Origin of the sequence: Arthrobacter sp. AFG7.2, assembly GCF_002892835.1 — a bacterium.
Classification (GTDB): Bacteria; Actinomycetota; Actinomycetes; order Actinomycetales; family Micrococcaceae; genus Arthrobacter.
Genome location: NZ_PJMB01000014.1, coordinates 1 through 56,301 on the forward strand (window position 1 = coordinate 1; position 56,301 = coordinate 56,301).

Annotated in this window: 52 protein-coding genes, 1 tRNA gene and 3 riboswitches (1 of these 56 only partly in view); of the genes, 21 read left to right on the top strand and 32 right to left on the bottom strand. The window is 64.8% G+C overall.

Features of this window, described 5'->3' with window-relative positions; genetic code table 11:
• Positions 1–509: HNH endonuclease (locus tag CXX84_RS17910; RefSeq protein ID WP_146031894.1), on the top strand; the 509-nt coding region annotated here is incomplete at its 5' end.
• Between the two features lie 49 nt (positions 510–558).
• On the opposite strand, the gene CXX84_RS17915 is transcribed toward CXX84_RS17910, so the two are convergent.
• Complete coding sequence (locus CXX84_RS17915) at positions 559–1,389, bottom strand: inositol monophosphatase family protein (protein WP_102978086.1); 831 nt, start codon at positions 1,387–1,389, stop codon at positions 559–561.
• Between the two features lie 32 nt (positions 1,390–1,421).
• Between CXX84_RS17915 and CXX84_RS17920 the strand changes: the two genes are divergently transcribed.
• Entirely contained in the window at positions 1,422–2,051 is a 630-nt protein-coding gene (locus tag CXX84_RS17920; protein WP_102978087.1) for a hypothetical protein, read from the top strand.
• Here the strand turns inward: CXX84_RS17920 and CXX84_RS17925 are convergent.
• Positions 2,044–2,799 (bottom strand): DUF998 domain-containing protein, encoded by a 756-nt coding sequence (locus tag CXX84_RS17925; RefSeq protein WP_102978088.1) that lies wholly within the window; start codon positions 2,797–2,799, stop codon positions 2,044–2,046. The genes CXX84_RS17920 and CXX84_RS17925 overlap by 8 nt on opposite strands.
• Before the next feature lie 82 nt (positions 2,800–2,881).
• Between CXX84_RS17925 and CXX84_RS17930 the strand changes: the two genes are divergently transcribed.
• The 3 genes from CXX84_RS17930 to CXX84_RS17940 all read left to right on the top strand — a co-directional run bounded on the left by CXX84_RS17930 (position 2,882) and on the right by CXX84_RS17940 (position 3,869).
• Positions 2,882–2,954: transfer RNA gene (locus CXX84_RS17930), tRNA-Arg, on the top strand.
• 1 nt (position 2,955) lies between these two features.
• The gene (locus CXX84_RS17935) at positions 2,956–3,453 is read left to right on the top strand and encodes a DUF6314 family protein (protein ID WP_189337649.1); all 498 of its coding nucleotides are present in this window, start codon (positions 2,956–2,958) and stop codon (positions 3,451–3,453) included.
• On the top strand, positions 3,450–3,869 hold the full coding sequence (locus tag CXX84_RS17940; protein WP_102978089.1) for an NUDIX hydrolase: 420 nt from the start codon (positions 3,450–3,452) through the stop codon (positions 3,867–3,869). The genes CXX84_RS17935 and CXX84_RS17940 overlap by 4 nt, the downstream gene beginning before the upstream one ends.
• Here the strand turns inward: CXX84_RS17940 and CXX84_RS17945 are convergent.
• Positions 3,866–5,779, bottom strand: coding sequence for an ABC transporter ATP-binding protein (locus CXX84_RS17945; protein ID WP_102978090.1), 1,914 nt, complete (start codon positions 5,777–5,779; stop codon positions 3,866–3,868). The two genes, CXX84_RS17940 and CXX84_RS17945, sit on opposite strands and share 4 nt — an antisense overlap.
• Positions 5,776–7,446, bottom strand: coding sequence for an ABC-F family ATP-binding cassette domain-containing protein (locus CXX84_RS17950; RefSeq protein WP_102978091.1), 1,671 nt, complete (start codon positions 7,444–7,446; stop codon positions 5,776–5,778). The genes CXX84_RS17945 and CXX84_RS17950 overlap by 4 nt, the downstream gene beginning before the upstream one ends.
• 249 nt (positions 7,447–7,695) lie before the next feature.
• Between CXX84_RS17950 and CXX84_RS17955 the strand changes: the two genes are divergently transcribed.
• A complete protein-coding gene (locus CXX84_RS17955; RefSeq protein ID WP_102978092.1) occupies positions 7,696–8,433 on the top strand; it encodes a hypothetical protein in 738 nt (245 codons plus the stop codon).
• Positions 8,430–9,167, top strand: coding sequence for a hypothetical protein (locus CXX84_RS17960; protein ID WP_102978093.1), 738 nt, complete (start codon positions 8,430–8,432; stop codon positions 9,165–9,167). The genes CXX84_RS17955 and CXX84_RS17960 overlap by 4 nt, the downstream gene beginning before the upstream one ends.
• A 174-nt stretch (positions 9,168–9,341) precedes the next feature.
• On the opposite strand, the gene CXX84_RS17965 is transcribed toward CXX84_RS17960, so the two are convergent.
• The 10 genes from CXX84_RS17965 to CXX84_RS18005 form a co-directional block, all read right to left on the bottom strand.
• Entirely contained in the window at positions 9,342–12,392 is a 3,051-nt protein-coding gene (locus tag CXX84_RS17965; protein WP_102978094.1) for an alpha-mannosidase, read from the bottom strand.
• Between the two features lie 156 nt (positions 12,393–12,548).
• Entirely contained in the window at positions 12,549–13,427 is an 879-nt protein-coding gene (gene fdhD, locus CXX84_RS17970) for a formate dehydrogenase accessory sulfurtransferase FdhD (protein WP_102978095.1), read from the bottom strand.
• Between the two features lie 80 nt (positions 13,428–13,507).
• A complete protein-coding gene (locus CXX84_RS17975) occupies positions 13,508–14,884 on the bottom strand; it encodes a molybdopterin molybdotransferase MoeA (protein WP_102978096.1) in 1,377 nt (458 codons plus the stop codon).
• A complete protein-coding gene (locus CXX84_RS19200) occupies positions 14,881–15,174 on the bottom strand; it encodes a DUF6457 domain-containing protein (RefSeq protein ID WP_189337650.1) in 294 nt (97 codons plus the stop codon). The genes CXX84_RS17975 and CXX84_RS19200 overlap by 4 nt, the downstream gene beginning before the upstream one ends.
• 15 nt (positions 15,175–15,189) lie before the next feature.
• Positions 15,190–15,834 carry a molybdenum cofactor guanylyltransferase gene (locus CXX84_RS19205; protein WP_223253155.1) on the bottom strand — a complete coding sequence of 215 codons (645 nt, stop codon included), beginning with the start codon at positions 15,832–15,834 and terminating at the stop codon, positions 15,190–15,192.
• 49 nt (positions 15,835–15,883) lie between these two features.
• Positions 15,884–16,384: an HNH endonuclease gene (locus CXX84_RS17985; protein WP_102978097.1), complete on the bottom strand. Its 501-nt coding sequence runs from the start codon at positions 16,382–16,384 to the stop codon at positions 15,884–15,886.
• A 248-nt stretch (positions 16,385–16,632) separates the two neighbouring features.
• Complete coding sequence (locus CXX84_RS17990) at positions 16,633–17,439, bottom strand: NlpC/P60 family protein (protein ID WP_102978098.1); 807 nt, start codon at positions 17,437–17,439, stop codon at positions 16,633–16,635.
• Positions 17,440–17,598: 159 nt separating this feature from the next.
• Entirely contained in the window at positions 17,599–18,315 is a 717-nt protein-coding gene (locus CXX84_RS17995) for a C40 family peptidase (RefSeq protein ID WP_102978099.1), read from the bottom strand.
• 70 nt (positions 18,316–18,385) lie between these two features.
• A riboswitch (cyclic di-AMP (ydaO/yuaA leader) is annotated at positions 18,386–18,583 on the bottom strand.
• A gap of 112 nt (positions 18,584–18,695) precedes the next feature.
• Positions 18,696–19,517 (bottom strand): M23 family metallopeptidase, encoded by an 822-nt coding sequence (locus CXX84_RS18000; protein WP_102978100.1) that lies wholly within the window; start codon positions 19,515–19,517, stop codon positions 18,696–18,698.
• Positions 19,518–19,527: 10 nt separating this feature from the next.
• A riboswitch (cyclic di-AMP (ydaO/yuaA leader) is annotated at positions 19,528–19,771 on the bottom strand.
• Positions 19,772–19,886: 115 nt separating this feature from the next.
• On the bottom strand, positions 19,887–20,582 hold the full coding sequence (locus tag CXX84_RS18005) for a metal-dependent transcriptional regulator (protein WP_102978101.1): 696 nt from the start codon (positions 20,580–20,582) through the stop codon (positions 19,887–19,889).
• Between the two features lie 279 nt (positions 20,583–20,861).
• On the opposite strand from CXX84_RS18005, the gene serC reads away from it, so the two are divergent.
• Positions 20,862–21,992, top strand: a complete 1,131-nt coding sequence (gene serC, locus CXX84_RS18010; RefSeq protein WP_102978102.1) for a phosphoserine transaminase — start codon at positions 20,862–20,864, stop codon at positions 21,990–21,992.
• 106 nt (positions 21,993–22,098) lie between these two features.
• Here the strand turns inward: serC and CXX84_RS18015 are convergent, their stop codons facing one another.
• Positions 22,099–22,743 carry a DUF3027 domain-containing protein gene (locus tag CXX84_RS18015; protein ID WP_223253157.1) on the bottom strand — a complete coding sequence of 215 codons (645 nt, stop codon included), beginning with the start codon at positions 22,741–22,743 and terminating at the stop codon, positions 22,099–22,101.
• A gap of 6 nt (positions 22,744–22,749) precedes the next feature.
• The gene (locus CXX84_RS18020) at positions 22,750–23,133 is read right to left on the bottom strand and encodes a cold-shock protein (protein WP_066273868.1); all 384 of its coding nucleotides are present in this window, start codon (positions 23,131–23,133) and stop codon (positions 22,750–22,752) included.
• 225 nt (positions 23,134–23,358) lie between these two features.
• Between CXX84_RS18020 and CXX84_RS18025 the strand changes: the two genes are divergently transcribed.
• From CXX84_RS18025 to CXX84_RS18035, 3 genes are read left to right on the top strand one after another with little or no spacing between them, the layout of a single operon-like run.
• Positions 23,359–23,592 carry a hypothetical protein gene (locus tag CXX84_RS18025; RefSeq protein WP_102978103.1) on the top strand — a complete coding sequence of 78 codons (234 nt, stop codon included), beginning with the start codon at positions 23,359–23,361 and terminating at the stop codon, positions 23,590–23,592.
• 10 nt (positions 23,593–23,602) lie between these two features.
• Positions 23,603–26,107, top strand: coding sequence for a helicase-associated domain-containing protein (locus CXX84_RS18030; RefSeq protein WP_102978104.1), 2,505 nt, complete (start codon positions 23,603–23,605; stop codon positions 26,105–26,107).
• Positions 26,108–26,120: 13 nt separating this feature from the next.
• The gene (locus tag CXX84_RS18035) at positions 26,121–27,767 is read left to right on the top strand and encodes a DNA repair helicase XPB (protein WP_102978105.1); all 1,647 of its coding nucleotides are present in this window, start codon (positions 26,121–26,123) and stop codon (positions 27,765–27,767) included.
• 15 nt (positions 27,768–27,782) lie between these two features.
• Here CXX84_RS18035 and CXX84_RS18040 read toward each other — a convergent pair whose 3' ends face one another.
• Positions 27,783–28,652, bottom strand: a complete 870-nt coding sequence (locus tag CXX84_RS18040; RefSeq protein WP_102978106.1) for an FHA domain-containing protein — start codon at positions 28,650–28,652, stop codon at positions 27,783–27,785.
• Between the two features lie 5 nt (positions 28,653–28,657).
• The gene (locus tag CXX84_RS18045; protein WP_102978107.1) at positions 28,658–28,915 is read right to left on the bottom strand and encodes a hypothetical protein; all 258 of its coding nucleotides are present in this window, start codon (positions 28,913–28,915) and stop codon (positions 28,658–28,660) included.
• A gap of 221 nt (positions 28,916–29,136) precedes the next feature.
• On the opposite strand from CXX84_RS18045, the gene CXX84_RS18050 reads away from it, so the two are divergent.
• From CXX84_RS18050 to CXX84_RS18065, 4 genes are all read left to right on the top strand, one after another.
• Positions 29,137–29,637, top strand: coding sequence for a DUF427 domain-containing protein (locus CXX84_RS18050; RefSeq protein ID WP_102978108.1), 501 nt, complete (start codon positions 29,137–29,139; stop codon positions 29,635–29,637).
• A 75-nt stretch (positions 29,638–29,712) separates the two neighbouring features.
• On the top strand, positions 29,713–30,423 hold the full coding sequence (locus CXX84_RS18055) for a response regulator transcription factor (protein WP_102978109.1): 711 nt from the start codon (positions 29,713–29,715) through the stop codon (positions 30,421–30,423).
• A 3-nt stretch (positions 30,424–30,426) separates the two neighbouring features.
• Positions 30,427–31,920, top strand: coding sequence for a sensor histidine kinase (locus CXX84_RS18060; RefSeq protein ID WP_189337651.1), 1,494 nt, complete (start codon positions 30,427–30,429; stop codon positions 31,918–31,920).
• Between the two features lie 107 nt (positions 31,921–32,027).
• Positions 32,028–32,315: a WXG100 family type VII secretion target gene (locus CXX84_RS18065; RefSeq protein ID WP_102978111.1), complete on the top strand. Its 288-nt coding sequence runs from the start codon at positions 32,028–32,030 to the stop codon at positions 32,313–32,315.
• 7 nt (positions 32,316–32,322) lie between these two features.
• Here the strand turns inward: CXX84_RS18065 and CXX84_RS18070 are convergent, their stop codons facing one another.
• Positions 32,323–33,300: a ribonuclease HI family protein gene (locus CXX84_RS18070; RefSeq protein ID WP_102978141.1), complete on the bottom strand. Its 978-nt coding sequence runs from the start codon at positions 33,298–33,300 to the stop codon at positions 32,323–32,325.
• Between the two features lie 236 nt (positions 33,301–33,536).
• Here CXX84_RS18070 and CXX84_RS18075 point away from each other — a divergent pair, with 236 nt between their 5' ends.
• Positions 33,537–34,847: an ABC transporter substrate-binding protein gene (locus CXX84_RS18075; protein WP_102978112.1), complete on the top strand. Its 1,311-nt coding sequence runs from the start codon at positions 33,537–33,539 to the stop codon at positions 34,845–34,847.
• Positions 34,848–34,934: 87 nt separating this feature from the next.
• Here CXX84_RS18075 and groL read toward each other — a convergent pair whose 3' ends face one another.
• The 5 genes from groL to CXX84_RS18100 form a co-directional block, all read right to left on the bottom strand.
• Positions 34,935–36,569, bottom strand: a complete 1,635-nt coding sequence (gene groL, locus CXX84_RS18080) for a chaperonin GroEL (protein ID WP_102978113.1) — start codon at positions 36,567–36,569, stop codon at positions 34,935–34,937.
• A 286-nt stretch (positions 36,570–36,855) separates the two neighbouring features.
• The gene (locus CXX84_RS18085) at positions 36,856–38,133 is read right to left on the bottom strand and encodes an ABC transporter substrate-binding protein (protein WP_411266228.1); all 1,278 of its coding nucleotides are present in this window, start codon (positions 38,131–38,133) and stop codon (positions 36,856–36,858) included.
• Positions 38,130–38,336, bottom strand: coding sequence for a cold-shock protein (locus CXX84_RS18090; RefSeq protein ID WP_146031895.1), 207 nt, complete (start codon positions 38,334–38,336; stop codon positions 38,130–38,132). Before CXX84_RS18090 ends, CXX84_RS18085 begins: the two co-directional genes overlap by 4 nt.
• Positions 38,337–38,526: 190 nt before the next feature.
• Positions 38,527–39,168 carry a LytR C-terminal domain-containing protein gene (locus CXX84_RS18095; RefSeq protein ID WP_102978115.1) on the bottom strand — a complete coding sequence of 214 codons (642 nt, stop codon included), beginning with the start codon at positions 39,166–39,168 and terminating at the stop codon, positions 38,527–38,529.
• Between the two features lie 50 nt (positions 39,169–39,218).
• The gene (locus tag CXX84_RS18100) at positions 39,219–39,548 is read right to left on the bottom strand and encodes a DUF3263 domain-containing protein (RefSeq protein ID WP_102978116.1); all 330 of its coding nucleotides are present in this window, start codon (positions 39,546–39,548) and stop codon (positions 39,219–39,221) included.
• Positions 39,549–39,677: 129 nt separating this feature from the next.
• Here CXX84_RS18100 and CXX84_RS18105 point away from each other — a divergent pair, with 129 nt between their 5' ends.
• Complete coding sequence (locus CXX84_RS18105) at positions 39,678–40,448, top strand: uracil-DNA glycosylase (RefSeq protein ID WP_102978117.1); 771 nt, start codon at positions 39,678–39,680, stop codon at positions 40,446–40,448.
• 14 nt (positions 40,449–40,462) lie between these two features.
• Positions 40,463–41,302: a siderophore-interacting protein gene (locus CXX84_RS18110; protein WP_102978118.1), complete on the top strand. Its 840-nt coding sequence runs from the start codon at positions 40,463–40,465 to the stop codon at positions 41,300–41,302.
• A gap of 30 nt (positions 41,303–41,332) precedes the next feature.
• On the opposite strand, the gene CXX84_RS18115 is transcribed toward CXX84_RS18110, so the two are convergent.
• The 3 genes from CXX84_RS18115 to CXX84_RS18125 all read right to left on the bottom strand — a co-directional run bounded on the left by CXX84_RS18115 (position 41,333) and on the right by CXX84_RS18125 (position 45,360).
• Entirely contained in the window at positions 41,333–42,835 is a 1,503-nt protein-coding gene (locus CXX84_RS18115) for a threonine/serine exporter ThrE family protein (RefSeq protein WP_102978119.1), read from the bottom strand.
• Between the two features lie 37 nt (positions 42,836–42,872).
• Positions 42,873–44,162 (bottom strand): peptidoglycan bridge formation glycyltransferase FemA/FemB family protein, encoded by a 1,290-nt coding sequence (locus CXX84_RS18120; RefSeq protein ID WP_102978143.1) that lies wholly within the window; start codon positions 44,160–44,162, stop codon positions 42,873–42,875.
• A 124-nt stretch (positions 44,163–44,286) separates the two neighbouring features.
• On the bottom strand, positions 44,287–45,360 hold the full coding sequence (locus CXX84_RS18125; protein ID WP_102978120.1) for a lipid II:glycine glycyltransferase FemX: 1,074 nt from the start codon (positions 45,358–45,360) through the stop codon (positions 44,287–44,289).
• Between the two features lie 158 nt (positions 45,361–45,518).
• Here CXX84_RS18125 and CXX84_RS18130 point away from each other — a divergent pair, with 158 nt between their 5' ends.
• Positions 45,519–46,064 carry a TspO/MBR family protein gene (locus tag CXX84_RS18130; RefSeq protein ID WP_102978121.1) on the top strand — a complete coding sequence of 182 codons (546 nt, stop codon included), beginning with the start codon at positions 45,519–45,521 and terminating at the stop codon, positions 46,062–46,064.
• Positions 46,065–46,082: 18 nt separating this feature from the next.
• Here the strand turns inward: CXX84_RS18130 and CXX84_RS18135 are convergent, their stop codons facing one another.
• From CXX84_RS18135 to CXX84_RS18150, 4 genes are all read right to left on the bottom strand, one after another.
• Positions 46,083–47,525 (bottom strand): L-serine ammonia-lyase, encoded by a 1,443-nt coding sequence (locus CXX84_RS18135; RefSeq protein WP_102978122.1) that lies wholly within the window; start codon positions 47,523–47,525, stop codon positions 46,083–46,085.
• Positions 47,526–47,890: 365 nt separating this feature from the next.
• Positions 47,891–49,051 carry a glycine cleavage system aminomethyltransferase GcvT gene (gcvT, locus tag CXX84_RS18140; RefSeq protein ID WP_102978123.1) on the bottom strand — a complete coding sequence of 387 codons (1,161 nt, stop codon included), beginning with the start codon at positions 49,049–49,051 and terminating at the stop codon, positions 47,891–47,893.
• Positions 49,052–49,062: 11 nt separating this feature from the next.
• Positions 49,063–51,957 (bottom strand): aminomethyl-transferring glycine dehydrogenase, encoded by a 2,895-nt coding sequence (gene gcvP / locus CXX84_RS18145; protein WP_102978124.1) that lies wholly within the window; start codon positions 51,955–51,957, stop codon positions 49,063–49,065.
• Between the two features lie 176 nt (positions 51,958–52,133).
• Positions 52,134–52,232, bottom strand: a riboswitch (glycine riboswitch).
• 92 nt (positions 52,233–52,324) lie between these two features.
• On the bottom strand, positions 52,325–52,864 hold the full coding sequence (locus CXX84_RS18150; protein WP_102978144.1) for a TetR/AcrR family transcriptional regulator: 540 nt from the start codon (positions 52,862–52,864) through the stop codon (positions 52,325–52,327).
• Positions 52,865–52,930: 66 nt separating this feature from the next.
• Here CXX84_RS18150 and CXX84_RS18155 point away from each other — a divergent pair, with 66 nt between their 5' ends.
• Positions 52,931–54,496 (top strand): MFS transporter, encoded by a 1,566-nt coding sequence (locus CXX84_RS18155; protein WP_102978125.1) that lies wholly within the window; start codon positions 52,931–52,933, stop codon positions 54,494–54,496.
• Positions 54,497–54,596: 100 nt separating this feature from the next.
• Here the strand turns inward: CXX84_RS18155 and CXX84_RS18160 are convergent, their stop codons facing one another.
• Positions 54,597–55,076 carry a Dps family protein gene (locus tag CXX84_RS18160; RefSeq protein WP_102978126.1) on the bottom strand — a complete coding sequence of 160 codons (480 nt, stop codon included), beginning with the start codon at positions 55,074–55,076 and terminating at the stop codon, positions 54,597–54,599.
• A gap of 221 nt (positions 55,077–55,297) precedes the next feature.
• Between CXX84_RS18160 and CXX84_RS18165 the strand changes: the two genes are divergently transcribed.
• Positions 55,298–56,301 carry the 5' portion of an APC family permease gene (locus CXX84_RS18165; protein WP_102978127.1) on the top strand. It continues 553 nt past the right edge of the window, so the window shows 1,004 of its 1,557 coding nt (coding positions 1–1,004); the start codon lies at positions 55,298–55,300; its stop codon lies off the right edge, out of view.

Sequence of the window (56,301 nt, forward strand, 5' to 3'; positions counted from 1 at the left end):
AGTGGGCCAGAAAAGCAGTCCTGGACCAGGAACCCGAAACCGGAGAGCTCACCACGTGGCTCCGCCGGCTCTACACCGCCCCCGGCACCGGCGACCTGCTGGCCATGGACTCCAAAGCCCGGCTCTTCCCCACCGCGCTCCGCCGCTACCTCCAAGTACGGGATGACACCTGCCGCACCCCCTACTGCGACGCCCCCATCCGCCACCACGACCACATCATCCCCTGGCACCAGCACGGACCCACCACCAGCACCAACGGCCAGGGCCTCTGCGAAGCCTGCAACCACACCAAAGAAACACCCGGCTGGACAACCCACACCGTCCCCCGACCACGGCACACCGTGCAGCTCCGGAGCCCCACCGGCCACACCTACCACTCCACCGCACCACCACCACCCGGCACAGTGCCCGATCACAGCGGGCGAACTCGTGTTGCAGCTGCCTCTGCAACGGGGCCGGCACGTGCTGCGGCGGTGGAGGTGGTTGGCCGTGCCGTAATGGCTGGCTAAGGACGTTCACAACCGGTGCAGCCGGGCACCCCCGGGCTGCGAGTATCGGCTACGCCACCGAACCGGATTCAAGGGCCGCACGCAGCTCACGTACGGCCGTCGTGCCTCCCGCGATGAACCATTCGAGGCCATTGACGCGCACGGTCTCCACCGCACCGCCGGCCGCCCGGACTATCGCTTTGCCGGGCAGCCAGTCCCATTCAGGGCAGCTGTGCTGGAACCAGCAGCCGAGCTGGCCGTCCGCAACCCGGCCAAGATCGCAGGAACCGGAGCCAAGCATCCGCAGCGCCGCAGCTGACGTGGCCGCCGCATGCCAGGGCATGGCACACATGGGGTCCATCAGCCAGCTGGGGTGGATGTACGTTGCCGCTCCCAGCTGGGCAGCGGGGGTTGCGTTACGCTCGCCCCTGTTGTCGTGAAAAACCGTAAGCGGTTCGCCGTTCAGGCTTGCCGGGTGTGCCACGCCGCCGAGCCACAGCTTGTCCTCCTCGGGCTGGAAGATTGCGCCTAGCAACACGTCGGACTGGTCCTTCAGGGCGATGGCGGAGCACCAGTAGGTGGAGCCGTGCAGGAAGTTGTAGGTGCCATCCACGGGATCAATGACCCAGGTCCGGCCGCTTGTGCCCTGCACCGAAGCCCCTTCCTCGCCCAGAATGCCGTCTTCAGGACGGCATCGCTGCAGCTGTTCGAGCACATAGGCTTCGGCCGCATGGTCAGCCGCCGTCACGACGTCCGAAATGGAGGTCTTCTGTTGCGACTGCAGGCCTGCCATCCGCATGAGCAGCGCCAGCTGCCCGCCCTCCCGCACCAGGGCTGTTGCCAGCTGGTAATCGTCCAAAGAGGGGTCAAGTTCAACAGTGCTGTGCCGGCCAGTGGTCATGGTTTCAGTTTATGGGGCGCGATAATGAAGCCATGGCCAAAACACCTGCCCAGCGGATCAAGAAGCACGGCTCCAAGGCGGCGATACCGCAGCACCACCTTCCTCCGGTGGTGAACCCGACAACGGCCCGCACCCCGGAGAAAGCCCAAAGCAACAGCAACCTCATCCTGATCGCGGGCGTGGTGGCCAGCCTTTTCCTCTTCTGGTACCTGCACCTCCTGACCCTGGACCAGCTCCGGCAGCTCTCCGGCGGCCTGGCCATGCCGGATTCGCTCATCGGTGGCTTCGATGCGGCTTACATCGGCCAACTCCAGGCAGCCATGGACGACGATGCCCGTGGCCAGCTCAATTACGTGCACAAAACGGCGGGAACCCTGTTTCCCTTGATCTTCGGCTTTACCTGGCTGTTGCTGATCGGGACGAACGTAGCCCGGAAGTCGCTCCGTTGGGTGCTCTGGGCCCTGCCTCTGCTCTTTGTGGTGGTCCGGCTCTGGGGCAACGCCGCCATTGACGGGGTGCTGGCCTCCGACGCTGCCGACGCCGCCCAGGTGGCCCTTGCGTCCGGGCTCACGGTTGCCGGCTGGGTACTTTTGGTCCTGAGCCTGCTGGCCGGTGCCGCTGCTGTTGTTCTCGGCACCCGCAAGCCCAAAGCCTCTAACTGATCGCAGCCCGGGCCCGGGCCTCTTTGCGGTGCCGGTGGACACGCTGGGCAATGACCAGTCCCGCGGCGGCCATCCCCACGGTGACGGGGTAGCCCATAAGCCGTTCGAGCGTGCCGGGCTCGGGAACATCCATACCGGTCAGACCTCCGGCGGCCAGGGCGGCGAGGGATACCGCACCACAGGCCAGGATGAACCAGGCGATGGGTGTTTTGCGCAGCCACAGGATGCCGAGGACCAGCAGGGCAACAGCACCGGCAAGGAAGTACATCACCGCGCCCGCGAAGTGCCAGCCAGAACCTGCGTCCTCCGGCACCAGTCCCACAATCACAGTCCCGGCCCCGGCGGTCCCCGTCAGGATCCGGACCCAGACGGCTGCCAGCCACGGCTTCCGCCGCGGTTGGACCCGCACATCCGCAAGGGCAGCCACGCACAACAGCCCGGAACTCAGGAGAAGGGCTCCCAGCAGCATGCCAAGTCCCTGGACCACGAACGAGGCGTTCATCAGCCAGTTCAGCGGGGAACACACCTCGCGGCCGTCAAAGATGCCGCAGTTCAGCGCGCCGAGATCGCTGATATAGCCCGTCCGCACATCGTAGGGTTTCGGACCTGCCCAGGCACCGATCACGGCCGCTTCAGCCGCAAAATACTGCAGCACGCTCAGGACCGACCACGCGCCGATGTACTGGCGGGTGGAGTCGGTGTCCGGAATAAAAGCAACAGACCGGGCTGTGGACGGCGCTGAACTCATGCCTTGAGCGTAGTACGGCTCCGCACCTTGTATGCTTGTATCCGTGTCCGGCCGGACTGGCCCGCCAATCTGACGGATGCATGCCCTCGTAGCTCAGTGGATAGAGCACGGCTCTCCTAAAGCCGGTGTCGTTGGTTCGATTCCAATCGAGGGCACTTGAATCTTCCTCCCCCCGGGTTTGCGCTCCGCGCCTACCTCCTGGGCGCCCGCCAACCCAGCACCCCTGCGCCCATCACTGAGGCGGGGCAATGGACGGTCCAGCGGGACCTGCTGGACCGTGCGGAAGGCACCCGCGGAACCTTTTCCGGCGTCGTGCGTTTTGTCCCTACCGACGACGGCGGCCTGGCCTTCGTAGAGGAAGGCACCATGCGTTGGCCGTCCTTCACCGGCCCCGCTTCCCGCCAGTACCTGCTGCGGACCGCCGGGCGTCCCGACGCCCTGGACTTCTTCTTCCCGGACGGCCGACCGTTCCACCGGATGAGCTTCGCCCCGGACTCCAACCTTGACAGCCACTGGTGCGACCCCGACACCTACCGGGTCGCCTATACGTTCGAGGGCGAGGACAGGTTCAGCTACACCTGGGACGTCCAGGGCCCGCGCAAGGACCTGCTGCTGGCGTCCCGCTTGTTCCGCATCCAAGTTTCTGCCGCATGAAACACCGCATTGTGGTCTCGGCCGTCTGCGTCTTCGACGACGCCGGCCGCCTCCTGACCGTGCGGAAGCGCGGTACCGGCATGTTCATGCACCCGGGCGGCAAGCCGGAGGCGGGGGAAACAGCTGTCCAGGCGGCAGCACGGGAACTGGCGGAAGAGGTGGGCATCGTCCTTGATCCGCGTGCCCTGCAGCTGATGGGAGTCTGGATTGCCGACGCCGCCAACGAGGCCGCCACGGACATCGAGGCTACGGTCTTTATGGCGCCCGGTACCTGGCAGGCCCACCCGTCCGCGGAGATCGACGAAATCCGCTGGCTGGAGCTGGATGCCGAACCCACCCCGGACCTTGCCCCGCTGCTGACGGACCACATCCTCCCGGAGCTCGCCAGGCCCCGCAGCGGGGACAACTTCAGCTAGAGCTCGGGAACGGCTTCCTGGGCAACGGCGGTGGCTTCGTTGAACTGGGTGCGGTACAGCTCGGCGTACCGTCCTTCGGCAGCCAGGAGCTCGGTGTGAGTCCCCTGTTCCACGATCCGGCCGTCCTCCACCACCAGGATGGCATCCGCGGCGCGGATGGTGGACAGGCGGTGTGCAATCACGACGGCGGTGCGCCCCTCGAGCGCGGCGCCCAGGGCAGCCTGTACGGCGGCTTCATTGGTGGAATCAAGCGCAGCCGTTGCCTCATCGAGGATGACCACCCGCGGCTGGGCGATCAGCAGCCGCGCGATGGTGAGCCGCTGGCGTTCACCGCCGGAAAGCCGGTACCCGCGCTCCCCCACCACGGTGTCCAGCCCGTCCGGAAGGGACCGGATCATGCCTTCCAGCCTCGCCTGCCGGATGGCCTCCCACATCTGCCCCTCGGTAGCGTCCGGACGGGCCAGGCGCAGGTTCGAGGCGATGCTCTCGTGGAAAAGGTGGCCGTCCTGGGTGACCATGCCCAGGGTTTCCCGCATCGAGTCGAAGGTCAGGTCGCGGACATCCACCCCCGTGCCGGGAAGCGAACCGCCGAAACGGACGGCGCCGGAATCGACGTCGTAGAGCCGGGCCAACAGCTGGGCGATGGTTGACTTGCCCGCGCCTGAGGAGCCCACCAGCGCCACCGTCTGCCCGGGCTCCACCCGGAAGCTGATGCCGTGCAGGACTTCCTCGCCGCCGCGGGTGTCCAGGGTGGAGACGTCTTCCAGGGACGCCAGCGAAACCTTGTCCGCAGAGGGGTAGGAGAACCGGACGTCGTCGAACTCGACGGAGAGCGGGCCGCGCGGCGATTGCACCGCATCGGGCTTCTGGCGGATGAGCGGCTTGAGGTCAAGGATTTCGAAGACGCGCTCGAAGCTGACCAGGGCGCTCATGATTTCCACCCGAGCGTTGGAGAGTGCTGTGAGCGGGGCATAGAGCCGGGTGAGCAGCAAGGCCAGCACAACGACGTCGCCCGCAGCCAGTTGCCCTTCCAGGGCCAGCCAGCCGCCCAGGCCGTACACCAAGGCCAGGGCCAGGGCGGAGACCAGGGTCAGGGCCGTGACGAAAGTGAACTGGAGCATCGCCGTCCGGACGCCGATGTCCCGCACCCGTCCTGCCCGGAGTGCGAACTCACGGGATTCCTCGTCCGGGCGCCCGAAGAGCTTCACCAGGGTGGCGCCGGGGGCGGAAAAGCGCTCAGTCATCTGCGTGCCCATGGTGGCGTTGTGCTCGGCGGCCTCGCGTCGCAATTCGGCCAGCCTGGAACCCATTTGGCGGGCGGGGATGAGGAAGATCGGCAGCAGGATCATGGCCAGCACGGTGACCAGCCAGGACTTGTTCAGCATCACCACCAGCGTGAGGGCCAGCGCCACTACGTTGCTGACCACCCCGGACAGCGTGCCGGCGAAGGCAGACTGCGCCCCGATCACATCGTTGTTGAGCCGGCTGACCAGGGCACCGGTACGGGTTCGGGTGAAGAAGGCGATCGGCATCTTCTGCACGTGGTCGAACACCTTGGTGCGAAGGTCCAGGATCACGCCCTCGCCGATCGAGGAGGAGAGCCAGCGCGTCACAAGCCCCAGCCCCGCCTCGGCCACGGCCACGGCCGCGATCAGTATTGCAAGCCAGATCACCGTTCCGGCGTCCGTCCTGGCGATGATCGCGTCAACCACCTGGCCGGCGAGCACCGGTGTCGCAACCGCCAGGACGGCCATCACGATGGACAGCAGCACGAAGGCGATCAGCCGGCGGCGGTGCGGCCGCGCGAAGCCGAACACGCGCTTGAGGAGCTCTTTGGAAAACGGCTTGGACCCGTTGGAGGCGCGGGTGATGTTGTAGAGGGAGCTCCAGGCAACCCTGTCCATACTCATTTTTTGGTGCCTTTCGGGGCGCTGGCGGTCAGCACTTCAGTGACGACGCCGTCAACCACATTCCAACGTACATCCAGCCGCACGTTCTCCAGCAGCCTGCGGTCATGGGTGACCAGCAGCAGTGCGCCGTCGTAGCTTTCCAGTGCCTCTTCAAGCTGTTCGATGGCCGGAAGGTCCAGGTGGTTGGTGGGCTCATCCAGGACCAGGAGGTTAACGCCGCGGGCCTGGAGAAGTGCCAGCGCGGCCCGGGTCCGCTCGCCGGGGGACAAGGATTCGACCGTGCGGGACGTGTGGTCTGCCTTGAGTCCGAACTTTGCCAGGAGCGTCCGGACCTCGGCCGGGTTCAAGTCAACCAGGACCGCCTCCACGGCGTCCGCCAGGGTCAGGTGCCCCGCGAGCAAGCCCCGGGCCTGGTCGATCTCGCCCACGGCCACCGAAGCGCCCATCGAGGCGCTGCCGGAGTCCGGTTCGGTGACCCCCAGAAGCAGGCGCAGCAGCGTGGACTTTCCGGCGCCGTTGGGGCCGGTGATGCCGATCCGCTCACCGGCGTTGAGCTGAGCGTTGACGGGGCCGAGGATGAAGTCGCCCTGCCGGACCACGGCGTCACGGAGCGTAGCCACCACCGAGCTGGAGCGCGGCGCCTTGCCAATGGAGAACTGCAGCTGCCATTCCTTCCGCGGCTCCTCCACCACATCCAGCCGGGAAATCCGCGACTCCATCTGCCGCACCTTCTGGGCCTGCTTCTCGGAAGATTCCGCACTGGCGGCGCGGCGGATCTTGTCATTATCCGGGCTCTTTTTCATGGCGTTCCGGACGCCCTGGGAGCTCCATTCCCGCTGGGTCCGCGCGCGGGACACCAGGTCTGCCTTCGTCGCGGCGAAGTCTTCGTACTTTTCGCGCGCGTGCCGGCGGGCCACTGCACGTTCCTCCAGGAAGGCGTCATATCCGCCGTCGTAAACGGCAACCGCATTCTGAGCCAGGTCCAGTTCCACCACCGTGGTGACGCAGCGCGCAAGGAACTCCCGGTCATGGCTTACGAGGACAACCCCGCCGCGAAGGCCGGTGACGAAGTCCTCCAGCTTAGCGAGCCCTTCGAGGTCAAGATCATTGGTGGGCTCATCCAGCAGCACGACGTCGAACCGGCTCAGCAGCAGCGCCGCCAGGGCCACCCGCGCGGCCTGCCCGCCGGAAAGGCCGGTCATGGCTGCGTCCGGGCCGGTCTCCAGCCCAAGGTCCGACAGCACAGCGGGTAGCCGGTCATCGAGGTCGGCGGCACCGGAGGCCATCCACCTGTCGAAAGCCAGCGCATAGGCATCATCAGCCCCGGGAGCGCCGGCACCCAGCGCCTCAGCGGTGGATTCCATCTCGGCGGTGGCCTGGGCGCAGCCGGTGCGCCGGGCAATGTACGTTGCAACGGTTTCACCCGATACGCGTTCGTGTTCCTGGGGAAGCCAGCCAACAAAGGCGTCGGCGGGAGCGAGGCTGACCGAGCCTTCCTGTGGCCGGTCCACGCCGGCGAGGAGCCGCAGCAGCGTGGATTTTCCTGCTCCATTGGCGCCTACCACGCCAACCACATCTCCGGGGGCCACGGTCAGGGAAAGACCGGAGAAGAGCTGCCGGTGGTCATGACCGCCGGAGACGTCCTTGGCCACGAGGGTTGCAGTCATTTTGTATCCTTTCGCCACTGCATTCGCAGCGGGTTTCCTGCCTGAACTGGCTGGCACGGCCATGCGGATGACCCGAAAGGAAGGCGCGCGGGCCGCAGGACATGAAAGAACCCGCTGGTCCGGACTTGGGGGGTGTACGGACCAACGGGCTCGACCATCAAGCATAGTCGAAACACCACCCCCGGTAAAATTGGCTTCTGCAGGGCAAGCTAAAATCAAGTCAACTGTCCGTTCTGCAGAGAGCCCTTAATGACCCTCCCCGCCAAGGCGTTCCAGCGCTGGCTGCACGATATTGCGCCGGAGGCCAGCACGGCAGACGTTTGCAGGATCTCCGGGATCAAGCGGACCACCCTTGCCCAGCAACTGGTACGAGGAAAAGTCTCGGTGAGTACCGTGGTCAGCGTCAGCCGCGGCTACCACGTCAACCCCCTCGCGGCCCTGGCCACCTTCGAGACGTACCGGGACCTGGGCGGACCCCAGACTCCGCCTACGCGCTGCGAACTGGTAAGCCAGATCTCCACAGCGGACCTCCTGCGTGCCGTACTGGCCCGTCCCGCGTTGGATGCCTCCGAAACCTCCCGCATGACGGCATCTCCGCTTTCCGCCCCTCCCCATGCCACCTCGGTGAAGAACTGGGTTGATGCAATCGACGACGGCGAAGTGCGGCACCGCGTCTCCGCGACTACCGGGGTGGCGCCCCAGAACTATTCCGCGCAGCTGACTGCCAACCGGCTGTCCCCCGAACTGGCACTGGCCACGGCCCAGGCGGCCGGCGTCGGTCCCGCCGGCGGCCTGGTGGCCACAGGCCTCATCACTGAAGAAGAGGCGGGCTGGCCCCCGGGAGCACGGCAGGCCGCCCTGGACAGCCTGTCCGACGGCGATCTCACCGCACTGGCCGGCGACCGGCTGCAGGCACTGGGCAAGGTGCTGCGGCGCCAGGAACAGGACCAAGCGCAGACGGAAAAGATCTGGGAGAACCTGGGATGATCGAAATTCTTCAGTGGTCGACGCTGGCCACCTGCGGACTCATTGCGGCGGCCCGGGTGCCCAGTGCAATCCGGGGAGAGAACAGGTCGCTGTTTTACATTTTCGGGCTCATGACGGTCGCCATCCTCCTGAGCATTGAGGCGCCCTATGCGGCCATCGACCAGGCGTTGGGCGGGATCAACCTGGCCAATTTGCTGCTGCGCTTCATCATTTTCGCCGCCATCTATTTCGTTGGGATCCGGATAACCCGGGGTTTCGGCGCGGACGGTGCGCACCGGCTGATCACGGGCAGGGCGGGCATGGCTGTGCTCCTGGGCATTTCCCTGGTGATGACCGCACTGTTCTTCATGATGGACACCTCAGGGTCCGCCGCCGGACTCACAGGCGTCGTAGGTACTGACCCCTGGAATTCCGCCTTGCTTGAGTACTATGGGGCGGCGGGCCGGGCGTTCCCTGCCTACGTCACGCTGGTTCTGTTGCCGGCCATGGTGCGCGCCGTGCTCAGCCGGCTGCCTGTTCTAGTCCGGCTTGCTGCCGGGTTTTTGGGACTGGGGGCCGTGGCCACAGGCCTGACCTTGACGTTTCCGTTGATCCCGCCCGTGTTAGGCAGCGTGGAGTTCATTATCAACTACACGGCAGTGCTGTGTTTCGTCGTTGGTCTCGCCCTCATCTGGGCGGCAAGAGTGCGGAACGGGAAGTTAATCTCCAGGAAAAAGACATCTACCGGAAAGTAACAAAGCCGCTTTCACAAATTCATTAGAATATGAAACAATCATGAATGTGTGAAGGTGGAGCGCCTAGGGCGTTTACGAACGGGGATAAATTCTTGAACGTTGGCCGCTCCGGGGGCCTTTGCACCTATTGGGGGGATGAGTGGTGGCGGCCGTTGGGGACCGCCCCCACTCAGCCTAGTTAAGGGCTAAACTCACCGACCGGGTAAACCTCAGGGTCACCAACTGGAACGGCCGCAGCACCAACTCCGCTCCGTCCGGGCCGGCTTTCACGCCTGGCGCGTCCACGGGCCGTTCAAGCAGGTCCACCGCGCCGATGCCGTGGACCGGAAAGTTCACGCTCAGCCTTCCCGCGGAGCGTTGGCCCAAGGACTCGTACAGCCTGACAATCACGTCTCCGGACCCGTCCTCGGCGAGCTTTACTGCTTCAATCACCAAGGCACGGTTCGTCACGGAAAAGAGCGGTTCCACCGGTGAAGCGCCGCGGACCAGCCGGGGAGCAAGGTTCGTGCGGTAACCTTCCTCCACTGCCTCGGCAATTCCGGCTCCCGGACGGATGCTGACCGTCATCTCGTGCAACCCCCGGTCGGCCTCAGGATCGGGGAACTTGGGAGCACGCAACAGCGAGAGGCGCACTGTCGTGGTGGTGCCGCCGTCGGAATCCCTGATGGTCCGCGCGACGTCGTGACCGTACGTCGATGAGTTGGAAATCGCCACACCATAGCCCGGCTCCGCCACGTGGATCCACCGGTGGGCACAGATTTCGAACTTTGCCGTTTCCCAGGAGGTATTTGTGTGGGTGGGCCTGAAGACGTGGCCGAACTGGGTCTCTGCCGCCGACCTCTCCGCCCTGACGTCCAGGGCGAAACCCAGCTTCAGCAGCTTCTCGCGTTCCTGCCAGTCCACGGAAGTGGTGATTGAGAGGGACGGGCTGCCGGCGGCAAGGCTGATGCGCTGGATAACGGTCGAGTCACCCGCCAACCGCTCCACGATAACGACGGCGTCTGACCCTTCCCGGATCAGGCGCAGCGAAGCCGCCTGGGTCACTCGCGTGACGTTGCGCCGGTAGAACTCGTCGATGTCCCACGCGTCCCACTCATTGGGCGTGTCGCGGTGCAGTTCAAGCAGGTTGCCCCGCTCGCCGGGTGCGATGGCTTCCCGGCCGCTGGCGTGATCCACCAGCGAGGAAATCAGCCCGCCGGCATCCACAACAGCCCGGATAACGCCGTTGTCCAGGATGTACCCGGCGCCGCGGGCCACCGCCTGGACTCCTCCGGCATGCGCAACCGGCTCGGCGGCAGCCAGGGCGGGAACGCCGTCCCTGGCGTGCGGGGCAGCGTTCAGCAGGAAGGTCCGGTCACCGCCGCCCAGTGCCGCGGCGGCGGCCTGGCCGATGATGGCTTCGAGGGCATCACTGATCGCCTGGTAGTTCCGCTCGGCGTCCTGGTGGACCCAGGCAATGGAACTGCCGGGAAGGATGTCGTGGAACTGCTGCAGAAGCACCAGCCGCCAGAGCCGCTTCAGCTCAGCAGCCGGGTAGGCGAAGGTCCCGCCGGTGCGGACAGTTGCAGTAGTACACCACAGTTCCGCTTCCCGCAGCAGGTGCTCACTGCGCCGGTTGCCTTTTTTCGTCTTGGCCTGGCTGGTGTAGGTCCCCCGGTGAAGCTCAAGGTACATCTCCCCCACCCAGACGGGCAGGCCGGGGTAATCGGCCTCGGCCTGGGTGAAGAAGCTTTCTGCCGAACCGATCCGGACCTTCGGGGAGCCTTCGAGGTCTGCGGTGCGTGAGGCGGCGGCCAGCATCTCCCGCGTTGGTCCGCCACCGCCGTCGCCGTAGCCGAAAGGCACCAGGGATACTGTGCCGCGCCCATGGTCCCGGTAATTCCGCTCGGCATGCGCAAGTTCGCGCGCGCTCAGCTCGGAATTGTAGGTGTCGACAGGCGGGAAGTGGGTGAAAATCCGGGTCCCGTCGATCCCCTCCCAGTTGAACGTGTGGTGCGGCATTTTGTTGGTCTGGTTCCAGGAGATTTTTTGGGTCAGGAACCAGCGGCTGCCAGCGGACTTGACGATCTGCGGCAGCGCAGCGGAATATCCAAACGAATCGGGCAGCCAGGCCTCCCTGCACTCGATCCCGAACTCTGCCAGGAAAAAGCCCTTGCCCTCCACGAACTGCCGGGCCATCGCCTCACCGCCGGGCATGTTGGTGTCTGATTCAACCCACATCCCGCCCACCGGAACAAACTGGCCGCCGCGGATTTTCTCGCGGATGCGGCTGAAGAGTTCGGGGTAGGACTCCTTGATCCAGGCCAGCTGCTGCGCCGAAGAGCAGGAGAAGACAAAGTGCGGGTTCTCATCCATGAGCGCCACCACGTTGGAAAACGTCCGGGCGCACTTCCGGATGGTCTCCCGCACCGGCCAGAGCCAGGCGGAATCGATGTGGGCGTGGCCGGTAGCCACAAGCTGGTGGGCAGAAGCGTAGGCCGGCCGTCCCAGGACCTCGGCGAGCGCTTCGCGTCCTGCCGCTGCGGTCCCGGCCACATCGTCCGGGTCCATGAGGTCCATCATGCGTTCCAGGGCCCGAAGGATCTCATGCCGTCGCGGCAGCTCCACGGGCAGTTCCACCATGAGGCCGCCCAGGGTCCAAATGTCCTGCCGGAGTTCCCAGACTGTCTGGTTCAGCTCGGCGATGGCGATACTTCCCAGCCGGTATTGCGGTGCTTCCCCCGCCGTTGTCTTATCACCGTAGGGCGTCGGAGCGAAAGTCCATCCCTGCGCCACGTCAGGATTGGCGGCGGCCTCAACATAAAAGTCGACCGCCATTCCACCACCCAGCAGTTTCAGCGGGATGTACTGGTTCCGGGGCGAGACCGCTTTGATGATGCTGCCGTCCGGTCGCCACGCAATGCCCTCACACTGAAAGCCCGGTACCTCGATGGTGAACCCCAGGTCCACGAGTACTTCCACGGTGGTATCCGGTTCGGTGCCCCACGATTCCGGGACCTCCCCCTGGAGGCGGAGCCACTTGGTCCCCCATGGTTTCCCCCAAAGGGCTCCCTGCTCCTGCGGCCGGAAATGCTGCCGCATTGCTTCGAGCGCGGGGACCGGCTCATCCGGAACGTCCCAGCTGCTCAGGGTGAGGGGAAGGCTGCGGCTGTAGACTGCGGGGTCGATCCGCTCCCGCACGAACCGGTGCAGGCGGACTTCAGTGATCCGGCGGTCGTCATGCAATGTGGGCCTTCTTAGCGCTTGAGAACTGGATCCTGGTGTCCATTCGATGGACAAATCTACCGGCTTGCAGCCCTTTAACCAACCCTTTGAAAGCGTTTCCCGGGGACGGTTTGGGGCCTGCGACGGTGAGTCCGCGAGCGAGGCGAACAGGCTGACTTACGACGGCGGCGCAGCTGCCACCGGTCCCCGAATCCTTCCGTTACCGGCATAAACATTGAGGCTGGTGCCCCTGCTGAAGCCCGCGAGCGTCAGGCCGCTGGCCTCAGCCAGTTCAACGGCAAGGCTGGATGGCGCACTGACGGCAGCAAGGACGGGGATCCCGGCCAGCGCAGCCTTCTGGACCAATTCGAAAGACGCCCGGCCCGACACTTGGAGAATTGTCCCGCTCAGCGGCAGCATGTTTTCCCTCAGGGCCCATCCCACCACTTTGTCCACGGCGTTATGGCGGCCCACGTCCTCGCGGAGGCACAGGAGCCGCACGCCGCCGTCGTCTTCTATCTTGAAGAGCCCGGCGGCATGGACACCGCCAGTGTGGTCGAAGAGGTCCTGGGACTCCCGAAGGATGTCCGGCAGTGACGCGAGCACCTCTGCGGACACACTGAGGGAGTCCGCTGCGGGGCTGTAGTGCGAGGATTTACGGACGGATTCGATGGAGTCCGTCCCGCAGATACCGCATGAGCTGGAGGTGTAAACGTGCCGGCCCATGGACGGGACCTCCACATCCGGCCGCAACTGCGCCTCGACGACGTTGAAGGTCTGCATCCCGTTTTCGTCTTCCCCCGCGCAGAAACGCAACGAGACGAGCTGCCCGGCATCCCAGATGACACCCTCGGATACCAGGAACCCGGCCACCAGGTCGAAGTCATGCCCGGGAGTGCGCATGGTTACGGAGTAGGACAATGTCCCCAGCCGGATCTCCAGCGGCTCCTCCACGGCCAGGACATCTTCCCGGTACCGGACCGGAAACTCGAGGGCCTTGGGGGAGCCGTCAAGCACATACTTGTGCACCTTGCGGCGCTGGGTTACTCGTCCCATGGCCCACCATTCCTGTTCATATCTCCATCATCGCAACCGCCCGGAGGGGATGCCAACGCTGCCCGCTATCCCAGTCCCTGTCAGCCAAGGAGCGCACTCCAGTCCACCGGGCCGGCAGCCGCGGGCTTTGCGGCTGTCCTGCCGGTCCGCCCGCCGGCCCGCGTCTTCGGCTTGGCCGCGGGGTCGGGCAGTGCGGGGACGGGCTGCCCCCAGGGAAGGGCGACGGCGGGCACCAGCTCACCCAGCTTCACACCATGGGGCGGAACAGCCATTACCCCGTCGGCGGACGCCAGTCCCCGCATCATGCCGGGCCCGGTGTGCTGTGCCGGGGAGGCCATACCGTACAGCAGGCGGAACGGCATGAGGCGGGTACGGCCCGGTTCAGGATCAAGGGTGGTTCCGCAGGGGACCTCCTGTACCGCCGGGAGGTCACCGTGCCCTAGCCCCGCGAGCAGCGGACCCCCCACTGTAGAGAGCGCAATCATGGCGGCAAGCGGGTTTCCCGGCAGCCCCAGCACAAACCGCCCGTCCGGGAGTTCAGCCAGGACTAGGGGATGTCCGGGACGCATGGCCACCCCGTCAATGATCAGCCGGCCACCGAGTTCAGCGACGGCCCGGCGCAGGTGGTCCGTGCCGGACTTTCCGGTACCGCCGGTGGTGATAACGACGTCGGCCGGGAGGTCCGGTGCGCCCGGAACCTCCGGGACAACGTCCTCCAGCGCGCCCAGCCAATCAGCGTAGGAATCGCCGATCCGTTGCTGCCCCCCGGGGATTCCGCCGAGCATGCCCACCACGGCCGGCAGTTGCGGGCCGAAAGTGTCGCGCACCTGGCCGGGAACAGGCAACCCATGGCCAACCACCTCGGACCCGGTCAGCAGCAGCCGGACCATCGGCTTTCCCTGCACCACAAGTTCGTCGTAACCGGCAAGGGCGGCCAGTGCCAGGTGTGCGGGGTTGAGCTCTACGCCGGCCCTGACAAGAATGTCCCCTTCCAAGGCCTCCTCCCCTGCTTTCCTGATGTGCTGGCCGGTGCGTGGCTCGCCCGGACGCGCGGTACCGCCCGTCACCAGGATGGGCAGCCCGTCCTCGTCCTTGTCCAACCGGGCGCTTTCGCTGCGCAGTATTGCCTTGCCGCCCGGCGGGATAAGGCCCCCCGTTACGATATGGCTTGCCTGGTGCGGGGCAAGGGGCGTTCCGGACTCCACGAGGATCCACGGTCCGCTGCCGTTAACCGCCCAGCCGTCCATTGCCGAAGACGCATAGTGGGGCATGTTTTGCAGGGCAACTATGTCCTGCTCCAGTCTTCGGCCCAGAGCCAGGTCCAAGGCAACCGGGCCGGCGGGAATCGGCTGCGCAGCGTCAAAGGCGGCCTTCCGGGCTTCATCCCAGGTATGGTCGAGGTGCCTTGGCTGCCCAGCGTCGGATGAGCCGGTTCCTTCCTGGACTTCCTTGGTCATTCGCCGGGAGTCCCGGCGGCTTCAGCATCGTAGTCGGAAGCCAGGGAACGGGCCACAGCCAGCGCGGATTCCATGGAAGCAGAGTCCGTGGCACGGCCGGAGCCGGAAGCAAGGCCGGCGGCATAACCGGCAATGAACGTGGTCAGCGGTGCAGCCGGCCGGACCACCGAATGGGCTGCCACCCCTGCCAGGGCAAGGATAGCGTTGACGTCCACTTGGACATCCTCAAGTTCGTAGGCCTGGAGCAGGGATCTGCACCACTCCTCCAGCGTTTCATCCTGACTTTTCACGAACTGCCTCCCAAGTTAACTGCGGTTGCGCCGGTCCTGGCCCGTGTCCTGAAACCCGGGGGCAACCCCTAGCCCGGCGGCGTCATCCCACGTGTCCACGTCTGCTGTGGAACCCGGGGGGACGGTGACAGGCTGCACGTCCAGACTAGCAAGGAGGGAGCGGACAGAGCCGTTGATTAAGGCCCCGCGCGAAGACAGCTCCGCTGCAGACCGTGTTAACACAGCCGTGCGGTAGAACCCCGCCAGCGGCTGAAGCTTTCCGTCATGGGAACGCGCCACTACGCCATCTCCGTCCCCGGACGCCAAGGCGATCCTGAGTGCCGCCACAGCATCCTTGACTAGCGGCATGTCGCATGCCAGCACCAAGGTGTATACGGATGCACTCCCACCGTGGCGGGCAAGTGCGGCCAATCCCGCGGAAATTGCAGCTGCCGGACCTGCAAACGCGGGCTGCTCACGGCACCAGAGCACACCGGGAACCGGGTTTTCCGGCCCCGGGCCCACCACAACCACACCGGAGGCACCGGTTGCGGCAGCAATCGCGCGCTCCAGGAGGGTTGCATGCTGGAACACCAGGTCCTGTTTCGGAACCCCGCCCAAGCGGGAGGACCTGCCGCCCGCCAGGATCACAGCGTCAAAGGAAAACCCGTTCTGCTCCACTCCCCCAGCCTAGTGAACGAATACCAAGGGGGCACCAGGAGTTTACGGGTCAGGCAGCACGCTCCGGCAGCAGGAAGGGATCCCAGGCAGGCGCAGGCTTTTCAAGTTCCTTGATCTGCCAAATGGTTCCATGGGGCGGTTCCGGGACGAAGCGCAGTTTCCACCCCATCTCCGACGGGGTGTGGTCGCCCTTGACGTTGTTACAGCGCAGGCAGGCTGCCACCAGGTTCTCCCACGAATCAGCACCCCCGCGGGATTTAGGGTGGACATGGTCAATGGTGTGCGCTGCCTTTCCGCAGTACGCGCATCTGTGGCCATCGCGTCTCAGCACCCCCCGGCGGCTGACAGCCGTAGCCTGGTTATATCTGGGACGAATGTAGCGGTTCAGGAGAATGACGGACGGGCGGCCCAATATCTCCTGCGGTCCCACTACAGGATCGTCGCCTTCAGCAACCACGCTGGCTTTCCCGGTGAGCACAAGGACCAGCGCCCGGCGGAACGTGATGACCGCCAGCGGTTCATATCCAGCATTCAGAACGAGAGTGCGCATGCACGTACCTCTTCACGGCCGCACCCGTTCAGGGGCACGAGGGCCGGCTGCCCTCGGCATGTCCGGGCTATGGATCGACATCACAAGAGTAAACATAAAAGCCCACTATCAGGTAATTGTTGATTCCCAAAACTGCCGTGTCAGGCCCTCAACCCCGAAGCCAGCCCGGCACAGCCGTAGATAACAGAAGAACCCCCGCCGCAAGGCAGGGGTTCTTCTGTATCCCGATGAGACAGCTAAAGCTGCTATCAGTTGACGCGGATGAAAACGGGGCCGGAACCAACGTTGGCGCTGAAGACAACGGTCTGGTTTCCGTTGTAGCCGCCATGGACCGCCTGGCCGTTGCCCGCGTAGACAGCGATGTGGGCCATGCCTGAGCCACCGTTGGCGTAGTAGATCAGGTCGCCCGGCTGTGCTTCGGCGGCGCTGACCGTGCGGCCCAGGGAGAGGTATCCTGCGGGCCAGTCGTGGAAGTTGATGCCCACGGCAGCCAGCGAGTTGGTGACCAGCATGGTGCAGTCCTGCATGACACCCAGCTGGGCGTACGCTGCGGACAGGATGGCTGCACCCTTGCCGCTGGCGGAAGCAGCAGGAGCGGCAGGAGCGGCAGGAGCGGCAGCGGGAGCCGAAGCAGCAGCAACCTTGGCGGTCACCTTGGGAGCTGCAGCAGGCTGCGCCACGGCAGCGGCGGGCTTGGCCTCAACCTTGGCCTCAACCTCAGCCTCCACAGGTGCGGGCTTTTCGATGACAGGGGCCGGCGTGGTGGTGACCGCAGGCTTTTCAAAGGTGATGGCGATGGTGGAGGCCGCGGAGATGGGCGCCTCAACCGAGGACTCTACCTCCAGGGTGGAGGCGGGGGCCGAGTCGCGCTGGACGCTGGAGTCGGCAGCGTTGGCCGCAATGCCGCTGGCCAGTACCAGGCCGGACGCAGCCGCGATAACCGCTGCCTGGCGGCCTACGCCACCGGCGTTGTCGCCGACAGCCTTGGCAATGACTGCGATTGAGTTGGTTTTGGTGACCTCGGCGCGGTGCCGTGCGGTAGCACGAGTAGTCATCAGTTCTCTCTTTCGTATTCCTCAGGCCGTTGTGGGCACCAAGGTGTTGGACGCGCCGGCATCTTGGGGGTACGCCGGCACGCCCCGAACGGGGATGTGGTGATTGCGGAAAGCGTGATCGAAACAAAGAAATAGTTCTTGGACCCGGGGGTCCAAGAACTATTTGTTGGTGGTGAAGAAAGCGGAGCTTCCGGTGGCGGCCACCGAGTGAAGCAGCGTGCCCTGGGAAGGGTTGAGGGCGCTGATCATCATGCCGTTACCGACGTAGATTCCCACGTGTGCGCCACCGTTCTGCATGACCAGGTCGCCCGGCTGCGGGGTGGAGGTGGGCGTCATTGCCGTCCAGGCGTTGACACGGGGAATGCTGATGCCGGCCTGGGCGTAGACCCACTGCGTGAAGCCCGAGCAGTCCCAGCCGTTGGGAGTGGTGCCGCCCCAGACGTAGGGACGGCCGATGCCGGTGTAGGCAAGGGCAGCAATACCCGATGTTGCTGCGGAGGCAACGGGTTCGGCCGCTTTCTCAGCTGCAGCTTCGGGAGCGGCAGCTTCGGGAGCGGCAGCGGCAGCGGTGGATGCTGTGCGCACCCCGGCAGCTGTCCGGCTCTCGGAGGCAGTCGACTGCGCCCGCACCGGCGCCGGCTTCGGGGCCGCAGTGGTCTTCACCACGGGACGCTCGAACGAAACGGTAGCTGTGGGTGCTGCAGTCACCGCAAGGGCAGACTGGGCGGACCCGGACTCAGTGGAAGCGGAAACACCAGCGGTGGTGTCCGCTGCCGTGGCGGGCAGGCCCATGGTCAGGATGAGGCCGGAAGCGGCAGCGATAACGGCAGCCTGGCGACCTACGGTCCCGGCATTGGCACTAACAGCCTTGGACATGGCGTCCAAAGGGTTGGTTCGAACCGTTTGCGCACGGTGGCGCGCAGAAATATGGCGTGAAGACACGAAGGTAGCCTCTCCCAATGCCTGCGAGGTGAGCTGTCGGATTCGGATGGGAGTCACCCGGCCACACTGCTTCCAGAGAAGCGTTGTGACTTAACCCCAAGGCCTTTGCTGAAGCAAAGACCAAAATTGGTTCCCCCGCCCCTGCCAGACGATGAAATGCGAACGGACCTTGAGCGGTGGCAGAGTTAGGCAATCCGCACAAGAGCGTCAACTTCGGAAAAGTTGACGCGAGTTAGACGGTACAGCAGTTTTCGAAGAATGTCACATTCCGGTCACGACCGGTCACGAAGATGTGAGAGAACGCCCTCATTTGACTAGAGCCAGCCCGTGGGATCGACAACTTCACCGTTGACCTGCACCTCGAAGTGGAGGTGGCAGCCAGTGGAAGCGCCGGTGGTGCCGCTCATGGCCAGGACATCCCCGCGGGAGACCGTCTGGCCTTCCTTCACGCTGAAGGACGAGAGGTGGTTGTATGTGGTTTCCAGGCCGTTGCCGTGGTCCACCACAACGCGGTTGCCACCGCCGTACTGGTGCCAGCCCGCAAAGGTCACCGTGCCGGTGGCGGCAGCAAGGACTGACGTGCCGCACTGGGCTACGTAATCCTGGCCGCGGTGGAAGTCGCCGGAACCACCGGTAATGGGGCTGACCCGGTACCCAAAGGAAGATGCCGTGGAAAGCGTCGCAAGCGGGGCCCCAAGGCTTCCAACCGAGGCCGCGCGGGACACAGATCCGGCAGACTGGGCACTGAGCAATTGCTTCAGCTTGCCGTCAGGGTCCGCCTGGGTCACAACGGCAGAGCGGCTGAAATCGATCTGGGCGCCGGCTTCAGCAGAGATCTGCGGTTGGGGTGTGACGGCCGATGCAGCCACCGGGGTCATGGCGGAAGCATCAGTCGCCATGACAGGGCTGGTGGCCGGGACTGTCACAGTCAACACAAGGCCGGTTGCAGCGAGGGCTATTCCGGCCTTCTGGCCAATTCCGCTTGCAGCTGCAAATTCGGTGATCTGGCGGAAGGGACCTCGACGGCGGCGCGCATCACGCTGCGGATCGCGGGGGCGTTCCGTGGTGAGGACCTCGACAACGCGCGGCGCTGAAGCGGGGACCGCCGCACGGCGGCGCCCCTTGGGGGTCTGCATGGACAAGAAGGGTTCCTCTCTGGATAGCCTGCGAAGTTAGCTGTCGGATTCGGGTCAGAGAGTTCAAAGACCCGGTCCGCCGTGGCAAGCTTTCGGCACAGAGATGTCCCCGGAAGGATCCTTCGCTGGAAGAGGCTTGCTGCTGACGGACTTCACCCCAAGGCAGTCCCCCGGCTGCCGTTTGTGGTTCCCCCGCCTCTGCCAGTAATGACTCGTACGCCTGGTCCGCTGGCAGAGCTCGGCTCCGGATCAGGTAACGCTTGTGTATCAACGCTTAGGCTTAACTATAGGGGCTTAAGTCCCAAAGTAACAATTCCGTTATCTTTGCGTAACTGCTCCCCGTGGGGTACGAAGCAGCGCGGCTTGCCCTTAGTGGACCGCAACAAAGACGTGGGCAGCCACTTCCGGCGGCAGCTCCAAAGCGCCCTCGATACCCGGCACGCGGACCGAGATGTAGTCTCCCACCCTCTCCAGCGATACGGGAGCCCCGGGCCTGATGCCCCCCTCGTCAAGCTGGACCAGCAGTTCCGGTTCAACCTGGATCGGCTCCGCGAGGCGGCTTACGGTGACCTTCGACGCCGGCCCGTACGATTTCATGGCCTCAAGCAGGCTGACGGCCCCGTCAACTACGGGTGGGGAACTCTGGCCGCCAAGGGCAGCCAGGCCGGGGATGGGGTTGCCGTACGGGGACTCCGTAGGGTGGTTGAGCATTTCGTAAATGCGCCGCTCCACCCGCTCGCTCATAACATGCTCCCAGCGGCAGGCTTCGTCATGGACATAGGCCCAGTCCAGTCCAATCACGTCTGCCAGCAGCCGCTCCGCCAGCCGGTGTTTCCGCATCACTTCCGTGGCACGCTTCCGGCCGGTATCGGTCAGCTCCAAATGACGGTCCCCGGAGACAATGACCAGGCCGTCCCGCTCCATCCGGCCGATGGTCTGGGAGACCGTGGGCCCTGAGTGGCGAAGTCGTTCAGCGATCCGGGCGCGCAGGGCAACGATGTTTTCTTCCTCAAGCTCCAAGATGGTCCGAAGGTACATCTCCGTAGTGTCGATCAGATCCGTCATCCAGCTCAGCTCCTCGAGCGCAGTACCTTGCGTTGTCCCACCGTATCGCCTGACGCGCGACGTAGTCCGCTGGCAAGCTTAGCCTATTTTGACTTTGTCCGAATAGTTGGGGGTGTCACAGAGGGGCGTCTCAATGTCTGGACTATGACGGTCCCGGTTCCCGCGCCCACAGCTGTTCAGGCAGAATGAGGAGGGCCGGAACCGCAGTCATCGCCGACTGCCCGCCAACCACCACCCGTCCGGACCCCAAGCCGCGTCCACGCCGAAATTGGAGCACCTGTGAGCGAAAACAGCATCACTATTCCCGCCGACCTCCTGCCACGGGACGGACGGTTCGGCGCCGGCCCGTCAAAGGTCCGGCAGGAGCAGATCGACGCTCTGTCCGCGGCTTCGAAAACCATCCTGGGCACCTCCCACCGGCAGGCTCCGGTCAAGAATCTCGTGGGATCGGTACGCGAAGGCCTCAGCCGGTTCTTCCGCGCGCCGGAGGGCTACGAAGTGGTCCTGGGTGTGGGCGGCTCCACTGCCTTCTGGGACGTTGCCAGCTTCTGCCTTGTCGAGCGGAAAGCCCAGCACCTCTCCTTCGGCGAGTTTGGGTCCAAATTCGCGGCGGCCACCAACAAAGCGCCGTTCCTTGATGCATCCTCCATCATCAAGTCCGAGCCCGGCACCCGGCCGGCCGCACAGGCTGAAGCGGGTGTGGATGCCTACGCCTGGCCCCAAAACGAGACATCCACAGGCGTTTCCGCCCCGGTAAAGCGCGTGGCTGGCGCAGATGAGGGCGCTCTGGTGCTGATTGACGCGACCTCAGCCGCCGGCGGCCTGGATGTGGATGTAGCGGAAAGCGATGTCTACTACTTCGCTCCGCAGAAGAACTTTGCCTCCGATGGCGGCCTCTGGCTGGGCTTGTTCTCCCCCGCCGCCCTGGAACGCGCGGCCCGGATCAAGTCGACGGACCGCTGGATCCCGGATTTCCTGGACCTGCAGACGGCCATTGACAACTCCCGTTTGAACCAGACCTACAACACTCCGTCGCTGTCCACCCTGGTCACCCTCGATGCCCAGGTGCAGTGGCTGAACGCGAACGGCGGCCTGGACTTTGCGGCATCACGTACAGCTGATTCAGCCGGCCGCATTTACAGCTGGGCCGAGGCCTCCGAATTCGCCACCCCGTTCGTCACGAACCCGGATGAGCGCTCCAACGTCATCGCCACGATCGACTTCGACGAATCAGTGGACGCCACAGCGGTGGCCAAGGTATTGCGGGCCAATGGCATTCTGGACACCGAGCCGTACCGCAAGCTTGGCCGCAACCAGTTGCGCATCGCCACGTTCGTAGCCATTGAGCCCGCAGACGTGTCTGCCCTCCTGGCAAGTATCGACTTCGTCATCGGCGAACTGCGCAAGTAGCAGGCACCGGCAGTTCGGCCTCTGCAGAACGCGCCCATAAAGCAGCAAGCCTTAAAGTACGACGGCGCCGCCCGGGTTGTTCCCGGGCGGCGCCTTTTGCTGTGTCTTAGGGGGTGGCGGTGCCGTCTTCGGAAAGCTGCCCATGGGCAGCCGGATCGGCCGCCTGGACCGCCGGCTCCGAAGCAGCTGCCGCAGGGATGCCGGCACCCTCCGGGGCATCGTCAGAGGCAGGGGCTTCGATAGCCTCAGCTTCGTCACTGCGGGTGTCCGGCTCCTCTGCCTGAACCTGCTCCAGTTCCGGGTCCTGCTCATCCTCGGGCCGGACCCGTTCGGCCCAGGGCACCCAATCCGGGGCAAGGATGGAATCTTCGGACGGCAGCAGGCCGAGCTCGTTGACGGTGACCACCTTCGAGCGCGAGTTCCGGGTCAATACCGCGTACCACTGCCAGCCCAGGTAGCCCGGCAGCCTGGATTCAAACAGGTGCGTCACCAGCCGGTCACCCTCGCTCTTTGCGGCAAGGTGGCGGCCGATGGTGTTGGCTGCGGTGATGCCCTCAACAGCGGCGCGGGCCGTGTCCACGGCCGCAGCCAGGAACGCATCAGGCTTCCCAGTCCGCCACACCGGGACACCGGCGTTTCGCTTGGACGCAGCCTTCGCGCCCGCACCTGCAGGGGCTGCAGCAGCACCTCCCGCCGTCGGGCTGTCCTGTTCCCGCACGGCTGGTGCCGGCTGATCAGCTTCCGGGTTCATCAGGGCCTAAACGTCCAGCTCGTCGGCAACCTTACGCAAGGCAGCGGCGATGGCCTTGCCCTTGTTGCCTTCCGGGTATTTGCCTGCGGAGAGGGTTCCGGACAGGTTGTCCAGCACAGTCACCAGGTCCTGCACCAGCGGGGCGAGATCCTTGGCACTGGGGCGCTTCGCCTTTGCTATCGACGGCGTCTTGTCCAGTACGCGCAGGCCCAAGGCCTGGGCACCCTTCCGTCCGTCAGCCACACCGAATTCAACCCGGGTGCCGGCTTTGAGTTCTGTTACGCCCTCGGGCAGCGACGATTTGGGCAGGAATACCTCCTGGCCGTCTTCTCCTGCGAGGAACCCAAAGCCCTTGTCCTTGTCATACCACTTGACCTTGCCGGTAGGCACGTAATCAACCTTCTTCGTTCTGACGTCTTCTGACACGGCCGGCCGTCACCGCATCCGCATTGCTGTGCGGGTTCAGGGTATGGCGGCTGCGGACCGTGTTGGTCTATACCCCAAGGTTATCCTGCCCGCCGCTCTATTCCTGCTTTCAACGGCTCTGCCGAAGGTTTCAATACTCCCTGCGGCAGCGTTCACTCCGAAGACTGAAGGAGCGGTAGCGTTGCGTCCATGACACCCTCGCGCTACCGGCGTCCCCTGATGATCCTCGCCGCAGCTGTTGCCGTGCTCTCGCTGGTGGCAGTAGGCGCCGTGATGACCCTGGCCTTCGCCGGGTCCGTGGCTCCGGCGTGGGTCACGTACTCGGCCCTTTACGGCCTGCCGCTTGCCTTCCTGCTGATGCTTTTCCTGGTTCTGGACAGTGTTGCAGGCCGGCGCCGGGCAGGAAAGCCTGACCGGCGGTAACGTTGGACTGATGTCCCTCATTCGCGCGTTAAGCAAGGAGCTGGAGGCACGCAGCGACGATTCACTGCGTGCACTGTTCGACGCCCGGCCGGACCTCATTTCTCCCGCTGTTCCTGACTTCTCCGCCCTCGCCGCGAGGGCAAGCGCCAGGCTCAGCGTGCAGCGCGCGCTGGAACGGCTCAACCGGCCCCAGATGCAGGTCCTCGAGACCCTCCATCTGTGCACCAACACCGACACCGGGCACAGCGTTTCCGCCGCCGGACTCCGGAGGATGATTCCGGGATCCTCGGCAGCCGCGGTTGACCGGATCCTGCATTCGCTGCAGGATCTTGCCCTGGTGCACCGCGCCGACCCTCCGCACGGTACACCGGACCCCGTGGCAAAACAGCGCCATTACCTCCCCGTGGGCTCCCTGAAAGACGTGGTGGGGCTCTATCCCGCGGGGCTGGGCAGGAGCTATACGGAGCTGGTCCGCCTTCAGCCCGCCTTTGCGCAGCGCGCCGTGCAACTGGTCTCTGAGCTGAACCGAAGCGGTGTCGCCATCCATGCCGCCACCACTCCCATGGAGGCGGCACTGGCGCTGCAGCAGTGGACTTCCTCTCCTGAGGCGCTTAACAGCCTTCTGGCAACGGCTCCGGAGCGGACGACGGCGCTGCTCGCCAGGTTCCGCAACTGGGCCATGGGTGCGGTCCCGCAGGCGCAACGCAAGGCTTCAATCACCACGGAAGGGCCCGACGTCGGCCCTGTGGACTGGCTCCTGGCACGCGGACTGCTGGTGCCGCTGGATGCGGCTCACGTGGAGCTGCCCCACAGCGTGGGGCTCTCACTGCGCGGCGGTGCCATCATCAACGACTTCACCTTGCAGCCGCCCGTCCCCGAGCTCGGCCGGACCTCTGCGGCCCTCCGCAGGAACGCGGCGCTCAGCGCAATTTCAGAGACGCTGCGGCTGGTGGGCGACCTGCTCCATGCAGTACGGGAACAACCATTGGCCACGCTGCGCAGCGGCGGCGTGGGTGTGCGCGAAATGAGGCGGCTTGCCGAGCTGCTCCGGATCGACCAGCAGCAGACAGGCCTCCTGCTGGAACTGGCGGCGCTTGCGGGCCTGATCCGTCTCGACGTCGATTCCTCATCCTGGGTCCAGCCGCCACAGCTCGAATGGCTGGTCCTGCCACGGCAGGAACAGTGGCTCTGGCTGGTCAACGCCTGGCTGGCCAGCGAGCGCGTGCCTTCCCTGGTGGGGCAGCCCATCAACGGAGCACGGGGAGGGCCATCGGCGCACCGCTCCGCTTCTGGAAGCACAATCATCGCGTTGTCAGCGGAGGCACAACGCCCTGACGCTCCGCTGGTCCGCAAACGCATCCTGGAGATTCTCGACGAATTGACCGTGGAGGCAGGCTCCGCGGACGACACGGCGCCGGTGCTTGATGCAGCAGCAGTCCTGCAGCGGGCGGAGTGGTCCCAGCCCCGGATGGCCCGGCGCTTCAGCTCGATGATCCGCGGAGTGCTGGCCGAAGCCGAACTCCTTGGCCTGGTGGGGTCCGGCGCGCTGAGCCAGTTGGGACGGGCGCTGGCGGAGGACAACCCTGACGCCGCCCTTGCCATCCTCGGCGAGCACCTGCCGGCAGCCTTGAGCCATGTCCTGCTCCAGGCGGACCTGACCGCCGTCGCCCCCGGTTATCTGGCCCCCGGGCTGGCAGAGAAGCTGCTGGTGATGGCTGACGCCGAAGGCCAGGGACCGGCCACCATCTACCGTTTCTCGGCCGGCACCATTAAGCGGGCACTGGACACGGGGTATGACGCTGCCGCCATCCTGGAGTTCCTCCGTGAACATTCCGCGACGGCGGTGCCGCAGCCGCTCGAGTACCTTGTGGAGGACACGGCTTCCCGGCATGGAAGACTGCGGGTGGGGGCAGCAGCCAGCTTCGTCCACAGCGAGGACGAGGGCGCCCTGCTGGAACTTCTCTCCGGCCCGAAGGCAGCGCGCCTGAACCTGGAGAGGATTGCCCCCACCGTCCTGGTTTCCTCGGCTACGCCGCGGGAAACCGCCCAGGTTCTCCGCAGCCTTGGCCTCTCCCCTTCAGTAGACGGCGCAAACGGGCCCGTGGTCAGGCTCCGCACTGCACCGGCCCCACCGGGCGCCAACCGCCCTGTGTACACCGCCCCGCGGATGGCACCCGGGGCTGAGGAGGTGGAAGCCCAGCTTGCGGTCCTTCGCAAGGTGGGCTCCGCCGTCGGACACCCCGGGGTTCCGGGCGACCACGGAGGATCCGGAGACCACGGCGGCGAAGCGCGGACGCAACTGGGACTTGAGGCCCTGCAGCGCGCCATCCGACTCAAGCAGCGCATCAGCATGAACGTGGTGGACGGCCTTGGGAATGCCAATCTGGAGATCGTTGTTCCGTTATCGGTAAGCGGCGGCCGCGTCCGGGTGTTCGATCCTGCGAAGGAGACGGAACGGGTGCTGTCCATCCACCGCATCATCGACATTGAGGCTGCAGAGGAACTGCGCCAGTGAAGGACTCCCCCGCGTGAACGACGGACCGTTGATTGTCCAAAGCGATAAGACCATCCTGCTGGAAGTGGACCATGAGCTGGCGACTGAAGCCCGGCACGCCATCGCGCCCTTCGCCGAGCTTGAACGGGCGCCGGAGCATATGCACAGCTACCGGTTGACCCCGCTGGGGCTGTGGAACGCCCGCGCTGCGGGTCTGGATGCGGAGAAGGTGCTGGATACGCTGCTGAAGTACTCCCGGTTCCCGGTGCCGCATTCGCTGTTGATCGACGTTGAAGAAACCATGTCACGGTACGGACGGCTGCGCCTGGAAAAAGACCCGCAGCACGGCCTGGTCATGCGGACTGACGACTATCCGGTCTTGGAGGAGGTGATCCGGGCCAAGAAGATCCAGCCCCTGCTCGGGCCGCGGATTGACGGTGAAACAGTGGTGGTGCACGCCTCCCAGCGGGGGCAGCTCAAGCAGTTGCTGCTGAAGATCGGCTGGCCGGCAGAGGATCTGGCGGGGTACGTGGACGGTACCCCGCACCTGATCGCGCTGAACGAGGACGGCTGGAAGTTGCGTCCGTACCAGCAGATGGCCAGCGACAACTTCTGGTCCGGGGGCAGTGGCGTCGTCGTGCTGCCCTGCGGAGCCGGGAAGACGCTGGTGGGGGCTGCAGCCATGGCCACCGGCTCCACCACCACCCTGATCCTTGTCACCAACACTGTGGCTGCCCGGCAGTGGAAGGACGAACTGCTGAAGCGCACTTCCCTTACCGAGGATGAAATCGGCGAGTACTCCGGAGCTGTCAAGGAAGTCCGCCCGGTGACCATCGCGACCTATCAGGTGCTGACCACCAAGCGCGGTGGCCTGTACCCGCACCTGGAGCTGGTGGACGGCCACGACTGGGGCCTGATCATTTATGACGAGGTCCATCTCCTGCCGGCGCCGATCTTCCGGATGACAGCAGACCTCCAGGCCCGGCGCCGGCTTGGGCTGACCGCGACCCTGGTCCGCGAAGACGGCCGCGAGGGCGAGGTGTTCAGCCTGATAGGGCCCAAACGCTACGACGCACCATGGAAGGACATCGAGTCCCAGGGTTACATCGCGCCCGCGGACTGCGTGGAGGTCCGGGTTGACCTGCCCAAGGACGAACGGGTTGCCTACGCCATGGCTGAGGACGCGGACAAGTACCGGCTCTGCGCCACCTCTGAGTCGAAAACCCGTGTGGTGGAGCAACTGGTTTCCAGGCATGCCGGCGAGCAGCTGCTGGTCATCGGCCAATACATCGACCAGCTGGATGAACTCGGCGAGCGCCTCCAGGCACCTGTCATCAAGGGCGACACCGCGGTCAAAGTGCGCCAGAAGTTGTTCGATGCCTTCCGTGCCGGGGAGATCCAGACGCTCGTGGTCTCAAAGGTGGCAAATTTTTCCATCGACCTTCCGGAGGCCTCGGTGGCAATCCAGGTGTCCGGTTCCTTTGGATCCCGCCAGGAGGAGGCCCAGCGGCTGGGCAGGCTGTTGCGGCCCAAGAAGGACGGCCGGTCTGCACGCTTTTATTCGCTGGTGGCCCGGGACACCCTGGACCAGGACTTTGCCGCCAAGCGCCAGCGGTTCCTGGCCGAGCAGGGCTACGCCTACCGCATCATGGACGCCAAGGACGTGGAAACAGCGGAGTAGTCCGTGCCCGTCGGTTCAGGTGACACCCCTGGAGCTGTCCCGCTCCACACGTCCGGTCCTCGGATCGAACTGCGGACGCTCGTAGGCCAGTTCTCCACCGCTGCGTCCACCGTACGGCCGGCCGTGATCGGCGAATTCTTCCCTGAAGAACGCCAGGCACCACTGCCCCATCTGCAGCCTCGCACCGGTCCGGAGGACTGAAGGGCCGCTTTGGGCCACGCTGCCGCTGACCGCGCCATGGGGTACCAGCACGTACTCATCCCGCTCATCGTGCCTGATCTCGGCGTGCAGCCCGTCCAGCCCCTCCAGGACGATGTCGGAGCCGGGGTTGCTTCCGATCGTGGTGTTCTCCCCCGCGAGGGCAACCTCCTTGGGAATCTGGCCCGTCCATGCGGCTGCGTCCTGGACAAAGATGAGGCGCGGCCGGCCACCGCCCCGGGTGTAATGGGTGGTGGTAATCCGGCGGTTGATCTTCCGCCGGACCGTGGGCAGCAAGGGCAAGGGGGTCGACGGCGGAAACAGCTTGACTGCCGCACTTTTGCGCCTGCCCTGCCGGACAAGCGGCACGAGTGCCCCGAGCTTCCCGAGTTTGATATACGGCGAGCGGGTGACCAGACGTTGCGGAGCGGGGCTGTCCACGGCGCCAAGGCTGATGATGTTTCCGTCCGGGCCAGAAAGCGTGACGCTGACTCCCTTATCTGCCAGCACCTCAGCCAGTGGCCTGACCTCATCCAAGGACGGCATTCGGCCACCTCCCAAGGGCGCGAGGCTCTCCATCACCACCGCCACGTCCGTGCCCGAGGAAACGGCACTTCCTTTCGTTACCTTTCCGGACTCGTCCGTGTAGGAAAAATGAAGGTTGACGTCGAGATGGAACTTTGCCATCCCGGTCAGCTGCGGTTCAGATCGGACCCGGCGGCATCCTTGTCGCTGGTGGTGACGCGCAAGCTGCCGTTGAGCTTCCAGGTGGCCCGCGGGGCATCAGGACCGATGTCCCGCGGCACCTCGACTGTCATATCCACGAACTGGTAGTTGATCGCGGCGCCCTTCCCGGTGAGATAAGACCACATTTCCTCTGCCAGGTCAGCCCAGTCACGGATGCTGCGTTCATTAGAGGCGGTGTTTTCAGAAGCATTCAGGTCGGTCATGATGATTCGTCCCCTTCGTCGGGCGGAAATCAGTGAAAATACGGTGTGGAGCAGGCAAGCGTGGGCACCGGAGCACCAGGAGGGGCTCGATCAAACACTTGGATTCAGTGATGGAACCGGGCCCGGCACCATCACTGTATTCCCGCCCTGCACCGGGCGGAAGGTGTTCAGCGGGAAACGTTCTCGCTCCGGTTTCGGTTCCCGTCGTGCACACTGGAGGCATGCGAAGCAAAGTAACCCCGGCTGTCCCCGGTCCCGGGCAGGAGTCCGTGTGGTCCTACCCTCGTCCCCCGCGCATCGAAGCCAGCACCGAACGCATCAGGATCGTCCTCGGCGGAGAGCTCATCCTCGACACGGTGGATTCGCTCCGTGTCCTCGAAACCAGCCATCCCCCGGTCTATTACGTCCCCCAGGCGGCGTTCATCCAGGGCGCACTGGAACCCGCCCCTGGAAGCAGCTACTGCGAGTTCAAGGGCCCGGCGCAGTACCTCACCGTCCGGGGAGGCGGGGTGGTGGCCGAAGCTGCCGCATGGTTTTATCCTGAACCGGCAGAGGGATACGGCGCCCTCTCCGGCCGCGTTGCTGTCTACCCCGGCAGGATGGACTATTGCGAGGTCGCGGGCGAGCGTGTCCGGCCGCAGCCGGGCAACTTCTACGGCGGCTGGATCACCGGGAGGGTAACGGGTCCATTCAAGGGTGAGCCAGGAACCATGCACTGGTGACCGGTTGCTTTATTCTCCACCGCGTATCCAAGAAACACCCAGACAACTCCCAGAGTCCGGGAGCATGATGGGAGCATGAACAAGAACGGTCCGGAAGCGAAGCTCCTTGTTGTAGACGATGAACCCAACATCCGGGAGCTGCTCTCCACCTCACTTCGGTTTGCCGGCTTCGACGTAGTCTCCGCCGCCAACGGCCGGGACGCCCTCGCCGCTGCAGACGCCCATTCCCCGGATCTGGCCGTGCTGGACGTCATGCTCCCGGACATGGATGGTTTCACAGTCACCCGTCGCCTGCGGGCCTCCGGGAAGCATTTTCCGGTCCTGTTCCTCACGGCCAAGGATGACACTGAGGACAAGGTCACAGGCCTCACTGTCGGTGGCGATGATTACGTCACCAAGCCGTTCAGCCTTGACGAGGTGGTGGCCCGGATCCGCGCTGTGCTTCGCCGGACGCAGCCCATGCTGGACGACGACGCGGTGATTCGCGTGGACGACCTGGAACTCGATGACGATGCCCATGAAGTGCGCCGCGGCGGCACCGTCATTGAACTCTCCCCCACGGAGTTCAAGCTTCTCCGCTACCTCATGCTTAACCCCAACAGGGTGCTGTCCAAGTCCCAAATCCTGGACCACGTCTGGGAATACAACTTCAACGGTGATGCCTCCATCGTGGAGTCATACATCTCCTACCTGCGGCGGAAGGTGGATATTGACCCCGATGCCCCGGCCTTGATCCAGACCAAGCGCGGCGTGGGTTATGTGCTGCGGACGGCAGAAAAGCGCTGACCGTTGCTGCAGCGATGGAAGTCGGCCTCACTGAGGACGCAACTGGTGGCCATGATCATGGCCCTGCTGATAGTCGCCCTGACGGTAACGGGGGCAGGTACCCTGACACTGCTCCACAGCTACCTCCAGGCACAGGTGGATGACAAGCTGTACGCGGCAGTGGAGCTCGCCCGGAAGCAGCGCTCGTTTACGCAGCTCCAGGCACCCACGAACCCGATGGTCCCCACGGACTACTCGCTGCTCCTTTTCTTCCCTGACCAGGCACCTGTCCAGTTCGGCGGTGACCCGGACAGCCGGCCGGACATCAGCTCCCTCAGCAGGGAGCAGGCGCAGGCGCGCGGCGCTGTCCCCTACCAGGTGCGTGGCAACGACGGCGAGAACTGGCGCGTTGTGGCCGTTCCTGTCCAGACGGAGGATTCCGCAGCCGTGGTGGTCATTGGGTTGCCGCTGCGAAGCGTGGACGACGTCCTCAAGCACGCCACCCTGGTGGTGACCGGTGTGGGGCTGTTGACCCTGCTGCTGGCGTCCCTGATTGCAAGCTGGACCGTCTCGCGTTCGTTCCGGCCGCTGGCGCGGGTGGAAAAGACCGCTGCCGCGATCGCCGCCGGGGATCTCTCCCGCCGCGTGGACGTTGAAAACCCGAGCACTGAACTGGGCCGCCTTAGCAGGTCCCTCAATGCCATGCTCGCCCATATCGAAACAGCGTTCGCCGCCCGCACTGCTTCCGAGGAGCGGATGCGCCGGTTCGCCGCTGACGCATCCCACGAGCTGCGGACCCCGCTGGTCACCATCCGCGGGTTCTCGGAGCTGTACCGGCACGGCGCGCTGGCTACCGACGATGACGTGTCCACCGCCATGGGCAGGATCGAAAGCGAAGCCAAGCGGATGGGTTCAATGGTGGAAGACCTGCTGCTCCTGGCACGCCTTGACGAGCAGCGGCCGCTGCAGCAGAAGCCCGTGGACCTGCATCTCATTGCGCATGATGCGGTGGTGGACACCCAGGCCAGCGACCGTTCCCGCTCCATTACCTTGACCGGCCTTGACGGTGGCCCTGCCACCGCTGCCCCCGTGCTGGGCGACGAAGCCAAGCTCCGCCAGGTTGTAGGCAACCTCGTGGGCAACGCTCTTCGGTACACCCCGGAGGGCAGTCCGATTGAGCTGGCCGTCGGGGTCCGCGCCCTGGACGACGGGCAGCTGCGGTCCGTCATCGAAGTGCGGGACCACGGCCCCGGCATTACGGAAGAGGACGCATCCAAGGTCTTTGAGCGGTTTTACCGGGCCGACACCTCCAGGACCAGGGAGACGGGAGGCAGCGGGCTGGGGCTGGCCATTGTTGCTGCGATCGTGGGCTCCCACGGCGGTACGGTGCGGCTGGAAAAGACCGACGGCGGCGGCGCCACCCTGGTGGTGAGCCTGCCGAAGCGCGATGACCCGCCGCTGGACCGGGAAGGTGCTGAGGAGAGTACAGGCAGCGACGGCGAAGTTATCCACATATAGGTCTCTTTGGTGGCCGGGCAAGGAGCCGCTTCCATACGCTCAATGCCAGGGGCCAGGACCAGCCCGGCCCGCCAGCGGCAGCTGCCGCTTCAGCGAAAGGCACCACCATGAGCATTATCTCCGTCGATACCGAACTCCTTCAGCTCAAGTCCGCCAGTGTCCAGTCAACGGTGGACAGAATCAGCGCGGACGTCCAGGCAATGAAACGCGGGCTGGACGAACTCCAGGGCTCATGGCGTGGTTCCGCTGCCACGAACTTCCAGGCACTGATTACGGAATGGACCATAACCCAGGGAAGGGTTGAGGCCTCGCTGGCCTCCATTAACACCGCACTGGCCTCTGCTGCCGCCACCTACGCGCAGGCGGAGCTGGGCAACACGCAGCGATTCAGCTGAGCTGCCTCTAGGCCTCCGGCGTGCCCTGGTGGAACCGCAGCCGCCAGCGGCCGCCGTCCAGCACCCACAGGGAGCTCCTAAGGGTGTTGCCTGAGCGCGCATAGCTGCGGTAGGTCAGGAGGACTGCCTCCGCGCCGAGACGTTCCGCGCCGAGGATCTCGATGTCGGTCCGCTCCCCCGGGTCCTCTTCAAGTGCCATCATCATGGCGTCTCGCGTCCACACCCTGCCTGAGCTGCCGATCTCCATGAAATCGGGATGCAACAGGACGGCTGTCCGTCCAATGTCCCCCCGCACCAGCGGGCCGAGCAGCTCACGCTCGAGTTCTTCCACTTCAGCCTCCGGGGAAGCGGCAGCAGCCAGTGCTGCAGTCTCTGCACCGTCGAAACCCCGGCTGTCCAGCTGGCTGAAAAGGTCCGGCTCCTCATAGGTTTCTGCCGAGGTTGCTACTGTTTCAGGCCGCGCCCCTGACGGCGAAGGGCGGACATGCTTCTCTTCGGCTGCTTGAGCGGCATGATGGGCACCGGGAAAGCCCGGCCCCGAACGTGCGGCCACGCCCTGCTGATAGGCAGTTGCGGCCGCCCTGGCACGTTCGTCTGCGGCCTCATTCAGGTCATGCCCGGCGTGCCCCTTGACCCATTCAAAGGTGTATTTCCGTCCGGCGAGCTCGCGGTCCAACTCTTTGAGCAGTTCCACATTGAGGACTGGTTTGCCGTCCGCTTTGCGCCAGCCTTTGCGCTTCCATCCGGGCATCCACTTGGTAATCGAGTTAATGACGTACTGGCTGTCGCAAAGAATGCGCAGGTCCTCCTGTGGCACATGGGACGTCGCCCGCAACAGATCCAGCACCGCCATCAGTTCACCCTGGTTGTTTGTCCCGTGCGGCCACCCGCCGGCACGCCAGCAGTCGTCATTCACATACCAGGCCCAGCCGGCCGGGCCAGGGTTTCCCAAGGCCGAACCATCAGCCGCTGCAGTAATCGTCACCGGACCATCCTGCCAGACGGGCACGACAAACCGGAGTTCCACCCCAGCCGCACTGCTTCCCCGCCGCTCAGCCAACGGCTCCGGAAAGCGGTTACCGAAAAGTCTTGACGCGGATGCCGCAGGCGGGCAGAATCTCCTTATTGACATGAGAAAGCGTTTTCTCATTTGCATTGCACCCCGCGAGGATGCAGTGGCAGTTCAACGTAAAGCGCACTCAGCACCAGGAAGGCACATCAATGACGATCCCAAAACTCAGCCGGAGAAAGTTCCAGTTCGGAGCAGCGGCAGTTGCACTTTCCATTCTCGCCACAGGCTGCGGCTCCGCTTCAGGCTCGGACAGCAATGAGGAAGTGACCCTTCGGTTTGCATGGTGGGGCAATGAGTACCTCAACGCGCAAACCGAAAAGGTTATCGATGCCTTTGAGGCGGAGCATCCGAACATCAAGATCGAGTCCGAGCCGGGCGAGTGGGGCAGCTACTGGGACAAGTTGGCTACCAAAACCGCCGCGAATGATGCGCCGGACGTGATCCAAATGGACCAGAAGTACATTGCCGAGTACGGCGGGCGCGGCGCGCTCCTTGACCTGTCCAAGCAGGGCGGAATCGATACGTCCAAGCTGGACAAGGAAGCCCTGGCTTCAGGCCAGTATGACGGCGCCCAGTACGGCCTCAGTACCGGCCAGAACGCGTACGTGATCATGGCCAATACGAAGGTCTTCGAGGCAGCAGGCGTTCCTGTACCGGATGACAGTTCCTGGACGTGGGCGGAGTTCATGGAGACTGCCTCGAAGATCAGCGCCGCCGGCGACGGCAAAGACTACGGCGCTGCCTATGGCAGCAATGAAGCCGACCTGATTATCTGGCTGCGCCAGCACGGGGAAAACCTGTACTCCCAGGACGGCCAGCTTGATTTCGACACTGCCACGGCCGCTTCGTTCTGGGAACGGCTGAAGGAACAGCGCGACTCCAAGGCAAGTCCGCCTGCCACGGTAGCCACCGAAGATTCCGGCGCCGGCCTCGAAGAGAGCCTCTTCGGCACCAACAGGGTAGGCATGGCGTGGTGGTGGACCAACCAGCTCGGATCGCTCGAGTCCACCACCGGCAGCAGCATCAAGATGCTCCGGGCCCCCAGCATCGACGGTTCTGCCGCCGACAACGGCATGTATTACAAGCCCACCATGTTCTGGTCCGCTTCATCACGCTCCAAGAACCCTGAAGCTGCCTCCACCTTCATCAATTACCTGGCCAACAGCCCGGAAGCCGGCGCCATCCTGATGACGGACCGTGGCGTGCCCACCAACCCGGACATTGTTGAGACCATTACTCCGTCGCTGAAGCCTGCTGACACTACCGTGGTGGGCTTCCTGAAGGACATCGCGCCCGACATCAAGGACGCACCGCCGGTTCCGCCGGTGGGCGCAGGCAGCGTGCAGAACGTCATCAAGCGCTACACCGATGAGGTTCTCTACGACCGCCTCACGCCCCAGGCCGCCGCCGAAGCTTTCAAGAAGGAAGTTGAAGGGATGCTGGCCAGCGCCAGGAAGTAACAGCGCGCAACTGCAAAAAGAATGTGGCCCCCTCCGAGGAGGGGGCCACAGTCATGTGTGATGCGGGACAGATCCCGGCAGGAGGGCTTAGAAGCCGCCCATGCCGCCCATGCCGCCCATGTCGTCTCCACCAGCGGGAGCAGCATTCTTCTCCGGCTTGTCGGCGACGACTGCCTCGGTGGTGAGGAACAGGCCGGCGATGGAGGCCGCGTTCTGCAGGGCAGAGCGGGTCACCTTGACCGGATCGTTGACGCCGGCTGCAAGCAGGTCGACGTACTCGCCGGTGGCTGCATTCAGGCCGTGGCCGGCAGGCAGGCCGCGGACCTTGTCAACAACAACACCCGGCTCCAGGCCGGCGTTGAAGGCGATCTGCTTCAGCGGAGCGTCGATGGCAACGCGGACAATGTTCGCGCCCGTTGCCTCGTCACCCGTCAGGTTCAGGTTGGCGAAGGCCTTGGCGCCTGCCTGGATGAGGGCCACGCCGCCACCGGCAACGATGCCTTCTTCGACGGCCGCCTTGGCGTTGCGCACTGCATCTTCGATGCGGTGCTTCCGCTCCTTGAGCTCAACTTCGGTGGCTGCACCGGCCTTGATGACTGCAACGCCGCCGGCCAGCTTGGCCAGGCGCTCCTGCAGCTTCTCGCGGTCGTAGTCCGAGTCGGAGTTTTCGATCTCGGCGCGGATCTGGGATACGCGGCCGGCGATCTGGTCGGCGTCGCCTGCACCCTCGACGATGGTGGTCTCGTCCTTGGTGACAACAACCTTGCGTGCCTGGCCCAGGAGTTCCAGGCCGGCAGTTTCGAGCTTGAGGCCAACCTCTTCGGAGATGACCTGGCCGCCGGTCAGGACGGCAATGTCGGCCAGCTGGGCCTTCCGGCGGTCGCCGAAGCCCGGAGCCTTGACGGCGACGGACTTGAAGGTGCCGCGGATCTTGTTCACGATCAGCGTGGCCAAGGCCTCGCCCTCGATGTCCTCGGCGATGATCAGCAGCGGCTTGTTGGACTGCATGACCTTTTCGAGGACAGCAACCAGTTCTTTGACGTTGGAGATCTTGGAGTTGACGATCAGGATGTACGGATCCTCGAGGACCGTTTCCTGGCGCTCAGCGTCGGTGACGAAGTAGGCGGAAATGTAGCCCTTGTCGAAGCGCATGCCTTCGGTGAGCTCGAGTTCCAGGCCGAAGGTGTTGGACTCCTCGACGGTGATGACGCCTTCCTTGCCCACCTTGTCGAGGGCTTCGGCGATCAGCGCACCGATTTCGTCGTCACCGGCGGAGATCGATGCCGTGGCGGCAATCTCTTCCTTGGTTTCGATTTCCTTGGCGGAGTTCAGCAGCTCGGCGGTGACGGCTTCAACGGCCTTCTCGATGCCGCGCTTGAGGGACAGCGGGTCAGCGCCGGCGGCAACGTTGCGCAGGCCTTCCTTGACCAGGGCCTGGGCCAGCACGGTAGCCGTGGTGGTTCCGTCGCCGGCGACGTCATCCGTCTTCTTGGCAACTTCCTTGACCAGCTCGGCGCCGATCTTCTCGTAAGGATCGTCCAGCTCGATCTCCTTGGCGATGGAAACACCATCGTTGGTGATCGTGGGGGCGCCCCACTTCTTTTCGAGGACAACGTTGCGTCCACGCGGGCCGAGGGTGACCTTAACGGCGTCGGCGAGGGTGTTAAGGCCCCGCTCAAGGCCGCGGCGTGCCTCTTCATCAAATGCAATGATCTTGGCCATAACGGCAGTAGTCCTTTCGGGACAGTCGTTAAGAATGAACCTTCGCTGCAGTGCCCGCGACGGACGACCCGTTGCCGCCGGCCTCTGTATGCCTTCGGGTGTGGGTCTCACTCCAGTTAGGTGTTTCTTCGCTCATCGACCGGTGCCGCCCGCCGCCGGCCGGAGCCAGCATTGTTTAGCAGTCGGTACGTCAGAGTGCTAACTCAATAATTAGCACTCTGCCGGATAGAGTGCAAGCGAATACGCGGCGAAAGGGGCCTTTCCTGGCTGCCTTCGCCAAGGGCGATCACTTCGCTGCGCGGCCCGCCGTTTCCAGTCCGGTGGCCGTCGGAATGTTGTCCGCCCCGTAAGTGAACACAGTAAAAGTGGCGGACGTGATATCGCCGTTGACGTCGAAAGCGACCGGACCCGATTCGCCGTCGTAATTAATGTCCTCGCCGGAGGCCTTAGCCGCAAGGCACTCCCTGTAGCTGGAACATGGCGGCGCCGCTTCCGCGCCACCTGCCCCCTCGGCCGTCCCGCCCGACACCGCAATCAGGCTTGCGGCGATGGAGCGGCCGGCGTCATCCTCGGCCCTGGCCGCTGCGAGCGCGGCAAGGTTTACGGCGTCGTAGGTCTCGGCGGCAAAGGACACGTCCTTCAGGTCCGGGTCAATGCCCAGCAGTCTTTCCTGGAACCCGGCCGAGGGGAGTTGCCCTGGTACGACTGCACGGGCACCTTCGAGGGCCTTGGCTCCCAGTTTGGAGCCGTACCGGCTGAAGGCACCGTCACTCAGCACGAGCTTCGAGCCGGCGAGGCCGGCGTTGTGCAGTTCAGCCAGGGCGCCGTGCGCGCCGTCACGGGCTATGACGATGACAGCGTCCGGATTTGCCTCGCGGGCTGATGTGGCGGCGCTTCCCGCTTCCCCTGGCGTGAACCCCGTCGCTGCGAGGACGTCCAGGCCCGCCTGTTCCGCGGAAGCGGAGACGGAAGCCGAAACACCGCTGCCGTAGGAGCCCTCCTGGTACATCACCACAAGGGACGTGGCACCGGCATCCTTGGCGAGTTTAACCAGCACGGGACCCTGTGCGACGTCGGCGGCGGCCGTCCGGAAGTAGTATCCGCCGCTTGCAATGCTGCTGAGCCCGGCCGCGGTATTGGCGGGCGAGATCAGCGGGGTCCTGGCCCTGGATAGGATGTCCACTGCTGCTGTGGCATGGCTGGAATCGGTAGGGCCAATGACGACGTCCGCTGCGGCCTGGACCAGTGCCTGCGCCTGCGCCGCCGGCTCCTGTCCGGCGTCAAAGGGCAGAAGTTCCACGGGCCGGCCTTTGTGCCCGCCGGCAGCATTGATGTCCTTAATGGCGAGTTTGGCGGCCGCTGCCTGGGGAGCGTTGAGGAAGCCGTTGGGACCGCTGTTGTCCAGGATGAGGCCAACGCGTAAGGTGCCGTCACCGGACGCCTCCGCTGTTTCCGTTCGCGCGTTACCTGTTACTCCCGAGCATGCGGTCAGGGCAAGTGAGCAGCCGACGACTGCTGCCAGTACCTGGCGGCCGGGCGCGGCAATGGAGAGCAGGTGCTTCACTCGGCAGGCCGGACGCTTTCCGCCTGCGGGCCCTTCTCGCCTTCGCCGACTTCGAGTTCTACGCGCTGCCCTTCATCCAGTGCGCGGTAGCCCTCGCCCTGGATAGCGGACCAGTGGACAAAAATGTCGTCGCCTGAGCCGTCAACGGTGATGAAACCGTAGCCCTTCTCCGCGTTGAACCACTTAACGGTTCCTCGTGCCATCATGACCACTCTCTCCACTAGGTCCGGGACGACGGCGCCCCGGCGCCGCCATCCGGTTGAAGCCTGGAAATCACTCTAGCCAAAGCCCGGCTCCAGCGCCGGGACCCTCTACGGCTGGCACCAAACGTTATAGACGCGCAATCCCCCTGGCCACAGGAGGGAACCGCCTGATGGACAGGTTATGCCCGGCTTATCGGTATCCGGGGCCCAGCACCACTACCAGCGGAACCTGGAATTCAGTACTGTTCACCACTGTGGGCACCCCCAAGAGTTCCGCAAGGGCCTGCGCGTTCCCAAGCTGCGCAGCTCCGGAGTAGAAGATGATGGAGCCCTGCTGCGGCGCACCCGCCCAGTTGCCGACCTGGCCCAGGGTCCAGCCGTCTGACTTGACGGTTCCGCCAACCCGGCTTGCCAGCCCGGCGGTTCCGGCGGCGTTGTACACCGCCACGGACTGCGTCTTGTCCACCGGCTCAGCCTGCTCAGTGGGTTCGGAGCCGGGCTCGTCGCCACCTTCCGGCGCGGCATCTTCGGAAGGGGCCGAGGGTTCAGGCTCGGCGGACGGGCTGTCTGATGCGCCGTGCGCGGCGGACGGGGTGGGCCCGGTCACCGCGAGTGGAGCTTCCACACTTGACGAGGCCTGGGTTGCCGGACCGCTGAATCCGAGCTTGGGCAGGATGAGGAAGGAAACCGCGCCGATGGCCAGTGCGACGATGCCTGCCGCCAGGATGGGCCAAAGCCGGGTCCGTGACGGAGCAGAGGCTGTGCGGTGAACACCTTGTCTCGACGCCGTCTCAGGGACCTTGTCGAACTCATCGCGGGCGTATTTGGTCATGGAAAAGAGACATCCTTGTGTGTAGCTGCTGAGGACTCAGCGTGAGCGTCTTATGCGTCGGACCCCAGGCGCCGTGCAGTGCGTGCACGGTGACGCGACGTACGTAGTCTACGCAATCTCTTGACCAGCATGGGGTCGTGGGCCAGCGCATCCTCGGTATCGATGAGGGCATTGAGGAGCTGGTAATAGTGCGTGGCGGACAGATCGAAGAGTTCCCGGATGGCCTGTTCCTTGGCACCGGCGTACTTCCACCACTGGCGCTCCAGTGCGAGCATCTGCTGGTCCCGTTCACTCAGCGGCGACTCCCGCAGCGTGAAGCCGGCCAGGAGGGACTGCGGGGCTTCCTGCTCCGACGGGAGCTCGCGGGCTGGTTCCGCCACGGCGCACACTCCTTAGCTGGTTTCCGAAAAATGTCTGACCCCCATGCTACGGACGAATAACACCCTTGTCATTTGGGCGGAGCACTGCTTCGCCGCCGGGGCATTGGGCCACCCTGCAAGAATAGGACGATGTTTGAACCAGACGCCTTGTTTGAGCTGGAGCACGATCCTGACGGCAGCGCCACCTTCGCCGGGCTGGCGGAGCTTCCTCTGGCAGAGCTCATGGCGCCCGACTGGGCCGCCGCGCTTTCGGGCGTGGAGGCTGAACTTCGCGGCGTTCTGCGTTTCGTGGCAGGCGAAGTGGCGGCCGGGCACCCTGTCCTGCCGGCGCCGTCGAACGTCCTGCGTGCCTTCCGCCAGCCGCTCGCGGACGTAAAGGTCTTAATCGTGGGCCAGGATCCCTATCCGACGCCCGGACACGCCGTCGGATTGTCCTTCTCCGTCGGTCCGCACGTCCGTCCCCTTCCCCGCAGCCTGGCGAACATTTACCGGGAGCTCGAAGCAGACCTGGGAATCCCCCCGAGAGTCCACGGCGACCTCTCCGCGTGGGCCGGGCAGGGGGTGCTGCTCCTGAACAGGGTGATGACGGTACGGGCGGGGTCTGCCGGTTCCCACCGCAGGAAAGGCTGGGAGGACATTACGACGGCGGCCGTCGAGGCCCTTGCCGCGCGGCGGGCACCGGACGGGTCACCGCTGCCTCTGGCAGCGGTGCTGTGGGGAAAGGACGCGGAGAGCGTACGCCGGCTTCTTCCAAGCGTCCCGGCGGTAGCAAGCGCCCACCCCAGTCCGCTGTCCGCGTCCCGCGGCTTTTTCGGTTCCCGGCCATTCAGCCGGGTCAACGCGCTGCTGCATGGGCAGGGTGCCGCGGACGTCATCTGGGAGCTTCCGCCGGCGCCCTAGCTTAGGCTTGCCTTATGAGCATTGTTCCCGCCGCCACAAGCGCCAGCAAGAAAAGCCGCCCCCAGATCAACCTCACGGTGATGCGCCGGGAACAGCTCACGCCGCACATGGTCAGGATTGTTGCCGGCGGAGACGGGTTTGCGGACTTCGTCAACAACGGCTTTGTTGACCGGTACGTCAAAATTGTCTTCCCGCAGCCTGGTGTTGAGTACTCCTCCCCGCTGGATCTGTGGAGCATCCGCGAGACCATGCCGCGGGAACAATGGCCCTTCACGCGCACGTACACGCTCCGTTGGGTGGATGTGGCGGCCCGGGAACTTGCCATCGATTTTGTGGTTCACGGCGACGACGGGTTGGCGGGGCCGTGGGCGGCCAAGGCACAGCCGGGCGACACCTTGGTCTTTACCGGCCCCGGCGGCGGATACAACCCGGACCCTGAAGCCGACTGGTACCTGTTCGCAGGCGACGAGGCCGCCCTGCCCGCCATTGCCGCCTGCCTTGAAGCCTTGCCGGCCAGCGCTGCCGGTGTGGCTTTCCTTGAGGTTGATTCCGACGCTGACGTCCAGCCCATAGCCGCCCCGTCGGGAGTAGACGTCCACTGGCTCTACCGCCACGGAGTCCCCGCCGGCGAAGGCAATCTCCTGGTGCAGGCAGTGGCCAACGCGGATTGGCCTGCCGGCAGGGTTGATGTTTTTGCCCACGGCGAGCGCGGCTACATGAAGGCGCTCCGGGACGTTCTCTTCGTGCAGCGCGGCCTCGAACGCAAGCAGGTGTCCCTGTCCGGCTACTGGGCCAAGGGCCGCGTTGAGGACGTTTTCCAGGCTGAGAAGAAACTGCCCGTCGGCCAGATCTGAGCAACTCAGATCTGGCTACAGCGGTTCCGGTCAGCGGCGGCGGGCGCGCCGCCGCTCGTTGCTGGCCAGGCTTCGGGTTAATGGCCTCGCCAGTGTATCCCCGAGCACGATCCCCCCGGCTGTGCCCAGCACGATGGCACCGGCGTTGAGCATCCCGCCGGCGCCGAGCAGGATCTCGGCCTCCTCGATGGTGAGCACGTACATCGACCGGAAGATGGTCAGGCCCGGCAGCAGGATCAGCGCCGCCGGCACTGCAACCACCAGCTGGGGTGCGCCCATCCTCAAGGCGACCACGCGGGCGAGCAGGCCGATCACCACGGCTGCAAGGGCGGGCGAGAACCGGTCCCCGACGCCCAGCAGGTTGCCGCCCAGCAGGACGAAGTAGCCTGCCACCCCCACGGCCGCGGTGGGGAGCAGGAGCTGCCAGGTAGTCTGCTCCGTGACCCCGATGGCCATCACCGCCACGGCAACGAGGATCACCAGCACCCAGAGGTCATAGGCGGGCGGGAAGGTCTGCGTCACGTCGATGCGCTGCATTCCGGTCAGCTCCCCCACGACGAAGGCGACGGCGATGCCTGCCACAATGGCCCCGAAGGTGAGCAGCGTGGACAGGAACCTGCCTGCCGCCGTCACTGGGAAGCCGTTGATGGCGTCCTGCACGGAGGAGACAAGGCGTCCCGTTGGCAGGAGCAGGAGGATGCCGCCCACCACTACAATGGCCGGCGATGTTGTCATGCCGAACTGCCAGAGGACCAGAGCCAGCAGTGTCACCACGAAGGAACAGCTGGCAGTGGTGAAGAAGTCCGGCACGCGCCACCGCCCCAGCTGGCGGGCCAGCAGGCTGACCCCGATGTTGGCTGCGAAGGCTATGGCAGAGGACACCGGTCCCCCGCCCAGGACAGCAACAAAGGCTGCGGCGAAAATTCCGAACGCCGCCGTCACCATCCAGCGCGGGAACGGCTTGGGACTGGTGATCGCCTCATCCAGCCGGCGGATCGCCTCGTCACGCCCCACTCCCCCGGCAACGATGTCCGTCACCAGCTGGTGGACCTTGGCGAGGCCTGCATAGTTGTTGGTCCAGGAGCGGACCACCCGCAGCAGCGAGATGGGCGTCTGGTCTTTGGGGGCGTAATTGATGCCCACCGACTGGTTTGTGATGTCCACTTCGATGTTCTTCAGGCCCAATGCCGCGGTGACGGCGATGATGCTGGTTTCCACCTCGAGGGCGCCTGCACCGTAGCGGAACATGGTTTCGGCCAGGTGCAGGGCGAAGTCCAGGGTCTTGCGGGCGGACGTGTCCACGCCTCCCACCTGGATCATGGGATTCGCGTAGGGGCTGCCGGTGAGCCTGTCCACGATACTCATGGGAGCCGTGGGCGGGTTCTCGCCCTGCACCAGGCGCCGCAGCATCCTCTTGGCGGCGGCGTTCTGGCGAAGTTGGGAGGGAGTCAGCGGCTCGGTTTTGGGCAGGCCGTCCGTACGCGGCCTTACCTTTGGGGTTCCGTCGCCGGGGTGATCAGGCCGCTCAGTCATGGGTCCTTCCTCCCGTCGTGGTGATGTTCAGAATGTCTCAGGTGGAGCGCTTGAATGGCAGCTTGCCCAGCAGGAGGCGGGCAGCGCCGGCCGCCGAGCGGGCCAATTTGTTGGCTTGGAACAGGGCTGGCCGGACAGGCATCACGAAGTCACCCACGAGCTGGACCACTTCCCCGCCGAACCCCTTCTTGAACTCGTAGCCGCCGTGGCCTTCCTCGTCCTGGCCCGAGATGCCGAACGTCCCGTAGAAGTTGTACCGCGGGTAGCCCTTTTCAAGGGCATGCAGCATCATGCCCCAGTACAGCGACGTGGCGCCGTTGAAGTAGATGTAGTCCTGCACGGTGCCGCCGATGACGCAGACCACTTCGTCGCCGTAGCAGACGAAATGGATGGCGGCCACGGTGGCCACGCCCACGGAATCAGGGAAGCGTTCGATGTCCTTCAGGCTTCGTTCGTAGCTGTCCACCAGGTCCTGGACCACTTTGAGCCGGTTGGCCTTTTTCTTGCTCCCGGTCTCTTCCACCTCACGGCGCAGTTCAGCGGCCGTCGCGGATTCCGCCTCCAGCCGCTCCGTGATGGACTTGCGGTAAGCGGGGATATCGATCTTGGCCATCATGAGTTTGGTGAACTCGGCGGACGTCGTACGGAGCAGTTGCTCATAGTAGGCACGTTCGCGGTACACGAAACCCTTTTCGTCACCGGCCCTGCTCAGGGCGCCATAAAACTCGTCGAGGGTCTCCAGCGTTGCCTGTTCCAGGAAGACGCCGTTCTTTTCCGCTTTGCGGATGGCCTTCCGGGTCCGGTAGCTGGTGCCCATGATCAGTTCTTCCTCGTCCTGGACGCCCTCCAGGCTCTTAATGAACATCCAGTTGACGTTGACGAAATTCATCTCCAGTCCCTGGTGTTCAAAGCCCAGCCCGCCGAGCTGTGCAACCAGGGGCCGGTTGTCCTCAACCTCGGGGTGTTCCGCGCCGTCAGCATCCCGCGCGATGTACTTGAGGTTCGGGGAGATCCGCAGTTCCGCGGCCTTCCGCTCCTGGGCATGCTTGCGGAGAAGTCCGACGACGGCGCGCACCAGGGCGGCGTCCGTGTAGTCCATGAGGGGGCCCTTGGCACATTCACACACGGTGTACCCCAGGCGGGTGGCAGTGAAGTTCAGTTTTCCGGCCGCAACCAGTTCACCGTCACGCCGGACACCGAAGAGTTCGAGCCGCTGGCCCCTGGCACGCTGGAAGCGCGCGAAGTCAATGGACTGCAGGAAGCTGTTCTGCGGGTGTTTCAGTGCGAACTGCTCGAATTCGGCATCGCTGAGCACAGCGAACTCCAGGTCGGAGGCGGTGGGTGCAGTCAAGGGTCTACCTTCTTCACGAATGAGTGGCCTGGCATCGGCCGGCTATTGGCAAGGTTTGGGATGGCGGCAGGACAGCGGGAAGCTGCGCCACTGCTTGAGGTCAGTAGAACTGTTGGCCGGTGCGGGCAGTTTCGATCCGGCGGAACACCTTTTCGGCCCCCTTGACCCAGAGCCGGTGTTTCAGGGGCGCAAGGACGTAGTCGTGGCAGCCAACAAAATCTGTCACCGTCTTGGTGAAGCTGGTCTTGAACATGCCCATGCCGTAAAGGTTGTGGCTCTTGTCCTTGATCCGGGTGGAGGGCGGGGTGCCGCAGAAGTCGTATTCCGTGCAGCCAAGTTCCTGCATTCGCCGGATCGCTGTCCACTGGACCAGGTGCGAATCGCCGTACTGCTTGCGGTTCTGGGTGGAACCGCCGTCCTTGTAGGTGGCCTTCGCTCCGTAATTGATGACGAACGCGCCCACACTGGGTTTGCCGTCCTCGTAGGTGAAGAAGAAATGTCCCTGACCGCGGTTGCAGAACTCGTCCCAGAAGGCCGCGTAGTACTCGTAGCTGCGCAGGGGCATTGAGCCCTTTGCCTTGACGGTGTCTGCCATCAGGTCATACAGGGCACGGTAGGTTTCCGGACCGTGTTCCTTGCGGACCACCTCGCAGCCTTCCCGCTCTGCGCGGCGAATGGCGTTGCGTGCGCGGGAGGAGATCGCTTTGAAGACAACTTCTTCCGGTCCGGAAATGTCCAGCAGCGCTGTGGAATCATTGGACTGGATGTTGGGCGCCTTGAGCAGGCCGGCCTCTGTCAGGTGCAGCTGCGCCTCGTCCGAATCCACGATGTCCGGTTCAATCTTGATGGTGAAGAGGCCGAGCTTCTGGCTGCGTGCAAAGGCGGCACATGCCTCCAGCCCGGCTTTGAGGTCCGCGGGCGACTCCAGGTCCGGCCCCTTGATGAGGTACCAGAGGCGGCCCAGCACCGGGAAGTTCTTTTCGAGCACCAGATTATAGCTGGCGGCTTTCCCGTCCTCCAGCACCAGGAAGCGGACTTTCCAGCCGCTGCCGTTCTTTACCGACGCGTACGCGGCTGACTGCAGCATATTTCCGCCGTGGGGGTTGGCCGTGACGTGCTTGTCCCAGTTTTCAATCTCTTCGGCTGTGGCAAAGCGTGCGGTAAATTCTCGCAAGGGGGCCGTGTCCAATCGGTTTCGTGCGCGGTTCGGTACTCGTGTCTGCGTGCGGACATGCAGCCTCAAGTCTAAAGCCTGATGCCGTCCCGGCTTTTCAGCAGCGCAGCCAGGTGGACGCCCTTGACTCGGGGAGGGCCGTTGGCAAGGGTGGAAGCATGAAGCCGAACCACGAAGAGTTGGCGTCCCAGCCGGACACGAGGGACCAGCCGTACAGCACCCGGGTCCAGGCCGTGGCCCTGCTTGGGTTCCTGGCGGCGTCCTTCCTGGTGGCCGGGCTCGGAGGGTTCTCTACAGCCAGCAATGTGGACGGCTGGTACTCCACTGCTGACAAGGCACCCTGGTCGCCGCCCAACTGGATTTTCGGGCCGGTGTGGACCCTGCTGTACACGGCCATGGCGGTTGCCGCGTGGCTGGTGTGGCGCAAGCGGGCTGCCAAAACCAGGCCGGCATTAGCCGTTTACGGGGTGCAACTGGTCCTGAATCTTGCCTGGACTCCGGTGTTCTTCGGTTTATACCCCGCGCTGGGTACCGCCGCTCTGTGGCTGGCGCTGGCCATCATTCTTGCCCTGATCGCTGCCGTCACGGTCACAGTTATCTACTTTGGGCCGATCAGCAGGACCGCCGGGCTGCTGCTGTTGCCCTACATTGCCTGGCTGGTGTTCGCTTCCAGCCTGAACTGGTGGGCTGCGCTCAACAACTGAAAGTCACGCTGCCGGCCTTTAGCATTCGACGACGTTGACGGCGAGGCCGCCCATGGCCGTTTCCTTGTATTTGGAGCTCATGTCCTTGCCGGTCTCCCGCATGGTCACGATGACCTCATCGAGGGAGACCCGGTGGGACCCGTCGCCCCAGAGCGCCATTTTCGCGGCGTTGATCGCCTTCGCCGCAGCAATCGCGTTCCGCTCGATGCAGGGCACCTGCACCAGTCCCCCGATCGGGTCACAGGTCAGGCCCAGGTTGTGCTCCATCGCGATCTCCGCCGCGTTCTCCACCTGTTGGGGTGTCCCGCCCATCACCTCGGCCAGGCCGGCCGCGGCCATCGACGACGCCGACCCCACCTCACCCTGGCACCCCACCTCAGCCCCCGAAATCGACGCCTGCTCCTTGTACAGCACCCCGACAGCGGCCGCGGCCAGCAAAAACCTGACGACGACGTCATCCCGGTCCTCCTGGGTGGCTTTGTCCATGCCCGGCGCGAAATGCAGCGCGTAATACAACACGGCAGGGATGATCCCCGCCGCCCCGTTCGTCGGCGCAGTCACCACCCGGCCGCCGGAGGCGTTCTCCTCATTGACCGCCAGGGCGATCAAGTTAACCCACTCCTGCCAATACTTCGGATCATGGAACTCGGTGTCCGCGCCCTCACCCTCCGGATCCTCCCCGGCGGGCCGGGCGGATTCCTTCCGCAGCCGGTCATACCAGTCCGGCGCCCGCCGGCGGACCTTTAACCCGCCCGGCAGCACACCCTCACGCTTTAGGGACGTGGCCACGCAGCCCTCCATGACGGAGTAGATATGCAGCAGGCCTTCGCGGATTTCTTCAGGGGTGCGGCTGTCTTCCTCGTTGACCCGCATCACGTCGCTGATACCGAGGCCCGTTTCCCGGCAGTGCTCCAGCAACTCCGCCGCCGTCCGGAACGGCAAGGGAAGTTCCTTCTTGGACTCCTCCAGCTCCTGCTGGGCTGCGTCCTCCTCGCCCTCGCGGACAATGAACCCGCCGCCCACCGAGAAGAACGTCGCCGTGTGCAGAACCCGGCCGCCGGCGTCGGAGACCGTAAACGTCATGCCGTTGGTGTGCCGCGGCAGGACCGTCAACGGCCGCAGCACCATGTCCTTCACCCCATACGGCAGGGGCACCGCACCGGCCAGCTGCAGCAGGCCCGTCTCCGCGATCGCGGCCAGGCGTTCCTCCACCTCATCGGGCAGGATCAACTCCGGATGAAACCCCTCCAACCCCAACAGGACCGCAGTCATCGTGCCATGGCCATGACCCGTCGCGGCGAGCGACCCGTACAGGTCCACCCGCAACGCCGCCACCTCCGCCAACACACCGGAGCCCTTCAACTCCTCAGCAAACTCAGCAGCAGCCCGCATCGGCCCCACAGTATGAGAAGACGAAGGCCCAATCCCGATCGAAAAAAGATCAAAGACACCAACAGCCATAACGGGTATTCCTAACTAAAGTTCATGGTCGGGTTGGGTGCGACCGGCCGAATTCCTCCGCGGGCTCGGTCGCGTGGACGCCCGCTGCGCGGACGTGACGCTCCCTTAGACGCCCGCCTCCGGAATCCGACCAGCCGCCTGCGCCCTCACCCAAGGTGCCAGGCCCGCAAGGGGCCGGCGGAGCCGGACTTTTCGAAAGCGTGCGTCAAAGCGACGAAGGAGCAGCACGCGTGAAAATGTCCGGTCCGGTGGCCCCGGACGAAACCGCGGAGGATGCCGGTCCCACCGGGCAAAGGTGACCACGCCAGCAGCACGCGTGAAAATGTCCGGTCCGCTGGTCCCGAAGCCAGGCATGGAGGATCCAGTTACTTGGCGCGTTTATAGAACGGCAGGTCGACGACTTCGAACGGCTCTGCCTTACCTCGCAAATCAATGTCCAGGGAAGTGCCAACGTCGGTGAACGCGACGTCGACGCAGGCCAGGGCGATCGGGTACCCAAGGGTGGGAGAAGGCTGGCCTGAGGTTACCTCACCTACGACGTTGCCGTCCTTGAGCACCGGGTAGTGCGCACGGCCCGCGCGCCTGCCGAGTCCTTTAAGGCCTACAAGCCTGCGTCCGGCAGTTGTACCTGCGCCGGCTTCCTTCCTGGCGGCGAGGGCTGCCTTGCCGACAAAGTCGCCTTCCTTGGAGAGCGCGACGACGGGTCCCAGGCCGGCGGCGAAGGGGTCGCCCTGCAGGGAAAGTTCGTTACCGTAGAGCGGCATGCCTGCTTCAAGGCGGAGGGAGTCGCGGGACGCCAGGCCCGCAGGGGTCAGCTCCCCGTCCTCCGCGATGGCGACGAGTGCCTGCCACAGGGCGGGGGCGTCGTCGTTCGGCACAAAGATCTCAAAGCCGTCCTCACCGGTATAGCCGGTACGGGCGAGCAGGAGATCCTGCCCCGCCCCGCCCACCAGGAACGGAACCTCCACGGCCGCGTAGTACTTCAACCCCGTCACCAGTTCGTGCTGTGCGGCCGGAACCAGGCGCAGGAGCAGTTCCTGCGCCCTGGGCCCCTGGACGGCGATCAGCGAGGTGTCTGCGGAAGCATCGTTCACCTGGACGTTGAATCCCGATGCACGCTCGGCCAGGGCCGCGGCCACGACGTCAGCGTTGCCTGCGTTGGGAACCACCAGGAACCGGTCCCCGCCGACCTCTCCGTCGCCTGGAACGGCAGGCCGGCGGTAGATGATGAGGTCGTCCATAATACCGCCGTCCTCATTGCAGATCAGCGAATACTTCGCCTTGCCCACCGCCATGGCGGAAATCTTTCCCACCAGGGCGTAGTCCAGGAAGGCTGCGGCGTCCGGGCCGGTGACCCAGACTTCGCCCATGTGGGACAGGTCGAACAGGCCGGCGCTCTTGCGGACGGCGTGGTGCTCGGCCAGTTCGGAGCTGTACTTCAGGGGCATCTGCCAGCCGCCGAAGTCGGTAAAGGACGCGCCCAGCTTCTTGTGTTCCTCGTGGAGGGCGGTGTACTTCTCAACCATGCTGGACCTCCTTAGTTCTCGAACTCGGACAATGGCGGGCAGGAGCAGATCAGGTTCCGGTCCCCGGCCGCGCCGTCGATGCGCCCAACGGGCGGGAAGTATTTGTCCTGCTTGAGCGACTTCACCGGGAATACGGCCTGCTCCCGGGAGTAGGCCCGGTCCCAGTCGCTGCTGATGGCGGCAGCGGCAGTGTGCGGCGCGTTCCGGAGCGGGCTGTCCGTCACGGAGAAGTCGCCGTCCGCCACCTGGTCGATCTCGGCACGGATCGCGATCATGGCGTCGATGAAGCGGTCGATCTCACCGAGGTCCTCGGACTCAGTGGGTTCCACCATAAGTGTGCCCGCCACGGGGAAGGACAGTGTGGGGGCATGGAAGCCGAAGTCGATGAGGCGCTTGGCCACGTCCTCGGCGGTAACGCCGGTCCTGGCGGTGAGCTCGCGCAGGTCCAGGATGCACTCGTGCGCCACCAGCCCGGCTTCCCCCGTGTACAGGACCGGGAAAAAGTCGTTCAGCCGAGCCGCGATGTAGTTCGCCGCGAGCAGCGCCGACTTGGTCGCCTCAGTAAGTCCCTGGCCGCCCATCAGCTTCACGTAGGCCCAGGAAATGGGGAGCACGCCGGCGGAACCGAATTTTGATGCGGAGATGGGAACGTCACTGCCTTCGGTCCAGGTTGCCGCGTTTCCGGGCATGAAGGGTGCGAGGTGCGCCTTGGCTGCAACAGGTCCGACGCCGGGGCCTCCGCCGCCGTGCGGGATGCAGAAGGTCTTGTGCAGGTTCAGGTGCGAGACGTCGCCGCCGAACTGCCCCGGCTGCGCCAAACCGACGAGGGCGTTGAGGTTGGCACCGTCAATGTAGACCTGGCCGCCGGCAGCGTGGACGGCGTCGCAGACCTCGCGGACGTCGGCGTCGTACACCCCGTGCGTGGACGGGTAGGTGATCATGATGCAGGACAGCGCGTCCTTGTTTGCCTCGATCTTGGCGTACAGGTCGGCGTGGTCGATGGTGCCGTCGGCGGCGGTGGCCACGACAACAACCTTCATTCCGGCGAGGACTGCGGACGCTGCGTTGGTGCCGTGGGCCGAAGCCGGGATCAGGCAGACGTTGCGCTGGTCATCCCCGCGGGAGCGGTGGTAGCCCCGAATGGCAAGCAGCCCGGCGAGCTCGCCCTGGGAACCGGCGTTGGGCTGGATGGAGACCTGGTCGTAGCCGGTGATCTCGGTCAGCTGCGCTTCCAGGTCCTCAATCAGTTCACGCCAGCCCTCGGTCTGGGAGTCCGGGGCAAACGGGTGGATCGAGGCGAACTCCGGCCAGGAGATGGCTTCCATCTCGGCGGTGGCGTTCAGCTTCATGGTGCAGGAACCCAGCGGGATCATGGTGCGGTCCAGCGCCAGGTCACGGTCGGAAAGCTTCCGGATGTAGCGGAGGAGCTGGGTTTCCGAGCGGTAGGTGTTGAACACCGGGTGCTGCAGGAAATCGGAGGAGCGCTCGACGGCGGCGTCCAGTCCGAAGCCGCCCGTCGCCTCAGCCGGCCCGGCACCAAAGGCGGCGAGAACGCCGTCCACGATTGCCGGCGTCGTGGTTTCATCGGTGGAGAAGCCGACGGTGTCCGCGTCGATGCTCCGCAGATTGATGCCGTTGGCCTCAGCCGCGGCAATGATGCCTGCCGCCTTGCCGGGAACAGAGACGGTGACGGTGTCGAAGAAGCTGGTGTGCAGCACCTCGAAGCCTGCGGCCTTGAGGGAAGCAGCCAGGCCCTTGGCGTGGCTGTGGGCGGAGTGGGCAATCGCCGTCAGGCCCTCCGGGCCGTGGTAGACCGCGTAGAAGGACGAGACGATGGCCAGCAGTGCCTGCGCCGTGCAGATGTTGGACGTCGCTTTTTCACGCCGGATGTGCTGCTCGCGGGTCTGCAGGGCCAGGCGGTAGGCCGGAGTCCCCGCGTTGTCCTTGGAAACACCCACCAGGCGGCCGGGCATCGAGCGCTCGAGGCCTTTCTGGACGGCCATGTAGGCGGCGTGCGGACCGCCGTAAAACAGCGGGACGCCGAAGCGCTGCGCCGAGCCGACGGCAATGTCCGCGCCCTGCTCACCGGGAGGCGTGATGAGGGTCAGGGCCAGCAGGTCCGCGGCAACGGTCACCAGGGCGCCGCGCTCTTTGGCGTCCGCAATCACGGAGGTGTGGTCAAAGACCCGGCCGGAAGCCCCTGGCTGCTGCAGGACGACGCCGTTGATGGCGCCGTCGGGCAGGCCGTTGGTGAGGTCGGCGATCTCCACCTCGAAGCCGAGGGCTTCGGCGCGGCCCTTCACGATGGCGATGGTCTGCGGCAGGCAGTCTGCATCCAGCACTGTCTTACCCTCGCGGGCATCTTTGTTCTTATTGGCCCTGCGCATCATGAGCACGGCCTCGGCCACGGCAGTGGCTTCGTCCAGCAGGGAGGCGTTGGCGATGGGAAGTGCCACCAGGTCCTGGACCATGGTCTGGAAGTTCAGCAGCGCCTCGAGCCGGCCCTGGGAAATCTCCGGCTGGTACGGGGTGTAGGCGGTGTACCAGGCCGGGCTCTCGAGGATGTTGCGGCGGATCACCGGCGGGGTCACGGTGTCGTAGTAGCCCTGCCCGATCATCTGCACCGCGGTCTTGTTCCTGGCAGCCAACCGGCGGAGTTCAGCAAGGGCCTGCACCTCGCTCAGCGCACCCGCCAATTCCAGCGGGGCGTCCTGCCTGATGTCCTTGGGGACAGCAGTATCAACCAGCGCGTCCACGGTGTCGTAGCCCACGGCCTTGAGCATGAAGCCGACGTCGGAGTCGCGACGGGCACCAATGTGCCGGTCAACAAAGGCAGCGGCAGAAGCCGGGGCGGCGGTGGCCCGGGTGGTGGCGGAGGCCGGAGATACAGTCACGAGGAACTCCATAACTAAGGCGGCGCAGGGTACGCCACATCGATTCGTGTTCCTCCCCGCTCTGTATTGGACCTGAGAGTTTCCGCGTTGCCGCCCTGAGCCGGCCCCGCTTGCACCGTCGGTGAACACAACTGTCCGGATTCCCTGGAGGGGATCCGCGCGGACAACCTGCTGCTTTCCAGAGGTGCCTCGCCGCGGCGGTACATGGGCCTGTGAGATTCCTGGGGAGGTTTTGCTCCTACGGCGCCTGCTTGTACCTTCTGGCAGAACTCTCCCGCCGCAGATCAAAGGCTATTCATTTGAATTGTTTTTGCGGGCGCCGGTGGCGGTCCACACATGGCTAATTGTCCTATGCAGTGGGCCACGGGGCAAATAGCAGTCAGCTCCTCAGCCGCTCCACTGCTGCGAGAAGTTCCTGCACGTCTTCCCGCCTGCCCGCGGCGTTCCCGGCCGGGCCGCTTTCCCACATGGCGTTGAAATACAGCCCATCCCCCATGTAAAGCACCGCCTTTGCCATGGCCTTTCCCACATCCTTTCCGATGAGTTCCAGCCACTGCTGCTGGATGGCGGCGAAGCGGCGCCGGGCGTCCTCGTGCGCCACCTCCGCCAGGCGGGTGGCAGCAACGAACGAGCGGTCCATGGGCGTATCGGACCAAAGTGATGACCGGATGAAATAGGCAGCAGCACCCTCCGGCGCGGCGGCCATGGCGGCCAGGTCCTCCCCCGCCAGCCGGTCCAGCCGTTCAAGCGTGGCTGTGATCAGCGCTTCCTTGTTGGGGAAGTGGTACAGCAGGCCACCCTTGGAGACTCCGGCCCGCTTGGCCACCGCGTCCAGCGTGGCGGCCCTTTCCCCCACATCGATGAGGAGTTCTTCAAAGGCGTCGAGAACGGCATCCCGCGCTACTGGTTTTCTGGCCATGGTTCCCATCATCCATTGTCAGGATTTGATTTCTTAACTGTACCGTCTGGACGGTATAGTTATTTCATGACATTCTCCGCCCCTCCCCGCGCCGGGACCACCATCCCGCCTTCCGGCCAGCACCTTAGGGGCACGTGGCGGGACTGGCTAGCCCTGGGATTGCTGATGTTCCCCGTCCTCTTGGTTGCAGTGGACAACACAGCGCTGACGTTCGCCTTGCCCGCCATTGCGGGGGCGCTGCGCACCTCGGGCGTTGAGCTCCTCTGGATCGTCGACGCCTATCCGCTGGTCCTGGCCGGGCTGCTGGTTGCCATGGGGAGCCTGGGCGACAGGATCGGACGACGGCGGCTGCTTATTATCGGGAGCATTGGTTTTGCAGCGGTATCGGCAGTGACCGCTTTTGCTCCCAGCGCCGCATGGCTCATCGCAGGCAGGGCGGCGCTGGGTTTCTTCGGCGCCATGCTGATGCCCTCAACCCTGTCCCTGATCCGCAACATCTTCCCGGACCCCAGCCGGCGGCGGCTGGCCATCGCCATCTGGGCGGCCGGTTTTTCGGGCGGCGCGGCCCTGGGCCCAATCTTTGGCGGGTGGCTCGTGGAGCAGTTCTGGTGGGGAGCAGTCCTCCTGGTGGCCGCGCCCCTCATGCTGCCGCTCCTGGTCCTCGGCCCCGCCTTCATCCCGGAATCCAGGGATCCGTCCCCCGGGAAAGTGGACGTGCCCAGCATCCTGCTTTCGCTGTTCACGATGGCTCCCGTGGTCTTTGGAATCAAGGAATTTGCCACTGAAGGCCCCGGCGCCGCAGCCGTGGGAACCACAGCGTTCGGGCTGGCAATGGGCGTCGCTTTTGTTCGCCGGCAGCAGCGGTTGGCCAGCCCCCTGCTGGATATGACCCTGTTCCGGAACAGGGTCTTCAGCATGGCCATTGCGGCCAACGTCCTGGCGTTGTTCTCCTTCAACGGATTTATCCTCTTCCTTGCCCAGCACCTCCAGCTCATCGAGGGAATGTCCCCCTCCGCGGCCGGAATGGCCATGATCCCGGCCCTGGCGGCTACCGTGGTGGCCGGCCTGGCCGTAGTTCCGGTGGTCAGGAAGATCCGCCCCGGCTTCGTGGTTGCGGCAGGGCTTGCCATGAGCGCTGCCGGCTACAGCCTGGTGACCTTTGGCAGCGGCGCCGGCGGTTCCTCACTGCTGCTGGCCGCGCTGCTGATCCTCGCGCTGGGCGTAGGGACCGCCGAAACAATTTCCAATGACCTCATCCTGGGAAGCGCACCGCCGGAAAAGTCAGGGGCGGCGGCAGCAATTTCCGAGACGGGCTATGAGGTCGGCGCGCTGCTGGGGACCGCAGTCCTGGGCTCAATCCTCACGGCGTCCTACCAGCAAAACCTGCGGCTTCCGGCCGGCATCGCTGAAGCGGCCCCCGCCCAGGGAATGCACGCCGCCGAAACCCTGGCCGGCGCCATGGAATTGGCGGCCGGCCTGCCGCAGCCCCTGGCCGACGCTGTCCGGCAGGCCGCCGGGACGGCTTTCGATTCGGGAGTGCACATCACCGCAGCGATTGGGCTGGTACTGATGGCGACGGCGGCAGTCCTGTCCGCCGTCGTGCTTCGGAAAGTGCCCAAGGCAGTCAAGTGAAAACGGCCCTCCGGGCGGTGGCCGCGGACAGCAAAAGGCGCCCGCCCACAGAGTGTCACTCCGGGGACGGGCGCCAGGCGGTGCTCCCGCCGGGGGATTACTACTTTGCGTCGGGGGCCGTCACGCTCGCGGTGGGCTTCATGTTTTCAGCGTTGACCATCCAGGCGAACTGCTCCAGCTTGGCAATGAACTCGTGCAGCAGGTCTGCAGTGGTGGGATCCTCTTCATCCACTTCATCATGAACCTTGCGCATGGTTCCCACAGCAGCCTCGAGGGCAGCGACGATGCGCTCAATGGCGTCCTTGGTGCTGATCAGCCCTTCAGGGAACTGGGCCAGGCTTGTGGACTCCGCCACGGTGGAGCTGCGGCCATCCGGCAGCGCGTGCAGGGCACGCATCCGCTCTGCGGTGTCGTCGGCAAACTGGCGGGCAGCGTCTACGATTTCATCCAGCTGCAGGTGCAGGTCCCGGAAGTTGGTTCCCACGATGTTCCAGTGCGCCTGCTTGCCCTGGATGTGCAGCTCGATCAGGTCGGCGAGCACGGCCTGCAGGTTGTTGGTCAGTGTCGGTGAAGCTTTCATGCATCCTCCTCAATGGGTCCAGTAGTCCTGACGCTATCAGGACCGCGGTACACGGAGGCCGTTGCCGGGGGGATTTCTCAGTGAGCTTACTAATGACGGGATGCAGACATAAACGAACGCCGTTCATATTTTCCCTTGCGTCCTGCGTCACATCCCCGCATACTAAATGAACGCCATTCATATAGTGACTCCCGTCTCAACATCTCCCAGAAAGTGGTGCCATGACCGAGACCATCCGCACCAGCACCTCAGCTCCCGTCAACAGGCGGCACTCGCCTGCCACTGGCGGCATCAGCCCCAAAGGCCTGAAGGGCGGGCAGCTTGGGCTCCTCGCCGTCGTCGTCCTTGGCATTTCCACGATCGCTCCGGCATACACCCTTACCAGCGCCCTTGGCCCAACCGTCAATGAAGCCGGCCTCCAACTGCCTGTCATCTTCCTGATCGGATTCATCCCCATGATCCTGGTCTCGCTGGCCTACCGGGAACTCAACGCCGATTCCCCGGACAGTGGCACCACCTTCACCTGGGTCACCAAGGCCTTCGGCCCCTGGGTGGGCTGGATGGGAGGCTGGGGCCTCCTGGCAGCGAACATCATTGTGCTCTCCAACCTTGCGGGAGTCGCCGTCGACTTCTTCTACCTCTTCCTCTCGCAGCTGACCGGCTCACCGGAGCTCGCCGATCTGGCAGCCAACAAGGCAGTGAACGTGCTGACCTGCTTTGTCTTCGTGGCGCTGGCGGTCTGGGTCAGCTACCGCGGCCTCCACACCACCAAGCTGGTCCAGTACAGCCTGGTGGGATTCCAGCTGCTGGTCCTTGGCCTGTTCGTGGGCATGGCCTTCGCCAACTGGTCATCGTCGGAAACCGCCATCCCCTTCAGCTGGGAGTGGTTCGACGTCACCAAAATCGAGACCTTCGGGCAAATCGCCGCCGGCATCTCGCTGTCCATCTTTGTCTACTGGGGCTGGGACGTCTGCCTGACTGTGAATGAGGAAACGACCAACGGAAAGAAGACATCAGGCCTTGCCGGAACCCTTACTGCCATCATTGTCCTTGCCATCTACCTGCTGGTAAGCATCGCCACCATGATGTTCGCCGGCGTCGGCGATACCGGCAACGGCCTGAACAACACCGAGATCCACGAAAACATCTTCACTGCCCTCGCCTCTCCGATCATGGGTCCCTTCGCCATCCTCATGTCCATGGCCGTCCTGTCCAGTTCCGCTGC

Coding starts and splice junctions, on each gene's coding strand:
- CXX84_RS17915 (WP_102978086.1), bottom strand. CDS start 1,389: ATGACCACTGGCCGGCACAGCACTGTTGAACTTGACCCCTCTTTGGAC.
- CXX84_RS17985 (WP_102978097.1), bottom strand. CDS start 16,384: ATGCGCACTCTCGTTCTGAATGCTGGATATGAACCGCTGGCGGTCATC.
- CXX84_RS18055 (WP_102978109.1), top strand. CDS start 29,713: ATGAACAAGAACGGTCCGGAAGCGAAGCTCCTTGTTGTAGACGATGAA.
- CXX84_RS18135 (WP_102978122.1), bottom strand. CDS start 47,525: ATGGCTGTTGGTGTCTTTGATCTTTTTTCGATCGGGATTGGGCCTTCG.
- CXX84_RS18095 (WP_102978115.1), bottom strand. CDS start 39,168: ATGACCAAATACGCCCGCGATGAGTTCGACAAGGTCCCTGAGACGGCG.
- CXX84_RS17990 (WP_102978098.1), bottom strand. CDS start 17,439: ATGACTACTCGTGCTACCGCACGGCACCGCGCCGAGGTCACCAAAACC.
- CXX84_RS17920 (WP_102978087.1), top strand. CDS start 1,422: ATGGCCAAAACACCTGCCCAGCGGATCAAGAAGCACGGCTCCAAGGCG.
- CXX84_RS18015 (WP_223253157.1), bottom strand. CDS start 22,743: ATGAACCCGGAAGCTGATCAGCCGGCACCAGCCGTGCGGGAACAGGAC.
- CXX84_RS18105 (WP_102978117.1), top strand. CDS start 39,678: ATGTTTGAACCAGACGCCTTGTTTGAGCTGGAGCACGATCCTGACGGC.
- CXX84_RS18130 (WP_102978121.1), top strand. CDS start 45,519: ATGAAGCCGAACCACGAAGAGTTGGCGTCCCAGCCGGACACGAGGGAC.
- CXX84_RS18160 (WP_102978126.1), bottom strand. CDS start 55,076: ATGAAAGCTTCACCGACACTGACCAACAACCTGCAGGCCGTGCTCGCC.
- CXX84_RS17940 (WP_102978089.1), top strand. CDS start 3,450: ATGAAACACCGCATTGTGGTCTCGGCCGTCTGCGTCTTCGACGACGCC.
- CXX84_RS18005 (WP_102978101.1), bottom strand. CDS start 20,582: ATGACGGATCTGATCGACACTACGGAGATGTACCTTCGGACCATCTTG.
- gcvP (WP_102978124.1), bottom strand. CDS start 51,957: ATGGAGTTCCTCGTGACTGTATCTCCGGCCTCCGCCACCACCCGGGCC.
- CXX84_RS17955 (WP_102978092.1), top strand. CDS start 7,696: ATGACCCTCCCCGCCAAGGCGTTCCAGCGCTGGCTGCACGATATTGCG.
- CXX84_RS18050 (WP_102978108.1), top strand. CDS start 29,137: ATGCGAAGCAAAGTAACCCCGGCTGTCCCCGGTCCCGGGCAGGAGTCC.
- CXX84_RS17925 (WP_102978088.1), bottom strand. CDS start 2,799: ATGAGTTCAGCGCCGTCCACAGCCCGGTCTGTTGCTTTTATTCCGGAC.
- CXX84_RS18075 (WP_102978112.1), top strand. CDS start 33,537: ATGACGATCCCAAAACTCAGCCGGAGAAAGTTCCAGTTCGGAGCAGCG.
- CXX84_RS18090 (WP_146031895.1), bottom strand. CDS start 38,336: ATGGCACGAGGAACCGTTAAGTGGTTCAACGCGGAGAAGGGCTACGGT.
- CXX84_RS18065 (WP_102978111.1), top strand. CDS start 32,028: ATGAGCATTATCTCCGTCGATACCGAACTCCTTCAGCTCAAGTCCGCC.
- fdhD (WP_102978095.1), bottom strand. CDS start 13,427: ATGGGACGAGTAACCCAGCGCCGCAAGGTGCACAAGTATGTGCTTGAC.
- CXX84_RS18115 (WP_102978119.1), bottom strand. CDS start 42,835: ATGACTGAGCGGCCTGATCACCCCGGCGACGGAACCCCAAAGGTAAGG.
- CXX84_RS18000 (WP_102978100.1), bottom strand. CDS start 19,517: ATGCAGACCCCCAAGGGGCGCCGCCGTGCGGCGGTCCCCGCTTCAGCG.
- CXX84_RS18045 (WP_102978107.1), bottom strand. CDS start 28,915: ATGACCGACCTGAATGCTTCTGAAAACACCGCCTCTAATGAACGCAGC.
- CXX84_RS18150 (WP_102978144.1), bottom strand. CDS start 52,864: ATGGCCAGAAAACCAGTAGCGCGGGATGCCGTTCTCGACGCCTTTGAA.
- CXX84_RS18040 (WP_102978106.1), bottom strand. CDS start 28,652: ATGGCAAAGTTCCATCTCGACGTCAACCTTCATTTTTCCTACACGGAC.
- CXX84_RS17960 (WP_102978093.1), top strand. CDS start 8,430: ATGATCGAAATTCTTCAGTGGTCGACGCTGGCCACCTGCGGACTCATT.
- CXX84_RS18110 (WP_102978118.1), top strand. CDS start 40,463: ATGAGCATTGTTCCCGCCGCCACAAGCGCCAGCAAGAAAAGCCGCCCC.
- gcvT (WP_102978123.1), bottom strand. CDS start 49,051: ATGGTTGAGAAGTACACCGCCCTCCACGAGGAACACAAGAAGCTGGGC.
- CXX84_RS18030 (WP_102978104.1), top strand. CDS start 23,603: ATGTCCCTCATTCGCGCGTTAAGCAAGGAGCTGGAGGCACGCAGCGAC.
- groL (WP_102978113.1), bottom strand. CDS start 36,569: ATGGCCAAGATCATTGCATTTGATGAAGAGGCACGCCGCGGCCTTGAG.
- CXX84_RS17975 (WP_102978096.1), bottom strand. CDS start 14,884: ATGACCAAGGAAGTCCAGGAAGGAACCGGCTCATCCGACGCTGGGCAG.
- CXX84_RS18025 (WP_102978103.1), top strand. CDS start 23,359: ATGACACCCTCGCGCTACCGGCGTCCCCTGATGATCCTCGCCGCAGCT.
- CXX84_RS17945 (WP_102978090.1), bottom strand. CDS start 5,779: ATGAGTATGGACAGGGTTGCCTGGAGCTCCCTCTACAACATCACCCGC.
- CXX84_RS17995 (WP_102978099.1), bottom strand. CDS start 18,315: ATGTCCAAGGCTGTTAGTGCCAATGCCGGGACCGTAGGTCGCCAGGCT.
- CXX84_RS18155 (WP_102978125.1), top strand. CDS start 52,931: ATGACATTCTCCGCCCCTCCCCGCGCCGGGACCACCATCCCGCCTTCC.
- CXX84_RS17950 (WP_102978091.1), bottom strand. CDS start 7,446: ATGACTGCAACCCTCGTGGCCAAGGACGTCTCCGGCGGTCATGACCAC.